Consider the following 41,371-nt stretch of genomic DNA (forward strand, 5'->3'; position numbering starts at 1 on the left):
ATGGGATCGAGGCTGAGGAATGCCGCAACTACTTCACCGCCGCAGGATATGGATTCATCTGAACCGCCGTTGCTCTAGTGAAATTACGATGAACACCGTCAATAGCGATGTGCAGTGCGGTCCGCAGCGTGCCCGGCTGCCGGCGCTGGGCCCCTTGGACCTGAGGGTTATCAACCAGTCTGAGATTCCCCTCATGTTCGTAGCACCACAATTCTTTAAGGCTTCGCAGCACACCGAGTCAGGCGGCTTTGTCATGGGTTTGGTCAAGGGAGGGTTTCTTGTGGCCCCCAAGAGCACTGCCAGGGTCCTCCTGCCGGGGCCGGCCCAAGGCGAATACTACTCTTTCTGCTTTCAACCGAGTAGCATCCCAAATCCCGCGTCAAGCGGCTTCCCAATCGTTGTGCCCGCCACCTGACCGGCGCGCGGTCGCATGCCATGCCCCTAGGCTGGTGGAACAAGACAAATGCGAAACTCGGATCACTGCCGTACTGAAGATGTAGCAGGCCGGAACAGGTTAACTGCTGAACACCTTGATCATCTGGAGAACTTTCTCAGATGATTCATGAGGAATAAATTTTTGTCAGGTGACTCATGGCCAATGGATTTTCGCAGACAGCCAGACAACCAAGCTTCATTGCTCTTGCCGTCATAGCAGCCCTCGGCTGGGTCGTGGCGATCTGGTCCGCTACGTCGAGCTCGCGCCAACAAGCATATCTGAACGAGCGCATCCAGCAGTTGGAAGCCACTCAACAAGTCACTGCCAGCCAGCTTGATGAGTTAAGGCGGAGTGCGGGAACAGTCGAGAGCCTCCAGAACCAGATCACCATAGCACGTGGAGACTTGGCGAGCCTCAAGCAGCAGCAAGAGCAGTCTGCCGAGGCATTAGCCAAGGTTCGCAGCGAAACAGAAGCGGCAGATCGACGCCATCAAGAGATGCAACAGGCTCACGCTCGGGTTCAACGCGACCTCGCCACCGCCCGGGAAACGTTAACAGAGCTGGAGCGTCGGCGGGCTGAGACCGCCAGAGCAGTCGGCGAGATCACTGCGAGCCGCGACCGCGTTATGGCAGAGTTGCAGGAGGCACGTGAGCGATCCACGATGCTCCAACAGCAGCTCGCAGTGCTCTCGAACGAGTTGGCGTCACGACAGAATGATGCGGCTGCTCTTAAAGGGCGTCTTCCGGCTGGTTCTGGCTGGGAGAATGCCCCTCTCGAAACAGGCTCGGCTCCAGTTGCTCTAAGTTCAATCGTAGCAGGGCAGCAGCCCTATCGCTGCGACGATAATGGAAGCGGCTGGACTTGTTCTCCCAGAGAATGAGTGTATCCACGAATACGGTTATCTATAGGCAGTGGAGCGGGCGCATCTCTGCCTGATCAGCAGCCCACGGGGTCGCTCAGGTGAAGATAGGAGCTTAGCCTCGCCAAGCAGCGTCGCAGCGGGGGCAAAAGTCATCTTCAGCAGCATAGACCGAAGCTAGTTGGCCATGAAGACCATAAATCCGCGGAGTGAGTGTCCTCTCAGATCTAATGGACAAAGTGTGCCGATCTGGTTGACAGGCTGCCCTGAAAAGGAGGGCTGCAATGAGGATCTTGAAGCTCCTGGGTGCCGCTGTCGGGATCATTTTTGTTGCTGGCTTGCTGGTCGTCATCGGATTATTGGCCGTCATTCTCTGAACACGCTTCTGGCGCCTTAAGGCCTCATGGCGGTCTGTCTTACATCGAGTGAGATGGCCAGGTGGTTCCCCGAGATCCCGACATGCAGCTGTAAGCTGCGGGATTGTCCGGATTAAGCTCTCGATCCAAGGAGGATAACTCGTGGTCTGCTATCGTCAGAGCAGGAGGAATCCTTGTTTGTTCGTTCCGACTTCCCAACATAGTGTTAAATTCTTCTGGGGTGGCGGGTGACCACTATAGCGTGGATAGTTGAGGCTGATCAGCGCGCGGGTCGGAGCATACCCGATATGCTCGGCGCCTCTGACTATGTTGGTCCTGATGTCTGCTGTCGGAGCGATCAGGCGTTGGGTAAGAAGATGCGCTGTTCAGGCTGGGTGGCCGCACGTCCGAACTCACTATTAAGATCGTCGGCACTCTTTTGATCTGACTGAGTCACGACCAGGATACGAAAGCATTACGTCAGGATTCTCACTGCAGAAGCGCCAACCATTCGATCTCCAACGGGCGCCTACTAAGCACAGAAATGGTCACAATGTTTGCGAGAGCGGCCGGATCGGTAGGGTCGTGTGCCCGGAGTAAGTCAATCCACCTGAGGTACAGGAAAGCCTTCGGTCAGTACTAACCCTTGATATCCGGCGCGGGAACCGAAGGCTGGGGTTACAAATCTTGGTTCTTGAGATGCTCCAGCGCGAGTGTCGACCGCTCCTATACTTCCGCGTGTGTATGCACGAAGTGACTCTATCTGCTCTCAACGGCTGTCGCGCGTCATCATCCTGGGAATGCTGCATGTCTGCGGTGCCGGGTCCGGCAGCGTACTCTGTCCGTCTGTTTGGCAGGAACGTCCCCAGGTATCGTCTGTTCCTCAACCGGACGGCGGTACGGCGCCCACTGCCGACACCATCCCTAAGGGAACGGTCAAGAGGGTTTCAGCGGAAGGCAAAGGATGGCTGCTCTGGAATCAGCAACTGGTGGTGCGGTGGGACCGATCTGTTCAGCACTTAGCGGCGTGTTAGGAGGTGGCTCGCACCATCTGTGCATGCTGCGCGACATTGAACAAGGCAGAGAGGAAATCTCAAATGCGTGATATGCTAATCAAGGCTTCTATACTGGCGGCGATGGCGCTCGGATCCACGGCAGCGCTCGCGCAGTCTCAGTCGGGGACACCTGCCTCGTCGTCGACGCAATCATCTCAGCCGTCATCCAATGCGCCGCCGAAGGCTATGTCGCAGGACAGGGCCCGCCAGATCATGAAGGATGCAGGCTTCACAAACGTCCAGATCCTTGATGCCACTTACCTCGTTCAGGCATCAACAAAGGAAGGTGACCAGATCTTGATGGTCCTCAATCCTCCAGCGATGAGCCGCTCCGGAGTACCCGCTACGGCTGGGGCCGCAGGCGCGTCGGCGGGAAGCTCCTCTGGGTCGCCAGCCGGAGCCAATGCAACAGCGGCGCCCAAACAGTAACGGAAGATGCGTGAGGGTGAGACCGATTGGATGACAATGGAAGGGCGGCCTCTAGCTGCCCCTCTCGTCCTACTTAGGCGCAAGTGACCGCAAATCGTCCGTTAAGCAGGGAGGGTGTACGAACCCTGTTTGGTGAAGCTGCTAAGGAACCCTGCAGGTGATATTACTGAGAACAGAGCGGGGGGCTGCTTCTACTTGCGTGGAATATGCCGAGTGGGTCGCGTTATTGTTTGTATCTGACTGAGTCAGCCGCGGGATAACTGCTCGTCGCCCGGCCGAGGTCTTCACCTTCGGAGCTAGTGTCTGATGCTTTACCGGGACGACGCACGGAGTGCGTCTTGTGGGGTAGTGCCCTTCTCGCCCGTCCTAGTTTCTCAAGCCCCTTACCGGGTTGGCCCTCCGAGCACGCTTGTTCCAGCCATCGCGCTGGAGGTGGGGCACCGAAAGGCGTTCAGGATGCTGGCTTGAGAGCGGAATTGCTGCGTTCTAAGTTTGAAAGCCATGTCCGTCGACCAAGATCGGGTGTCACGCCAAATGCCCTCCAGCGCAATTTTGATCATCATCGTCATCCTCTTTATCATCGCGACTGTTCCGGTCTGGCCATACAGTCGTGCATGGGGCCTGTGGCCCAGTGGAGCGCTTGGCCTGGTACTTGTGGTGCTGGTCGGCCTCTTTGTCCTGGGGTAATCCGGGTTCGTCAGGAGCAGTGTGGTCCTGAGGAAACATATTCCTGCCGGGCTTTCGACGCCTGTTGTAAGACCTGGTTAAGTATCGCTGGGTCGGGAGGTCACGACTACAACATCGTGTGATCTGACTTTCAATATAGGAACAGAAGAGGCCAAAATGTGCTTGAGCTTATAGGTGCAACTTGAGTGCCAAGTGCATGAGTGGAAGCGTGCTATGACAGATCTGGTCACATCTATTCCTCAGCGACCGCTGAGCGCAGTTACGCCGCTGGGGAATAGTAGCGACAACGGGCTCTCACGTCTTGCCAGCACGCAAACACTCGCTCGCCAGGCTGAACAGAAGCCAGCGCCAAGCAACGGGAGGGAGAATGCCGCTCGGGAATTCTACATCCTTCTCCGCAATGTAATGCATGGCAGAAAGAGCTGGCCGGTAATCGCCCTGTCACTGGCGATCTTCTCCGTGTTGCTCGGGAACATGTTCGGCCAGGTCCGCCTCAATGAATGGAACGGAGCGTTCTTCGATGCAGTCGAGAGGCGAAACTCTAATGCGTTTCTGCACCAATTGCTCGTATTCTTAGGCGTCGTCGCCTTTCTGCTTGTCATGGTTGTCGCACAGACCTGGCTGCAGGAGCGTTTGAAGATCCGCCTCCGTGAGCGCCTGACGCATGTTCTCCTGGATGTGTGGCTGAGGCCAAACCGAGCGTATCAACTCGCATTAGCTGGCCCGTCCGGCACGCAGCCTGACCAACGTATGCAGGAGGATTGCCGACTGTTCTCGGAGTTTTCCACCGAGCTTGGGGTCGGCATGCTGCAAGCTTTCATGATGCTCGTAAGTTTCATCGGAGTTTTGTGGACGCTCTCTTCATACGCGAGCTTTGAGTTCCGCGGAGAGGAAGTCGTGGTGCCAGGCTACATGGTCTGGGTCGCGATCGGATATGCTGGGCTTGGGTCGGGCCTTACCTGGCTCGTCGGCCGCCCCTTGATCCGCCTTAATACGCTTCGTTACGCCCGCGAGGCAGATCTCCGGTTCGCCTTGGTCCGGGTCAACGAATGTGCCGAAAGTGTTGCGCTCTGTTCCGGCGAGAAGGATGAGCGACGGAGCCTCGATCTTGCCGTCGACGCGGTTTTGGTGGCAACTCGCAAACTCTCCGGCGCCCTAGCGCGACTGACATGGATTACGTCCGGATATGGCTGGCTCGGGATTGTCGTGCCGATCATTGCCGCTGCGCCCGGTTATTTCAGTGGGCGTCTGTCCTTCGGTGAGATGATGATGGTGGTTGGAGCCTTCAATCACGTCCAAGGGGCCTTGCGGTATTTTGTCGATAACTTCCCAAAAATCGCTGACTGGCGGTCAGCCCTACTGCGCGTCGCGACGTTTCGCCAAGCTGCCGTCGATCTAGGCCGCTCGGTTGAAGAAAACCAGCGGATCGAGGTGCGGCCCCATCCGAGAGGGTGGCTGAGCTTCGACAATCTCTCTATTTCGCTGCGCTGCGGAAGCATCATCATTGGCGATGCCACTGCCGAGATCCGCACGGGCGAGCGCGTCCTCATCGTAGGAGCGTCTGGGTCGGGAAAGAGCACGCTCTTCCGTGCCGTCGCGGGGCTTTGGCCATGGGGGGCTGGGGCTATCCAAACTCCTCCTCACGAGGAGATGATGTTTCTGCCACAACGTCCTTACCTGCCGCTAGGCACTCTGCGCGCAGCCTTATGCTACCCAGCCGCGCCTGATGCTTTCGATGATCGAACGGTCCTGTCAGCTCTTGAACGGTGTGGCCTCAGCGAGTTCCACGAGGCGCTGGATGAACACAAGCGGTGGGACCATTCTCTTTCCCTTGGGCAACAGCAACGAGTCGCCTTCGCCCGCATCCTCCTCCACAAGCCGCAGTGGGTGTTCATGGACGAGGCAACATCCGCTCTCGACGACGAAAGCCAAGCTTCAATGTTGTCTTTGTTCACGAACGAGCTTGCTGACGCGTCGGTTCTCTCGATCGGGCATAGGCCGGGTTTAGAGGAGTTCCATACGCGGACGCTCCAGATCCTCAGGACAGAAGAAGGAGCGGTATTGCTAGCAGCAAGACTCTCAAGGCAGAATCCCTTACAAGCGTGGCCCGGCCGTGTCGGCTCGGCACTCTAGCCTGGCGTGGACCGATAGGTAGCTACACGGTAGACATACCAAAGCACAGCGATGGCCAGAAACCCGTTGGTGACAGGTTCGAGCCAGTCAGCCACCGCGTGATATCGGGATTCCAGCAGGTAGCCTGCCCCGGCCAAAAGGCTTGTCCAGAGAACAGTTCCTAAAGTCAAATACAATAAAAACCGGCCGAAACTCATCTCAACTACACCAGCGGGTACCGAGATCAAAGTCCTCACCCCGGGAACGAGCCGCCCGAGGAACACAGCCTTCCCGCAGTGGCGTGAGAAAAATGCTTGGGCGTCGTCCAGATCTTCCGGTGACAGGGTTAGCCAGCGTCCATGACAGGCTGCAAAGGACTTCATGCCATGCATTCCGATCCATCGCCCTAGAAGATACCAGAGAGAGGTGCCAGCGACGGAGCCGAGGACACCGGCGAGCACAGCTCCTACGATCTGGAGATCGCCACGGGCCGCTGTAAACCCTGCGAGAGGCATAATCACTTCGGATGGGATGGGTGGGAACAGATTCTCCGCTAACATCAGCAATGCAATTCCAAGGTAGCCTGTCTTTTCAACGAAGTCGGTAATCCATTCGAACATGCAGTTTCCCAACGTTGTGGATCGCGGCTCTGCATAATGCACAGCAGCTAGCGCAGTGTTGCATCGAGGCAGGGCAGTACGTTCGAGCGTTTTGGGTTCTCTCGTGAGAGTTGGTCTTCCATCGTACCAAGAACATCAAGCTCAGCGTTGGAGGAGAGGAACGGCTGCTAAAGCCTCTTGTTTCACCCCAGCGAGCTTCCCGAGGGGAAAAGAGTGCCCGTCCAACATCCACTCACCATGGCAATAGCAATCGCGGCCTGTGTCTCAGCCGTCTCCGAGCTTCAGGCGCAGAATGGCCGGGCGCAGGGAGCGAGTGCGTATGATATCAGGGCGGCCGATGTCGAAAGAGGGCGCGCCGTCGTTGTCGGGGCCTACGCAGCGCCCCCGGGATCAGAAGCGGGCCCCGGATCTCCTGCCATAAGTCCGCAGGCAGGAGCGTGCTTCCAGTGCCATGGAATGGATGGCAAGGGTGATAAGGCAGCTGTATTCCCGCGTCTGACGGATCAAACCTATAAGTATCTCTACGACTCCCTGAAGGACTACGCGTCCGGCGGGCGCCAAAGCGCAGTGATGACGCCTATCGCCAAGGCGTTGAGCGATCAGCAGATGCGCGATGTATCCGCCTACTACGCGGCGCAAAAATCGGCCGAGTACCCACCTGCTGATCAGGTTGATGCGCAAGTTCTCCAGCATGGAGCCGCGCTGGCTGCGATTGGCAATGCAAGTCGTGGCGTGCAGGGCTGTATCAACTGCCATGGGCCAGACGGCGTCGGCCTACCGCCAACGTATCCTTACTTGGCCGGGCAGTACGCTGCCTATCTGGAAGCACAGATGAAGGCCTGGAAGACTGGGCAGCGCAAGGGTGACGGCTTCGGAATTATGGAGAACATCGCTAAGCGGCTGACGGATGAGGAGATCCGAGCGGTTTCAAACTACTACGCTTCGATTCGCCCGCGCTCCGTCACCCCCGAACAGGCCGAGTTCGCAGCTCCGATGGTGCCGCTGCCCTCAGTCTCTGCACCGAGCCTGGGGAGATGATCATGACTGTGGTGACGCGCGCCCTTTACCCAATTCTTGTTAGTCTCGGTATCGTGGCCACCATGCCGGCCCACGCTCAGGATACTTCTAACAGAAGCGGTGACCGATCCGGACCACGCGGATCAGTCGGCAAGCAGGGCGAGATAGGTCGTCCGAATGTGCAAACTGCACAGGTCGGCGCTGGGACGACGAACGGATCAACGACGGGCTATAGCGGACCGCAGGATGTGACCGAACGCAACCCAGGACAGGTCAACGTGCCTCCCCTGCCGGGCCCTGAACTCTGCAAGCCTTACCAGGATACGCCGGCTGCTTACCAAGCCTGTCTCTGGGTCTCGCTTAAGGAATGAACAGTAGGGGAACAGTCCAGTGACGGAAAAGCTCTCTCGCCGTGATCTCCTCAAAGTGGCTGGCGTTGCTGGTGTGGCAGCAACCGTTCCAGAGACGGCAGCCGCCGAGGTGAAACATCAACAGGTTGTCCAAGCAGCCGCTCCTCAGGAAGTCTTGACGCGCCCGTCACAGCAGAGCCCGTCGACAGAACAAGGGATGCTCTTCTTCTTCAATGACGAGGAAGCCCGGTTTATTGAGGCCGCTGTGGAGCGCCTTATTCCCGCCGATCAGGAGTGGCCCGGAGCCGCATGGGCAGGAGTTCTCAACTTCATTGACCGCCAGCTCGCCGCAGCTTACGGCGCCGGAGCGCGGATGTATCTGAAAGGGCCGTGGGTTCCGGACGCTCCGCCACAGCAGGGTTATCAACTGCGCTATACACCGGCTCAGCTTTATAGGATCGGGATTGCGGAAACCCGGGCCCATGTCACCGCCAGGTACGGCAGGCGCGAGTTCTGGGACCTTACGGCCCCCGTGATGGATGAGGTGCTCTCTGGACTTGAGAGCGGTGCCATTGAACTCCCTTCACTCCCGGCCCCTGTGTTCTTCGAAACCCTGCTCGCCAACACCGTCGAAGGCTACTTCGCCGATCCCGTTTACGGCGGCAACCGCGACATGGTGGGCTGGCGGATGGTTGGATTTCCCGGAGCTTACGCACAGTACGTCGACTTGGTCGAACTCTACAACCTTCCGTACACGCGCCCACCGATCAGTATTGGCGAGGCCGGAGCCCGGCAGGCCTACCTCGAGGGCCATACGCATCGTGCTCAGAAGTAGGAGCAGAACATGGCAGTGCAGATGAAGCCAGTGGATGTAGCGCTCGTTGGGGGTGGTCTGACCGCCGCTATTCTGGGGAAGGAACTAGCCGAGGCAGGTCAGACGGTCGTTGCGCTCGAACGCGGCGGGATGCGCCAGACGATCCCGGATTTTCAGTCTCCGACGATGCATGACGAGCTGAAATTCGATGTCCGCCACGCCTATGCCCAGGATGTCAGCGTTCAGACGCTCACCTTCCGCAATTTCGTCGGCCAGCAGGCCCTGCCCATGCGCCAGCTCGGCTCCTTCCTGCCCGCGGAAGGTGTTGGTGGAGGAGCCGTTCACTGGAACGGCCAAACATGGCGGTTTCAGCCCGAATGGTTCGTCCTCAAGAGCTGGGTGGAGGAGCGCTACGGGCGCGGTTTCCTCGACGAGGATGTCTCCATCCAGGACTGGGGCATCTCGTACGAAGAACTTGAGCCTTACTACACCTTTTTCGAGAAGGTGATGGGGATCAGTGGAGCGCCGGGCAATATCAACGGTCGGATTCAGGTTGGCGGCAACCCCTTCGAGGGGCCGCGCAGCGAGTCTTATCCCAACCCGCCGATGAAGCAATCCCATTCCGGCTACCTCTTCGGGCAGACCGCCGGGCAATTGGGTTATCATCCGTTCCCTGTACCGTCGGCGAACGTGACGCGGCACTATACCAACCCATTCGGGGCGGAGATCAAGCCGTGTATGTACTGCGGCTTCTGTGATCCCTTCGGCTGCGAGCATTTTGCCAAGGCAAGTCCCCAGGTGTGTATCCTTCCGTTTGCACTCGCCAACAAGAATTTCGAGATGCGCACTCATTCGTATGTTCTACGCGTGGAATGGGACCGCAAGGCAAAGGTCGCTACGGGGGTGACCTACGTGGACGCCCAGGGGCGAGAAACCTTTCAGCCAGCGAACATGGTCGTGCTCTGCGCGTTCGCACACCATAACCCGATCCTGATGCTGCAATCTGGAATCGGGCAGCCGTATGACCCGGTGACCCGAACAGGGACGATCGGACGCAACTACACCTATCAGACGATGACGGGCGCCGAGGTCTTTTACGACGGAGAACATCACATCAACCCGTTCATGGCCGCAGGAGCACTTGGAACTGCCATAGATGACTTCAACAACGGAAGCTTCGATCACTCGGGCTTAGGCTTCATCGGCGGGGGCTACATTGCGGCTTACCAGACGACTGGACGACCCATCTACTACCATCCGGTGCCCGAAGGAACGCCCCGCTGGGGCCTCGGGTGGAAGCAGGCTGTCCGACGGCACTACAACAGCACGGTCAGCCTTTCCTTCCATGGCTCCTCAATACCCCATCCTAACAACTATGTCGGCCTTGACCCGACTTATACGGACGCATTTGGCCAGCGGCTCGGGATGCTCACCTACGACTTCCCGTACAATGACCGTCTGATGGCCCGCTACATCACCGAGAAGATGGCGGGCATCGCACAGGCAATGGGTGGCAAACGGATGAGCGTTGGCTGGCTCGACGACCACTACAGCATCGTTCCCTATCAGACGACGCACAACACAGGCGGTGCGATCATGGGTGCGGACCCGAAAACCAGTGTCGTGAACCGGTACCTGCAATCCTGGGATTTGCACAATCTCTGGGTCATGGGCTCGTCTGTCTTCCCCCAAAATGCAGGCTACAACCCAACCGACACGGTCGGCGCCCTCGCCTACTGGGCAGCGGACGCCATGATCAAGCAGTACTTGAAGAATCCGGGCCCCTTGGTGCAGTCATGATCCGCGCAGTTCCACTCGGCATTGCAGTCGTTGCAGCCGCGACACTCACCTCTGCCGCCCTTCCACAATCCATGCTCGGCCTTGACAACCGGCGCGAGCCGACCCGGGATGCGGACCCGAACCGTGGCAGGTTCATCACCATCGGAGGCATGTTCGCGGATCAACGAATCGGGTGCGTCCAGTGCCATGGGATCGACGGCGCCGGCAACTCAAGTGGGGCGTTCCCGCGTCTGACGGACCAAGCGGGCTGGTATCTCTATAAAACCTTGCAGGATTACGCATCCGGCCTGCGCCCGAGCGACATTATGGGACCAATTGCCCAGACTTTGACGCCGCAGCAGATGGAAGACGTGGCAGCCTACTACGCCAGCATCAAAAATGCTCCTTATCCTGCGGAGCCACAGGTTGACGTGCAAGTCCGGCAGATTGGTGGAGCAATCGCCGCGATAGGCATTCCCTCGCAAGGCGTGCCGGCCTGCGATGGCTGCCACGGCCCTAACGGGGTCGGCCAAGCACCGCTCTATCCATATATTGCCGGTCAGTACGCTCCATACCTAGAGCATCAGTTGATGCTCTGGAAGCAGGGGCGGCGAGACGGGGATCCGATGAACATCATGGAGCTGATCGCCAAAGCGATGACGGAGGAGCAAATTCGTGCAGTTGCGCTCTACTACGCCTCAGTGCAGCCAAGAGATGTAATCCCGCAGGACGTCCGATACGCACCGGAGCAGTCAAGGCGGCAGGTGGACCAGGGCATCCCGAGGATCGGTCAAAACCCGACGGACGTGGGTGCCGTGGAGAGTCCGGAGCCGGGCCGCGGTTCCGTTGTGGTGCCTGGAATTGAGCCCGCCCGTCCGCCGGTCCCTTCCGCGGAGCTGCCCCTCGGCCTTCCGCGGCGTCCACTGCCTCCGAACGTCCTTCCCCCCTATCTCGCACCACCCGTTGATGAGAGGCCGCGTGGGACCACCACCACAACAGGCGCCCCCGTTGGGAACCAGCAGTAGGAGCTCGATGATGCGCTTGTTGCTGCAGGATTTGGAAAAGAGGAGCTGTTCGCTTGGGATAGCAATTCTACTCATGCTCAGTGCTTGCAGTGACAACATGGGCCCTGTCGAGCAGCGCGTCGTTGGAGGTGACGTGGAGCGTGGACGGAGGATCATTGCTGCGATCGAATGCGGTGCCTGCCACACTATCCCCGGCATTCAGGGCGCTCATGGAATCGTTGGCCCGCCGCTGACGGATTTCGCAGAGCGCAAGTTTATCGGCGGCGTTGTTCCCAACGAGCCGACTATCCTCGTGCGCTGGGTCCAGGACGCCCCCTCTGTTGCCCCCCACACGGGCATGCCGGATCTCGGCCTGTCCGACGACGAGGCCCGCCACGTGGCAGCCTACCTCTATACGTTGCGGTGATGGACATGAGATGCCGTCGATACTCGATCGCATTCCTCTCATGCCTGGTTCCCGGCGTTTTCTGCGCGACGGGAGCGTCAGCCCAACCTGTCGGGATCGTTGATAGGGCGCTGATGTGGATCCAATCCACGATGGTGACCTACGGGCCTCACGCCGGAGTCATCGAAACCCTGAGTTGGGTGATGTTCACCGGTGCGCTTTTGATTTTCTTGCTCGTCATGGTGCTCGCCACTCTCGCCATATTCGCCCCCGATAGGATGCGGGGCTGGATGACAGGTCGGAATTTTATCATCGGTCTCGGCATTGTTTTCCCGGTCGTGACGTTGACGGCGCTGCTCGTCTGGGGGTTGACGATATCCCGCACCCTCGTGACAGTCGAAAATCCGGCCCTGCGCATTGAGGTCATCGGCGAAAGGTGGTGGTGGCGGGTCCATTATGTGGATGCCGAGGGGCAGATCCGTCTCGTCAGCGCCAACGAGATCAAGATTCCAACAGGTCGTCCCATCGAGTTCGTCCTCAAAACCCAGGATGTGATCCACTCCTTCTGGGTGCCCAGCCTTGCCGGCAAGCTCGACATGATACCGGGGCGCGTGAACGTTACCCGCTTTTCCGCCGAGCGCCCTGGCATCTACCGGGGGCAATGCGCGGAGTACTGCGGTGCGCAACACGCATTGATGGCCTTTTATGTCGTCGCGCTGACGCCGGACGAATTCGAAACATGGTACGCTCGGGAAGCAACACCTCCCGCTGAACCAGTCATTCCGCTCCTTGTGCGCGGCAAGGTGCTCTTCCGCGAGAACGGCTGCGGCGCCTGCCACACCGTCCGGGGAACATCAGCCGGTGGGCTGATTGGCCCTGATTTGACTTATGTGGGCGCACGCCTCTCGATCGCAGCCGGAACCTATCCCACCAACGTCGGGACACTCGCCGGCTGGATCTCGTCGGCCCAGCACCTGAAGCCGGACAACCTCATGCCTTCCTTCGGCAATCTGCAAGGCGAGGAGCTGCGTGCCATCGCCGCCTATCTGGAGAGCCTCAAGTGAGCGACGCAACCTTCCAAGGCGGAATAGCGGATACGCGCGCTCGGCAGGAAAGCAGGGCGGTCCGGATGCCCAATCCAGCCCCACGCCCGGAAGGCGAGCTTGAGGAGCTCAAGCGGATCTGGGAGCCGCCGAAGGGCATCCATTTTCTTTCCGCCGTGAACAACAACTATGTTGGCGTCTGGTATGTCGGCACCGCGTTCCTGTTCTTCGTTCTGGCGGGCGCCTTGGCCCTGATCATGCGCACGCAACTGGCGCAGCCGGAGCTCCGACTCATCGGGCACGAGCTGTACAACCAGCTCTTCACCATGCACGGCACGATTATGATGTTCCTCTTCGCCGTGCCGGTTGTGGAGGCTCTGAGTGTCTTTCTCCTGCCCAACATGCAGGCTGCCCGCGACCTCCCGTTTCCGCGGCTCTCGGCCTATGCCTTCTGGGCCTATTTCTTCGGCGGGCTCGCCTTCTTCTGCAGCCTCTTCTTCGGTCTTGCGCCAAACGGCGGCTGGTTCATGTACCCCCCGCTTACGAGCTACATCTACTCGCCAGGGATCAATGCCGATTTCTGGCTCCTGGGCATCGGCTTCATCGAAATCTCGGCCATTGCAGGCGCGATCGAGATCATCGTCGGTGTCTTGAAAACCCGGGCCCCGGGCCAGAGCCTCGACAAGCTGCCGGTCTATTCCTGGGCGATGCTGGTCTTCGCCCTGATGGTGATCGTGGCCTTTCCGGCAATCATCGCGGCAACGCTGCTCCTAGAACTCGAGCGCGCCTTCCACTGGCCCTTCTTCATCGCTGAGAAGGGCGGTGACCCGCTGCTGTGGCAGCACCTGTTCTGGTTTTTCGGTCACCCGGAGGTTTATGTCATCTTCCTTCCCGCCGCAGGCATGGTTTCGATGATCGTGCCAGCCATGGCGCAGACGCCTCTCGTTGGCTACCGTTTGGTCGTGCTTGCCGTGATCGGAACGGGCTTTCTCAGTTTCGGCCTCTGGGTTCACCACATGTTTACGACCGGGCTGCCGCAGCTTTCCCTGAGCTTCTTCTCCGCTGCGAGCATGGCGGTCTCTATTCCAAGCGGAATTCAGGTCTTCGCCTGGATCGCAACCATCGCGTCCGGCAAGGTGCAGAACAAGACGCCAACCTATTTCATCCTTGGTTTCTTGTTCATCTTTGTTATCGGCGGCCTGACAGGTGTGATGGTGGCGATGGTGCCGTTCGACTGGCAGGCGCACGACACCTACTTCATCGTCGCGCATTTCCATTACGTTCTGATCGGCGGGATGGTGTTCCCCATGTTCGCCGCTTTCTACTACTGGGCCCCCACCGCCTCACAGCGCCCTTTGTCCGAGACGCTTGGTAAATGGGCGTTCTGGCTCATTTTCATCGGCGTGAACGTGACCTTCTTCACCATGCACATCACAGGCCTGATGGGCATGCCTCGGCGCACCTATACCTATATCGCGGAAATGGGGTGGGGGCCGTTCAACCTGATCTCGACGTTTGGCGCCTACACGATCGGCGCAGGCGTGCTGGTTTTCCTCATCGATCTGGCGAAGAACTTCCGGCCCTACCAAGGCGATCTGGGCAATCTCTGGAACGCCGGCACGCTGGAATGGCTTCCGAGCGGGAATTATCAGACGCGCTCCATTCCCGTCATCACCAGCCGCGAACCGCTGTGGGACCAGCCCAACCTGTCTGATGATGTCGAAGCCGGTCGGTATTACCTGCCTGGCGCACAGACCGGTGGGCGCGAAACTATCGTCACCAGCCCCATCGATGCAAGGCCGCAGTATGTGCTGCAGATCCCAGGACCGAGCTGGCGCACAGTCTTTGCAGCCTTCTTCACGGCAGCATTTTTCATTGGGCTGACGATCAAGCTTTACACGCCTGCCTTTGTCTGTGGCGTCCTTGCGGTCGTCTTTGTCATCTGGTGGCTGTGGGACAGCGATCCAGGCCCTGCTGAAGTCGGTGAGATCGAGATTGGAGGTGGACTGAAGCTCCCCACCTATACCACGGGGCCGATGAACCATTCCTGGTGGGCGATGATCATCCTGATGATCGTGGCAGGCATGGTCTTTGGGTGCATCGTTTTTTCGTATTTCTTCCTCTGGACGATCAGCCCACGCACCTGGCCTTTGTCGGCAGCAGCGCTACCCGCGATATGGTGGCCGATTGGAGCCGCGGCACTATTCGTTGCAAGCAGCCTTCTCGTCTGGCTCGCAGGGAGAAAACTATCCCTGGTGCCAGAGCGGAGTGCCTGGCCGACCCGCATCGCTCTCGTTCTGGCCGTTCCATTGTTCATTGGGGGTATTGCGCTCGAGGTCCTCGGGCAGCTGGAGACGGGCCTGCGTCCCTCAGAGTCCGGTTATGGTGCAGTCGTCTACACTCTGGCTTCCTACCAAGGCTTTCTCGTCGCAGTCCTGGCGATCATGGGGCTCTACACTGTCGTCCGATCCTTAGCCGGCTGTTTGAACCGTGTACGGCGATCGACTTTCGACAACACACAGCTGTTCTGGCACTACGGTGTTGCGCAGGGCCTCGTCGCGCTTCTCATCATCCACGCCTTCCCGCGGCTGCTGGGGTAACACTGATGGGCGACACAGACTTCATCCGCAAATCGCTGTTTATGGTCGGCGGGCTCCTCATCTGGGGCGCACATTTCGGCCTCGTGTACATCTTCAACGCGATGGCCTGCGCGCGGCATTTCGCGGGCCTGAGATACCTGGGATTCGGAGTCGTACCGCTGACGGTTAGTGTCTTGACGCTGGTCGCATTGGCCGCGACAATCGTCGTACTCTTGCTGGCTTTTTGGCGGCGCGGACCGGCCCGAGCCTTGCGGGATCAGAAGCCTGTCAACGATTTCATGCGATATACCACTATTACCGTCGCGGCTCTCTCTCTGATTGCCGTCGCGTGGAATGGTATCCCGGCGTTGGTGGTCCCGCCTTGCGGATACGCTCTACCATGAGAACCGCTCTAACTTCAGCTATGCTGACGCTCCTGCTGCCAATCCCTGCCTCCGCGCATGGTAGCGGAGAAGCGATAGGTCCCGGCAACGTGTGGTCTCACTGGTCTGCGGAGCCATGGGTCGTAATCTCTTTGATGGTGTCCTTCGGACTCTACGGTCTCGGAGTCAGGAGCATCTGGAGCCATGCAGGTCTGGGTCGCGGCATCTCCCCTGCCCGCGTCTTTTCCTACGCAGGCGGAGGAGCCATCCTTGTCATAGCCTTGGTCTCGCCACTAGATCCCCTCGGCGATACATTGCTGACTGCCCACATGGTTCAGCACATTCTCCTCGTAGGGGTGGCACCGCCGCTCCTGCTGGTTGGCTTTCCCGGAGCGGCTCTACCGTGGTCACTGCCGAGAAGGATGCGGTGCGCACTGGGACGCAAGTCCGGCGTTCGCACGATTGCGAAGCACACCACATTCCTGATCCGCCCGCTTCCAGCGTGTGCAGTCCATGGCATTGCGCTGTGGCTCTGGCATGCTCCCGCGCTTTTCGAAGCCGCACTGCGAAACGAGGCCATTCACGCGTTAGAGCACATCACCTTCTTCACAACTGCGATCCTATTTTGGCAGAGCCTTGCCAGGGCGGGGCGGAGCACCGCGACCGTACCATCTGGTATCGCGGCAGGCTTCCTGACCCTGATCCACGGCGGCTTCCTCGGCGCCCTGATCACTTTCTCTCCGAGTTTGCTTTACCCGTGGTATCGACAAGAGCCGGAACGCTGGAGCCTTAGCCCGCTTGCCGACCAGCAACTCGCTGGTTTGATCATGTGGGTGCCGGCTACCCTCGTTTATCTGCTCGCATGTCTGGTTTTAGCCGCACGGCTCCTGACGGCTTCAGTGGCCTACCGCAAGCCGGTACAGCAATCCTCGTGAGGATCCCTCCAGCAAGCGCTACATCCGCCAGCCAGAGGTCCGGCAGCGTGCCGAATAGAGATTGGGGCAAGCTGCTGCACCGGATCTCGTGTAGCAGCTCGTAGAGATGAGCAAGCAATCCGCTCAACGAAGGCCGGGAAGAAGAGGCTACAGAACTAAGCAACTTTCAGCGTCATGTTCGATCTCCTCTTACGAAAAGCAAACACCCCGGGCGTGCCGGCGATCTGCCCTGCCGCCCGGGGTACTCCGATCCGTGGACGTTAGGCTGCAGGGACCTGCAACGCGACGAAGCGGGTGCCTCCGCTGGCCTCTACAAGAAACAGCACGCTCTTCTTGCCATCCTTGCGGCTTGCCTCAAGTGCCGCCTTCACATCCGCTGGCGTCTGTACCGGCTGACCCGCAACCTCCTTGATCACATCACCGGTGCGAAGGCCTTTCTCGGCTGCCGGGCTGCCAGGCTCCACGCTGACGACTGCAACACCCTTTTTATCGTCGCTTGCCGGTGCGAGGCTCAGGCCGAGCTTGCCCATCTCGGTACCTTGTGTCGCGTCCGATGCAGCCGTTGAGGTGCCGGACATCTTGGCGATTGTGACGCCGATTTCCTGCCTCTTACCGTCTCGCCAGACTTGTAGTTTGGCGGTCGAGCCGGCGTTCAAGGAGGCGACCATCCGTGACAAGTCCCGTGCATCCTCCACCGGCTTGCCGTTCACAGAGACGATGACGTCGCCCGTCCTGATGCCGGCCTTGGCTGCGGGGCCGCCCTCCTCGACCCGGGCCACGATGGCGCCCTCGCTCTTGTCGAGCCCGATACTGGCGGCGATATCCTTGGTAACAGGTTGAATCTGGACTCCCACGTAACCCCGCTCGACGGTGCCCTTCTCCCGGAGCTGGGCCACCACGTTGCGAACGGTCTCTGACGGAATCGCGAAGGCGATGCCGACGTTGCCGCCGGACGGCGAGGCGATAGCAGTGTTCACGCCCACGACCTGGCCCTTCTGGTTGAAGGCAGGCCCGCCGGAGTTGCCCCGGTTCACCGGCGCGTCGATCTGGAGGAAGTCGTCATAAGGGCCGGCGCCGATGTCCCTGGCGCGGGCCGAGATGATGCCCGCCGTCACCGTGCCGCCGAGGCCGAACGGATTGCCGACGGCAAGGACCCAGTCGCCAACGCGCGGGACTTCCGGCGCGAGCTCGACGAACTTGAACGGCCCGCCTTCCTCGACCTTGAGCAGGGCAAGATCAGTCTTCGGATCGGTGCCGATGATCTTGGCCGGGAGGGTGCGGCCGTCATCCATGAGCACCTCGACCTCGGAGCTCTTGTCGATCACGTGGTTGTTGGTCACAAGGTAGCCATCGGCCGAGATGAAGAAGCCGGATCCCTGTGAAACGCCCTGGCGAGGACCAGGTCGCCCAAAACGCGGGTTGTCATTCTGACCTCCCTCGCCGCGGAAGCGTTTGAAGAATTCCTGAAAGGGATGATCGTCCGGCAGTCCAAAGTCAGGAAGATTGAAGTTGGGGCCGCCCCTCTGATTACCGCTAACCTGCGCTTCCTTGGCGTCGCTTGCTTTCGCCCGTACCGACACGACGGCAGGTTTCACCTGATCGACCACGTCGGCGAAGGACGGCAGAGTCGATTGCGGGGCGACGATCGTCTGCGGCGCTTGGGCGAAGGCGGGCAGCACAACGCCTCCGGCCGTGCTGGCAAGGGTTGCGAGTGCTACTGCACCGAGGAGAGCGGATCGGGTTTTAGGCGCCTGCCGCCTGCCTTGCGGCATCTCAGTCGAAAGGGAAGAGTGGTTTCTCATTGCTGCGTTCTCCATCAGCTCGTCGGGGACATGCCCCGGATGCGGAAGAAATGGGGGACCGCGTGTGACGGTGTCCTTACGACAAGATGAAGTGTTCGTAATCACCGCCGTATTCAGGGCCTGAAAACGGGTCGATCGCTGCTGCTCGCACCTCACAGATCACCGTGATGTCCCTTCTTCGAATTCTATGAACGAGAGAGGCAGGCAGACGTTTCGTCTTGTCGTCCTCCTGTGTCGCACATGGTGAAGAGTCTCGGTACGCTGCCGAACCTAGCAGAGAACTTGGACCGCGATCCGGTCATTCTTCACCTTATCAATGCTGGCAACTAGCGCTTGCGATGAGGATTGGACATGACGCTCTCGCGGATTGAAGCTTTAACTATCATGGCGGCAATGCTTGTATCGCCGGCATTGGCGCAGCAGCAAAACCCAGCCGTCCAACCCCAACTCGAAGGGCAGGTCAGCCAGCTCTCACCTGATGCCCTGTACAAGGGCTGGCGGGCGCAGCGGTTGCTCGGGCAGGCAGTCGTGCGTAAAAGTGGCGATGCGGCCGGCACCGTGTGCGACCTTATCGTCGACGCGGACGGCCGTCTTGCTGCTATAGTGATGGAAGGCGGTGGCGCCCTCGGCATTCCGGATGCGGTTTACCGCATTCCGTGGGGCGAGGTGGATCTCACGCCGGGTCAGGACGGTATCAAAGCTGGGCTGGCCGACAACAGCGAGAAGCCGCAATATGGTCTCTTCCCAGGGTCAGAGGGCGTTTCGACCGTTCCGCGCGAGTTCCGCCTGACGGAACTCCTCGGGGACTATGCTCGCCTGCAGACTGGCTATGGCTACGGCTATGTGTCGGATGCCGTCTTCGACATAAGTGGACGCCTTATTGCCGTACTCATCAGTCGCGACGCTGCCTCCATGGGCGGCACTTATGCATTCCCTTATCCCGGCACGACTGGCCGGTGGGATCCAGGCGCGAGTTACTACGGGTTGCCGTTCGTGACGGACTCTCAGGCCCAGGCCGCAGGCCTTCGGATTGACCCGAAGCAGTTTGCAGGGTCAGCTTTTTAGCAGGGCTTGGCGCCGATTGATGATTGAAGGCCGCTTGGTCCGAGGACCATTCGATCAATCACGTGATTGCCAATACTACCTCTGCTCGCCTCTTAGCTGGGCTGCGGGCACCGATCACGATGTCAGCCGCAGCAACTTGTGCAACATTGCTTCGGGTTTTTCGGGATCTAAGAATTGGCTAGCGGTGATCTGTTCCTCAGCTGGATTGAGGTCAGGCAATGGGAGATGATGGAGAGACCTTCCATTGGACCTTGCTAGAAGATCGATGATCTGGACCGGGCTTCGGCCCGCTTCGTACAAGTCTTTCACAATGTTGAGTGCAACACCTAAATGTTCTGCGAGAAGATCGTTGCGAGCGGCGCGGATCGCGGCTCGCATGACCTCCTCATTCCGCACTCCAGGCCGGATCTCCACCGCAATGTCACACTCGGTGTCGAGCCCCATGGAACGATTGTTGAGGTTGGATGAGCCGACACGTAGAAAGCGGTCATCAACGATCATGATCTTGGCATGCACATAAATGGGTGTTCCGCTCGCATTCGTGGGATAGAGCAGGCATAGCCGGTTGTCGCCGTCCGATTGGCGCAACCGTCGCGCGATGAACACACGGGCTGTCCCCATCGTCTCTTCCTCAAGCCGTCCTTCAGCTGTCAGAGGCACGATGATGACGACCTCCGGACCTCCACTCTGCTCCAAGCGCGCAGCCAAAGCGTCGCAGACGGCATGAGACGCGAGAAACTGACTTTCTACGTAAATGACGTCCTTTGCGTTGCCGATCGTACGGAGGTAGAGAGCTTCGATCTCTCGCGCTTCCGATTGTCCATTATAGGCAGGTTGCGTACGAGCTATACCTAGCTCGACATCCTCGAGAGTGGGAGAGAGGGTCTCTGGGCAAGATCTGGTGGACGCCTTGGGGCGGAGCAAGATCCTGCCCAGTGGCCCGTTTCCAACGCTCGCGAGCCATGTCGCCGAGCGCTGACGCAGCCTCTCCGTCGACAGCGGCGGTCGCGTCGTGCCAAGGGGATTGCATGAATCCCCATAGATTTGTCCGGTGTGGATCCTTTTCACGGCGCTCGCGAGTGTCACACCGACCGACAGTAATGTCGATACCACCGCAGAAGGCGAGCATATCATCGATCACAGCGATCTTTGATGGCGGCAAGCATCCACCGGATAAGCATGGTCGAGCCGAAAATGGGCACGTTTGCTGGCCATCCAGTCCAAGATGAACAGAGGTGTTGCGCCACGTCCGAGAGTTTGGAGCACACCGATGTCCCATTTCAGAACCTGAACCTCTAGCTCGGGCCCCTCTCCACAAGGGCGTTTAGCAATGGTCCGAGCCTTTCCGGCCACTCGTCCTCGGCGCTTTGATCGAGCCGGATACGTGTGTCGAAATCCCAGCCGATCAGCTAAATCGAGCGGCGCGCGCGGATCATCGCCCTTCGCAGATTAGCAAAGTACGATGCCGCATCGATGATCAGAGCGAACCGGTTTGCCTTCGCAATGCGCCAGCAGGTCTCGCCGGGTTGCAGGATCGTCTGTTCCATCGGAGCTCTCGCCAACGACTTTCCGCGGCAACTCAACGACACGTCATCCTCTTGAACGCAGGGCATTATACCGCGATGAAGAGCTCGACCGGTTGCTTGGTGCGAGCCTGATATTCGTCACCGGCTCATGTTCCCTTCGAACTTGAACTCGGGTGCATTCTGGAGATCCTCGCGCGTCGTGTTGGCGACGACTCTGATCTCCCCTCCAGCCTCGCGCATCAGAACGAGAGATCCAGGATCAGCCGCTACATTGCGCTCACCGAGACCGAGGAAGCCGCCGACTGAGATGATGACAGCGCGAATGACCCGCCCCTCGTCAACAATGACGTCTTCTACCTCGCCGATCTCCTCATTCTGCAGGTTGTAGACGTCGGCGTCGAGGAGGTTGGAAACAAGCATGTCGACGGGTTGGACGGTGTAGAATGTCAACCTAACGGTGGTCGGGTCGACAGTCCGAATCCCAGGCTGTGCGGGCTGGGGGTTGGCCTGTGGCGGACTGGAAGGAGCTTGGGCCGCTGGTGGCGAGGGGGCCGGAGTAGCTGTCGGCGCCTGAGCTCCAGCGAACGATATGGTGACCAGTGACAGACTTGCTGCACCAAGGAAGGGTATCGTCCGTGCGCCCATGTTCGCACAGATCCTTGCCCAGGAAGATTTAAGCATCGTTACCTCCATGATTTGTCGGGAGAATGGCTTTCCCGCTTCCAGTAAAAACAAGAGAACGGACCTGACGGACCGCAGTTGTCCCGCACGGCTCTGCATCGGATTTTCTGGGTACGGCAACGTACCCACGGCTCAATCTCGCTCGGCACAGGTAGGGTGCGTTGGTATCCTCTCTTTGCCGCCCCGCATCGCCTCGTCGAAGAAGCCCGGTGGATCCCATAACTATTGATGCGCGGCGGGCAAACGAGCTCCTTGCCCAACTACCTGCTACTGACAGGCAGCATAGAGTGGAGGCGCAGCGATCTCGTCACATACGATGCGCCCATGCTCGGCTCGGAGAGTGCGGTAACAGTCACAAGCCTCCTCCTCAAGGCCGGCGCGGTCCAGGATGACAATCCGTCCGCGCCCGCGATGGAGCAGGCCGGTCTCCTCCATTCGTCCCATCGCGGTTGTCACGCCTGCCCGGCGAACGCCGAGAGCGCGCCCGAGGAACTGGTGGGTTAGTGGCAGCTCATTTCCATCGACCCTGTCATGAGCAAACAGCAGCCAGCGAGCGAGCCTCTGCTTCAAGGTGTGCCGAGTATTGCAGACCACGAGTTGTGTGCTCTGTACCGTCGTGGCTTGGATGTAGCGCAGCAGGAGCTGGTTCAATGTCGGGATGCCGCTCAGTACGCGACGCAGATCTTCTGCCCTGATACGGAGGGCTTCTCCAGGTACCTGCACGACGCATCTGTATGGCGTCCGTGCAGTTCCAAGAACAAGAGGCACCCCAACGAAGTCCATATGCCCGAGGGTTCCCACCTCTAGGGTGCTTTGATCGCCAACTCGCGCCAAGAGCGACGCAAGTCCTTTCTCGATGAAATAGGCATGCGCGATCGGCAGGTTACGTTCATGCAGCACCTGCCGACGCTTGAGCACCACGCGCTCTAGGTAAGGCTGCAGCTCCTCGAGAACCTCGACGGGCAGCGCATTCAACAATCCATTTCTTATCGGGCCCTCATCCGGCCGGCCGAGTGTTGCGTGATGCGACTTGAGGAGGGCAGCTGGCCTGAGGGGCCCTTGACTGCTAATGCTAAGCTCTTCCGTTTGGGCAAACATTTCCGGACTCCTGTCTTAACGGTCAGGTTGTCGTCGGTTTCAGCTCAGGTCACTCGGGAGCAACCGCGAATGGCTGTACTTTTGCGGAAGGGGTCCGGGATTGACAGTCGGGCGATGCGGCAAGGCTGTCAGGTTTTTCCTGACTCACACGTCGGAAATCCCCTTCACGCGTGTAAGGAAGAAAGATGACATCATAGGCAGGATAGGAGACGATTTGGAAAGAAGGCGGTTTGGTGTACCCAGGTCAGCGACACCCGCCCTGGTTGCAGTGCCAGATCAAGGATCGCATGATGCGTCGCAACAACAACCCCGCCGGACCACGGCCGGAGGAGCAGGACCATACGGATCCTTTGAGCCGCCAGCTCAGGTCTTCGCTTGGGCTCAGCCGACGCCCCTTGGTGTCCCTTTTCATTGCTGCCATCATCCCACTCCTGCTGTTCGGGGGGTGGGTCGCCTACATCACTGCAGACCAACAGCGTGAACAGGCGCGGCGACGTGCATTCGAGACGGTCAATCAGGTGGCCGAGCGAATAGCTTCGGAAATGGATGCGCAGCTGCAAGTTGTTGAAACTCTTGCCGCCTCCACGGCGCTCGACGACCCTTCTCTGCAAAGGTTCTATACGGAAGCGCAGCGCGTAAAGGCCACCCATCCTCTTTGGGAAACGATCGAGCTTACTGATCCCTCCGGAACCCAACTGGTCAACCTCCTGCGCCCTCTCGGGGTGAGGCTCGGCCCTACGGCTGACCGGGAAAGCTTTGATGAAGTCATCAAGACCGGTCAATCCGCCATTGGGGGCATCGGCCCTGTCGGGCCAATCTCCGGAAAGCGCTTGGTCGCTATTCGTGCTCCTGTGGTTCGGCAGGGGCAATTAATCTACGTTATCACTGTCTCTTTCATTCCGAACGCGATAAGTGAGATTCTTGCAGGCGCGGGCGTTCCTAACGATTGGGTAGGCGCTGTCGTCGACGCGCGCGGCAATTTCATAGCCAGGACGCTTGCTCAGGAGACAGAGCTTGGGCGTCCCGCCGCCCCCGGTCTCCGGGAGGCGATCCAGCGAGCTCCGGCAGGTTTCTATGTCAGTCCGACGCTAGAAGGCGTCGAAGTGGAGGTAGTCTACCGGACGCTCCCCAAAACTGGCGGATGGTCTGTTCATTTAGGCGTGCCAAGTGATGCGCTGAACACCCCTGTGTTGAGGTCCGTGTACATTCTAGCCGGCGGGGGTGTCGCAAGCTGCTTGCTCGCACTGCTCCTTGCATCCCTTATGGCACGGGATATTGCCCAACGCAGGCAAACTGAGGCGGAGCGTGCTTCCCTTGCGCTCGCCCTGAGTGAGGAGCGCGGGGCCGTTGCCATCGAAGCCGCAGAACTCGGAACTTGGCGTTGGGAGGTCGGTCGCGGCAAGTTCTTTGGTTCGGAGAGGTGCTGGACGATCCTAAATCTACCACCGGGAGACATTTCCGGCCCTGAAGGCTGCGTGCCGGTAGAGCGCTTTCTTGAGGTGATACACGAAGAGGATCGCGACGCTATCCAAGCGGCTGCACACCGATGCCTCGAAGATAGCTCTACAATGAACGTTGAGGTCCGCGTCAGACGGCATGATGGGAGCCTTAACTGGATTAGGGCTACCGGACGTGCCCTTGATGCCTCGGCTGAGGGGCCTCCTGAAATCCACGGCGTGATTGCCGACATAGAGCCTGAAAAGCGAGCTCAGGCCGAGCGGCTCAATCTTCTGCGACGCCTCGCCGAAGCGCAGGAAAACGAGCAGCGTCGCATCGCACGTGAACTCCACGACCAAATCGGCCAAACTGTCACTGGACTCTCCTTAGGCTTGAAAGCTCTTGAACACAAAGTCGACGGAGGTGGTGCTCAGGAACACGTGCGCTGGCTCCAAGCACTAACCTCGGAGATTGGGCGCGACATTCATCGCGCAGCGGCAGACCTGCGGCCGACCTCTCTGGATGACCTCGGCCTCCGTCAAGCCCTGATCGCGTTCACGTCCGATTGGGGCGACCGCTTCGGCATCAAAGTAGACATCCAGTTCGTCGGCGTCGATGATCAGTTGCCGCCTGAAGTCGGAACGGTCGTTTACCGGATCGTTCAGGAAGCATTCACCAACATTCTAAAGCATGCAAGCGCCCGCAACGTTAGCGTGGTGGTCGAGCGTCGATCACAGAGGCTCCGGATGATCATCGAGGACGATGGAGCAGGATTCAAACCTGACACTCCAGCTGAGCTTGCTGCGGGAGGGGGCTGGCGTGACGGGCCGCCCCTGGGCCTGTCCGGTGCCCGCGAGCGCCTGTCTTTGGTGGGTGGTACCTTGGAGATCGAGTCCGCGCCAGGCAAGGGAACAACACTCTTTATCCAAATTCCACTTTCTCACCATGAGCAGAAACCATGACCCAGATCCGAGTTGCTCTTGCGGATGATCATCCTGTCGTTCTTGCTGGAGTGAGAGCACTCCTTCAAGAGGCACCCGAGATCGAGCTCATCGGGGAGGCTTCGAACGGGGTGGCCGCTCTCCAGCTGATATGCGACAAGCGACCCGACGTGGCAGTCATCGACATATCTATGCCGGACCTAAACGGAATTGATTTAGCCAAGCGCGTGGCGTCCTCGTGTCCCGAGGTCAAGTTGCTGGCACTCACGGTTCATGAGGACCGAGCGTACGTCCAGCCTCTCCTGCACGCTGGAGCCAGGGGTTACCTTCTGAAGCGCTCCGCAGCGGAGGATCTCGTACGCGCTATTCGAGCCGTCGCAGCTGGTGGCGTCTACTTGGATCCTGCCGTTGCAGATCGGGCGCTATCTGATGGGCTGCGCAACACCAAAGCAGGATCAGCGCAGTCCGCTAGCTTAGAAACGCTAAGCCAGCGGGAAGCTGATGTGTTGAGACTAACTGCTCAAGGCTATAGCAACAAGGAGGTTGCGACCCGGCTCGAGGTGAGCGTTAAAACAATCGAGACTTACAAGGCGCGTGCCGCCGAGAAGTTAGGATTGCGAACACGCTCCGACATTGTCCGCTATGGTGCGTCGCAAGGCTGGCTTGTAGATCTCGATCGCGACTGAGCAATACGCTTCACACCCGCCGGCGGCCGGTGGAACAACCATCCAAAGGTGTATGCATGGAAGCCAATGCCGGGGTCACACTCGAACGCCTTTAAGAGTCGATCAAGGATTTCCGGTCGATCCTGGCAACCTTGGAAGGCGCGGGAGGGACTGATCTGCCGTTCCCTGTGGACGTGGTGCTCCTGCATGATCAGACGGAGGAATTCGAAGGTGACCGCTTCCGCCAACGCGAGGGATAGCCAGACGGCGCGAGACCACCAGCGCCACGTCACATTCTTAAGTGACCCTCGAATGGAACGGGGCTCAGGACGACCGGGCCCCAAGAGATAATATACGCGCTGGGCGGCATCACCGGCTGGCGCCGAAGGGTTCTACGGCGCCGTGCAGGCATTACTCAGCCTCACCTTGTCACTCGTCTCCTTGCCTCCCCTCCGCCACCGGCTTCAGGATGAGCAAGACTAGCATGTTTGTGATACTTAGGACGATTCCGACATCAGCCCGGCCATAGCCAACCGCCACACCGATAGCGCCGGCGTTCCAGATGCTAGCAGCCGTAACCAAGCCACGCACATCTGTACCCTGCTTCACGATCGCTCCCCCTCCGATGAACCCTATTCCCGTGATGATACCTTGGAGGACGCGGGCTTGGCTCTCGGCATCTGCACTAGGAGCCCATCGGATGATCAGCGCAAACCCGCATGCTGCCATAGCGACAATCGGCAGTGTTCTTAGGCCAATACTCGCCCTCCCCCGACCTCGCTCCCATGCAATTGGAAATGCAAGGGCAAAAGCTAGAGCTACTCGGATGAGGTCAACTTCGATTTGAGCCCAGTCCACATCAATCACGCCCATCTACATCCTCCCGGCTGCAGCCAAATTAGTAATGTTCACCCGAAGTGGTCGGACGGCGCGGCATGAGTATCGCTCAACGCTACCAGCTTCCACGATCCAGTCGCATACCGGCATTCACAGAGTAGCATGTCGAGTGTCCGCGCGACGTTTGCAGGGCAGGCCGTAGGAAGCGTCCGGAGCTGACCTGCTCCCTACGGCAGCGTCGCATTCTAGGGTTCTACCACTGAACCTCACCGTGGCTGGGCCATTGATCATAAGACGGATACTGCACCTCCGGTGAAAGGTGCCGGCAATTGCACCTTGCCTGAACCAAAAGGGGAATGGATGTGCTGACGTCCGAGGTGCGCGGATGAGAGTGATTGTAATGGCACGGAATTCATCATGCTCCTAGATGAAGCCGATATCGGTACTGGTCCGTACAGAACAGCAAATTCGATGAAGTAGAACTTCGACGTAAGTGATGTAATATGTCTCGCCAAGTCCTGAGCCCCAGTGCAGAGGAATTGGGTGCCCTGCCCAAATCGGGCTTTCAAGCTCTCACCAGAGCAAGCAGAGAGTTCTCGGGTCGTATGATTAATATCGCTAAAGGCATCATCTCGGGGCTGGCAGCGTCGGCTGCTGTAGCCGGAGCTGTGTTCTTGGCGGCAGCTGTCGACCTCATGAATGTTGCTGACCCGATGCAGGCTGTGAGCGGAGTCACGATGACCCCGGTTGGGCTCAGCTGGGTTCTGCACTTCGGCTTCGGGACATTTATATGTGGAGCCCTGTTTGCGCTCCTGAGCCCCTTTCTACCCGGACCGTTCTGGATCAAAGGGGCTGTGTTTGGTGCGCTCGCATGGCTCCTCATCATTGCCTCAATCCCAGCGGTGGATCATGTGGCTACGCCGCAGATCAACCTGGGATCGATCCTTCTCCACCTGCTGTTCGGAGCTGTAGCCGGGCTGATTTACGGTAACTTGGTCGAAGAGAGTCGGAGGCCGCGCAGCCGGGCCTAAACCGCGAAAGTTTATAAGTTCTCATTCCTGTCCCGCGACATTTTAATGGTAGTGACAGGAACGTTCACTGATGACGAAGTGCGATTGGGGTGCGACATCGCGATGGGATATTAACTGCCTTGGCAGGGAAAGCAGACCGGGAGCTAGCGTCCCCGCTACTGCTCAAGGAGGATAACCCGAGTTGCCTTCACAGCTCTTGAGTTCGGAAAATGTGTCGACTTGTGGCGAGTTAACCAACGTTACGCGTTCGGCTACGCCGTGCCCGTTTGCGCAGTGTCCATGTCATTCGGCTCCAGCGAGACCTGATCCCAACGACCGTGCTGCTCGGCCGCGCTGCGGCCGCGCTCCATGCGCTCCAGCTCACGCAGTACCCATCGCTTGGCTCTGAGCTCCCGTTTCATAACTTGCACCTTCAATGCTGCCGTTCTGTTAGTTAATTCGCCAGGGCAAGGCGTGGGTTCCCGCAGGCGGTACATGGATCGCTGCTTCAGTACGATCGCGGACTGAGATCTGCCGCCTGGTGGATGAAACTTAAGCCATCAACGAGCACCTCTTGGAGGAGCACGGACAGATCCTGTTCCGGAGCGGAGGTAATTTGCCGATGGCAGCTTACAGCACCAAGTTTCGCGCTTGGCCGAGTGGCGGAGCAGTGGCCCTGTGCATAGAATTCGGGGACGGTGCACAGGTGACCATGGAGCTCGGACTAGCTGAAGTGGAGGACCTCCTCAAGGTAATCGATCAAGCTTTGGGGCCTGACAACAACAACGAAGAGCCGGGTGTCGCTCCAGAATGCTAGCTCGCTGGTTACGGGCCGATGGAAGGCACCCTCTGCCAAATGTGATGAAGCCATTTGCCGGAAGTTCGGCTAAAGCCTTTTCTTACTGATAGTTGTGAGCGCCTGCAACCCCGATTGAGACTACAAACAGCTGATCGGTGTGCAGCAGGAACTGTCGCCCTGAGGCGCTTGGAACCGTAGCGTCACCCGACCGTTCGCCCCTCATGGATGTGTGGAGAGATGTCGTCTTCAGAGCGATGAGACCCTTGACTCGGCTCGGGGGGTGCCTTTCGCTTGCCCTCGGAGTCATGTTGATGAGTTCCGCAGCCCAGGCGCGTGGGCCGGACAAGTGTGACTCAGCGGTCTTGGTTTCTCGCGGCGATACCTTGTCGTCCCTCGCACGACGCTGCGGTACAACGGTGTCCGCTCTGATGGGGGCCAACCCGCACATCCGCGATCCTGACCTCCTTCAAGTCGGCACTGCACTCAGTCTTGCGCAGGATATCGAGGACAAGGACTTTGCCGAACCCGTTGTGGGCGCGATTGCTCATTCCATCGCCATCGAGCCGTCCACGCTGACGCCCGGTGCACCGGTCATGGTCAGGGCGTCGAGTCTCCCCCCTGGAGCCCGCGTCTGGATCAAGGGTGGCAACAGCCGCTCACCGAAGCACCACCTTGTCCTGCAAGGTGCACGAGTGGATACCTACGGGAACCTCAGCGTTACCCTACGTGTGCCGAAATGGCTGAAGGTCGGGGATAGCGGCTTCACTCTCTCGGTAGAGGTGCCATACACAGGTCTTACACTCTCATCCGATGTCCTTCAAGTTAAGTCACGGTACGCGACGGATGATGTCCGCTGATGTTACGACGGGACTAGGCGTTGGTTGGTCTGAAGCAATTGAGGTGCTGTTCGCCATGTCTATGCCTGCAGCGAGGGCTTGGATCGTAGCATAGGAGAACAGCGTGAAACCCTCCGGCGCGAAGCCAGCCTGTCGGAACTGCTCCAGTGCCTTTCGGGCGGCCTCACTGTCGCGATTATCAGACGGGAAGGTGAAGATGGTCCCCTCGCCGGCAGGACCTGCGACGGATGTGAACTCCGGCGTGGCTATGCTATCCCCGGTGATCAGCTGAAACTTGTAGTTCTGGTCAGCAGCCTGGCGTTTCATCAAACCGGCCTCGGTATGATACCCGCCGAAGTAAACAACATCGACACCCTCCGCCTTCAGGCGATTGATCACGGCCCTGTAGTCCTTCTCGCCGGGATTGATGCCCTCATAGAGCACTTCCTGGACGCCTGCTTTGTTGAGCGAAGCTTTCACGACGTCAGCTAGCCCCTTTCCGTAAGCACTCTTGTCGTGAAGAATCGCGATCTTCCGGGATCCAAACTTGTCCTTGATCCAGGGACCAATGAACTTTCCTTGAGCATCATCACGACCGTACAAGCGCATGATCGTGATCCGGCCTTTTCCTGCGGCATCATCCGTCAACTTGGGGGCGCTGGAAGCCGGGCTCATCATGAGCACGCCAGATTCCGCGTAAACCTCGGCAGCAGGAATCGATGATCCGGAACAGGCATGGCCATCGACGAACTTGATACCCTCGGAGACAATCCGGTTAGCAACCGCCACCGCCTGCTTCGGCTCGCAGGCATCATCGAAAATGGCGATTCTGATGGTCTTGCCATCGACGCCACCATTCGCATTGATGGCCTCGGCTGCAAGCTCGGCACCGCGCTTGATCTGTTCACCGATAGTGGCGACTGGCCCAGTCATCGGCCCCGCAACCGCGATCGTAACATCGTCAGCTCTTGAATCTCCGGTCGCAGCTAAGAGCGCCATGATGGAGAGGCATAACCGTAATCCTGGTACCATTGCAAACTCCTTTCGCTTTGACGACCTTCAAAGCCGCTATGTCATGGATCCTGCCGTTCAGCGCCTGATTTCGAATGAAAGGAGGCGCTAAACGCACCCATACTATAGAAGCGCGTGAAAGACAGGAGCGGCGCTGTTGATTGGTCGTTTCGAAGTGAGGCCTGAAGCGGACAGAAATTCGGATCTCGGATTTGCATCGGATCTGGCAGCAGCCCTTCGGTAACGCGGTTCGACATTGGATGGCCACCGAACTTGAACGCACTGTGGCAGCCTGGATGAGGCGGAGCTTCCCTATGGCAAGTTCGCCATTTCAAGCCCACTTGAATGATTGTGATCTCGCTCGGTCGCGTGCCTTCTACCGTGGTGTCGTCGGCCCTGAGCTGGCTTATGTCCCCGTTGAGCAGTCAGTTGCATTCTTCTGGGCTGGTGGGTGTGGCAACACCTGCCCGGGGTGTGGGCGGAGACCTCGTCGTCCGATGTCGTGCGAGACCTGCTCATCTGTAAAGTGCTAGCGCCGCTGGCCGAGTACGGCGGAGGCCGTCTTGAGGCCATGGCCACTCGCCTGCAGCGAAAACCCGAAATGGGTGAGATCCTCATCCAGAAGCCGGCTTCTGTAACTCGGATCCTCAAGCCATTGCGTCACGAAGGATCGGATATCGGCCGAGCTCGGCTGCGCTCCGCATCCTCCGCACCGCCCCATGATCGCTGCGAGCGACCGCCAATCTTGAAATGTGCTTGATGGCAGGGCCCGTGATAAATCGCCCTGGAGGTCGATCGCGGCAGTAGGCTGGCTGTCTTTCGGCAAGAGATTTGACGAGGCGCGGATCAGTGCCGGGGCGGCCTTCAAGGGTGCGTGGTTCCTCGCACGCCGCTCCTTATTGATTCGCTGGAGCGCCAAGGCGGTCTGCTCGTCCGACCCTGTGACCAGGTCTGCTTCGTCCGGCTGACCTCCCCGGGGGGTGCCAGCTCCTGCAAAAGTCTGCACAGCATAGAGTGTTTGATCCGGGCCCACGACGATGCCGAAGCCGAAGCGGTCCAGACCTCGTCTCAAGATGTTTTCCCGATGGGGCGGGCTGTTCATCCAGCCTTGATGCAGCTCCTCTATTCTTTGCTCCGTCGGGGGTGCAGGACAGCCCTGACAGCGTGCAATGTTTTCCGCCGTGACCTGCCAGCGGCTGCCACCCGCCTCAAGATAGCGATCTGCGACCGTATCGCCTTCCGGCGAGGTATGAGCATAATAGCCTCGCCGCAGCATGTCCTCGGCATGGGATTGAGCTGCGGAATTCAAAGGTGAGCCTAGTGACAAGGACTCTAATCCGTGTTCTCGACGCTCATCATTGACGAGTTCAAGGGCCTTCTGGCGGAGCTGATCCAGATCACCTGTTTCGGCGGCAGACACCGGATTATGAAAGGATATTGAAGCCAAAAGGATGGTGACAGCAAGGGAGCGGATCATATGCACCTTCCAGAGATGCTGTTGAATTCGAGATTGCGACGTCTGTCTTTTGCCCTTGTGCGCCTTGCACCCGCGAAGCACCGGAATTCGGTTGCCGGGTTAGCCGCTCTGCTCAAGCAGGCAGTGGCCATGCCAGAATAGTAGGTTACGAACTCGGATCTACGGCATAGAACGAGATCTAGTCCGACACTGCCCGACATGTCGGTCCTACCCTTTACATGGACTTGGAGCCAAGACATGTAGCGGAGCAATCATAATCTCCTCACCGTCAGAGTTGTGCAAGCACAAGAGCCCACAAGGTTACAATGGCCAGTGACGATAAGGTCAGGACAATGGTCAAAGCGCTTGGAAAACTCATTCTGGTGGTTCCAGTTGATCAACCTACCCTCGCCTGGTGAAATGGGGCTGTTCTCGGTACAGTTCCGCACGATGGTACGGTTTCGTACCGCTTAAGCAGCATCCAAGGAGGCAAGCCGAGCGTAAGATGGGTAGCTAGGTGGTGTAGCTGAGTGGTGGCTAGGTAAATTGTAGTCTTTGGCCCAGCTGCCTAAGCAGGTAGTGTTTACTGAAAAGCACCCTTGAGCACGCCATAGCAGTAGCAGGTCAGGCTCTCTAGCTTGGGACGATCCAGGATGCTGATCTGACGCGGCCCCACGCGAATGGCTCCGGTCTGGTCCAGTTCATGAAGCACCACCGTGATGCTGGCGCGTCGTACTCCCAGGATCTTGGCTATGGCTTCGTGCGTGAGAGCGAGGCCGGGCGCCTCCAGACGATCATGAGCCATGAGCAGGCAGCGTGCGACGCGGCCTGTTAAGGGATGACGCACATTACACGCGCTCACCGGGGCCGCCTGAACCAGAATGGTGTAGATGTAGCGCAGCAGCAGTGGGCGAAGCTCCGGGAGGGCTTCCATAGCTTGGGTCAGGTCAACCGAACTCATGGCCCAGGCACTACCCGCCACCTGCACAACGCGCTGGTGCGGCGAGGCTGGTACTCCGAGCGCAACAGGTATGCCGACGAACCCCTCCGAACTAACCTCGGCCTTCGGCGATGTGGTTCTTCTGGTCCGTAGGAACAGCCACGGACACCAGCCCGGTTTCGATGAAGTAGACCTGCTGGACAGGAAGCCGCGCATGGTGGAGAACACGCCTGGGCTTGAGCACATCAGGTTTCAGCTGCGGCGTCAGGTGATGGAAGCTTGCCGGAGATAACGACCGCAACAGCTTGTTCTGAGGCAGAGCTTGCGACGTCATGGCCGCCTCCACTGTGCTGTTTGGTGCCATAGGCAGCAGAGGCTGGCTTCTCCGCTGGATCAGCCTACTCCCTTCCTGAGAACCCGTCTGCATAGATGTTTGCATTCATCTCAGTTTGGGAGTTCAGCCAAGATGGTATTTAGATGGACGAGCCGGGCAGCCGCTGCTCGTAGGCTTCCAGACGATCCAGCAACACTCGCAGGCTGCCTCTTCGAGACCTTAGCGGTCGAGAACCGTGATGACCCCACGGCAGTGCCATTCTCAAGCCAACTCACTGTCGAGACCACGCCCTCCTCAGGAAAGGAAGCGTTTGTGATTTCCTGATCCGCATCGGCCAGCACCTGTCCCTGACGCAAGCTGATGCTGTGGAATTGCGGGCGCAGTTTCTCCCGATTTCCGGAGGGATCACGCGCAGGATTTGGTTGCTTGGCCCTGTCTCTGGCATCATTCGACAATGGAGCAGATCTGGTACAGGTTCAATTGATGAGCAAGGGGCAAGGATATGCACCAGTTAATAGTGGCGGCGCTGGAGAAAGCCATCTCTTCCGGTCACCACCCGTACACGTGCATGGGACGGAGACACGGGCACTGCGTTCTGTTCGAGAACTCCATTACAGGCCCTTATAGATGCCATGTTATTTCTTACATGTCCGAGACGGTGGCCATCTGACCAAGGACAAGGAAGGGGAGGATTTCCTCAACTTAGCAGAGGCTTGCGCCGAAGCCTTGGAAACAGCCCGTGAGATGTGGGCTGAGGCCCTCCAGGAGGGAAGTGGTCGCGACTATCTCGATGCCATCATCATCATCGCCGACGCGAAAGGTCGCGAACTGACGACCATCTCCTTCATTGAGGCCTTGCCTCCACGGCTGCACTCAAAGCTTGCACCGGCCTATGCGGTCAATTGAGCTGCAACATCCGGTCCGCCATGGTGCTTAGACAGCGCGGCCTTGGAGGCGGCTAAGCCGGCGGCCAGAGTGTGGACGTAATCGGCTTTCAGGGCTTGTCCACCGACGCCCCAGTCACCGCTCTCCACTTCGTTGATAGTGACCCACGCCACACCGTGAAGTTTTCACCTTCGATGGAGACCATGGCCTCGGCGACCTTCTCAATCACCTCTTGTTTCATCTCTGGCGTGAACACGCCCTTGATTGTGTGAGCCGGCACGAGAGGGATGACTTTCTCCTTGTTTACAATCGCTTCGATTGAGACTGCGGACAAACGACAGGTGGCCGTCGCTGGGCTGGTGATCACGTCAGGTCACGTCCGGCATCTGCACCATGCCGATATTCCTGGCAACGGCGGATTCTGCCACACACCTTTTCCGTGGATGTACTGCTGTAGGAGACTGGTGCAGCCGCGCGGCATTAGATGCCCGGAGAGTTCCAACTCGGAGGCGGTGGCGGTTGCATGATGCTCCGCGGCGCCTTCCATCCCAGCTGCAGTTTGCAATGCGGAGGCCACATCAGCTGGGCCGGGAATCGGTGTCCGTGGCTATTGCTCTCCCAGGCATTCAAGCCAATCCGGGCAGCAGGGCTGATACGCCACGATGCGATAGACACGAGGAAGGAAAGACTCTGAGATCCAGGCGGGGTTCGGCGCGAATGGCACGATAATAGGAGCAAGCCTGCGTCTCCAAATGTGGACGGTCGCAGATTGTGATCTGCCTGCACTCACGGGAGATGGCGCCTTTCTGTGCCAGCTCGAGCAGGGCCTCCCCGCCGGGCGGGTTGAGGACCAGAGAGGAACTCTGGCGGAGGCGATCTGTTCTGCTCCCGTCCGCTGCGGCAGCTTCGCTCCAACATAGTGCCGGATTAGGTTCTATCAGGGTTCGTCAGGATGCAAACGATGTCTCTCATGTGTCCATCTTCTAGCCGGGCCCCGCTCCCACACCGGAGGTCGACTCCATGAACCCCAGCATCCCAGTAATCCGGCATTCCTGCCATGCGATGCTTGGCCGTCTATTGCCCGGCCCGATGTCAGCGCGGTTGTGTTTGCTATGCTCAGGCTGACGGCATTTTGGGCAATCCGTCTCCTGGCCGGGATCTTCGCCATTGGGGTGCTCGTGGCCCTCGCGGAGCGGCGTTTCAGGCAAGTGCGTCGGCAACTCCTCAGCCGTGATGACGAGTTCCGGCCCGAGCGGCCCCTGCGCCCCTCACCTCTGGCTGAGGCGGCACAGCGCGGGTCAGGTGCGAACGGAGGCCATAGTGGCCACCGCCTCCTCGCCGAGGGTCCCAGGGCGCTCGCGACGCGGCTCGCGCTCGTGCAATCTTCGGCCAACACCCTCGACCTGCAGTACTATGCCTGGTACGACGATCTGGCCGGCCGCCTCATGGCGCGGGCGGTGCTGCAGGCGGCCGGGCGGGGTGTGCGCGTGCGCATTTTGCTTGATGATCTGCATGCCCACTCGACCAAGAGGCTCGTGCGCGCGCTTGCGGTCCATCCGCAGGTCACGGTACGGGTCTACAACCCGTCGGTGACGCGCCGCGCCTATTTCTTGAATTGGCTGTTTTCCTTCTCCCGCCTGAACCGGCGCATGCACAACAAGGCACTGGTGGCGGATGGCAGCGCCGCGATCGTTGGCGGGCGCAACATCGGCGATGTCTATTTCGGCTTAGCGGCCAACATGAACTTCCGCGATCTCGACGTGCTGACCATCGGGCCGGCGGCGCAGGCAGTGGAGGCGTCATTCGAGCGGTTCTGGGCCAGCGAGTTCGCCATGCCATCAGCGGCATTCGGCGTGGAGGAGCATGGGAAGGAGGCTGAGGTCGAGAGCATCCTGACCCGATTGGACTGTAGCATCAGAGACAGTCTGCGCCGGCGCGGCTTGGCCGGAAGGCCACGGGACGGCATCGACGGGGTGCTTGCCGAACTGGTTCCCGACTTGGGCTCGCTTCTGTCCGACCTGATCTGGGCGCCGGCGACCGTGCTGGACGATGCACCAGGAGGAGATGCAAAAGCGGGCAGGCTCCAACAATCTCTCTGGGATACCCTCCGCGACATCCGCGGCTCGCTAGATATCGAGAGCGGCTACCTCATCCCTGACGAGGAGGATCTGGCGCGCTTCCGGCTATTGACCGCGCGCGGGGTGGCGGTTCGGGTCGTGACCAACTCCTTGGGTACCAATGACGTCCTGCCAGCCCAGATCGCCTACGCCCGCCACCGCCGCAGCCTGATCGCAGCCGGCATCGAGCTGCACGAACTGCAACCGGACGCCAGGGTCCGCCGTGCCCTGTCCCTTCTGGGGAGCTCAGGCGGCGCCGGCCTGCACGCGAAGATCATGCTTGCCGACGGACATCTGGCGGTGATCGGCTCCTACAATCTCGACCCGCGTTCGGCGGAGTATAACACGGAACTGGTGCTGCTGATCGAGGGAGAAACCTTCGCTCGGGAGCTTGCTGCAATCATGAGGCAGGTGCGGTCGCCGTCCGAAAGCTACCGCGTCGAGCTGCGCCGGGACCGACTGGTGTGGATCGGCGATGGCGCCGCGCTGACCCGGGAGCCGGGAGTCACGCTGCCGGCGCGGCTGCTCGCGGTATGCATGCGCATTCTCCCGGTCGAATGGCTGCTGTAGGCAACTGCACCTTTCAATCGGCAGGGAGGGCTTCACTTGCCGTCAGGCCGGACCCCTTACGGACAAGGGTGGTGCCGTTTATCCTAGCCGAAAATAGCTCCCGATTCGCGGGTCGTAGGAGCGGAAACGGCTCTCGCAAGACGCGATGGCACTGGCGCTATTGTTCGCTGCGGCTGCTCCGACAATACGCGACGATCTCGGCGCGGCCAGGCTCGGCAACTGGAGGGCGCCCGGCATGCGGCCAGGCGCCCTTTCGCGGATTCAGCGGGTCGAGATTGTCGCCTCCGGTCTGCCGAACCTCTACTCCAGAATCTTCAAATTCGTTGAGGACGGCAATCCTTCTTGCCTCGAGGCTGGAAAAGGCGGGTCTGCAAACTGCGGTTCCGGCACTTGGTCCGCCATCGGACAGCAATGTCGTGCTTTTTGCTGCATTTTTCCTGCCGGTCCGGGATATCCGCAGCCCGCCTCCGCTTTGTGGTGGGCTTAGACGTCCCAGAAGCCGCCGTCGCCGATATCGTCGCCGATGTCGCCGAACTCGGGCTCCTCAATGATCTTGTCGCCATCGCTGTCGTAGGAGGCGTAGACGCCATTGTAGAACTCGTCGTTCGACAGCCTGTTGTCGTCATTCACATCCCACTCGCCGAACGCGTTGTCGCCGAAGCGGGTGTTAAATGCCGTGGCATCGTCTCCAAGGCCGGTTTCAAACTCGCTTTCTGTCAAACCCAGGTCGTCGTTTTCATCCCATGCGTTGAAGACACCAACCTCTTCAAAGTTCGTCCGAAACTCCTCACTCGTCAGCCGGGCATCTGCATTCACATCCCACTCGCCGAATTCCGCAGCGCTCGCGGGGGCCGCGAACAGCATCAGACCAAGAGCGCATGCTCCAAGACGAGAGACATTGTTGAACAGTTTCATGGCGTAATCTCCTTTGCTGTGTAGGGGCTGAGCTCCGTGGCGCGGGCATCATTACCTCACACCACTCAGCGCCTTAAGATTTAACCGGTCATTCCCCTGCTGGTTCGAATTTTGTACTGTACAATGGCGTACAACATTCGGTATCGAATGATCAATTTGGACAGTTTACTTAAATAATGCTTCAGATAAACGGTTGGTGCCCACTTTATACTATCACGATCTCTGATCGGAACCGGATGGGTTCAGTCGTCCTCTCGTTCGTTGATTGCCCTCTCTGACCAGACGCGTCAGCAGCCATCATCGGACCGGGTCTGCCCTCCGGATCCTCCGGCAGGAGGCATGGTGGTATCGTGCCCCATGCTCATGGAGATGGCAGCCGGCCAGCGTGTAAGGCGCTTGACCGCGCTGACCACAGCCTCGGGCCGAACATGGTGGGCCATGTGACCGACCCCCGGCAGCTCGACGAGCTCAGCATGCGGAAGGTCGTGCCAGAGCCGCTTCGTCTGGTGCTCGGGATCGACCACCTTGTCGCCTGTTCCGGTGATCAGGACCGATGGAATGCTCACCTGCCGGTAGTGCGGGCACAGGGCCGCGGCGGTGGCGCCAAGGTATTCCATATCGAGGGCCGCCGCCCTGCGATGGGCGGGACGGCAGCAGAGCGACACAGGAAACGCCTCAAAACGCTTTGGAACGGGACTCGGCGCAAACAGGAACCGGATCACCGCAGGGGCAATCAGCCGCGCCAGCGGCGGGAGCACTGTGTGGCGCAGAAGAAAGCCCACGCCTGGTGCCGCGGCAATGGAGACAGCCTGGGCCAGCGGTCGCTCGACCGGGTAGTAGAAGCCGGAAACCAGCACCAAGCCTGACGCCCGGGCCGGATATGTCAGGGCATGCGATAGGGCGACGAGCGTTCCCCAGGAGTGCCCGACCAGGATGGGCCGTTCGACGCCGAGTTCATCTAGCACGTCGTCGAGCCATCCAGCCTGCTCCTCCGGGGTTTTGAGATCCCGCGCGGGCTGGCTGCTGTAGCCGTAGCCGGGCCGGTCAAGGGCGATCACCCGGTGGGAACCGGCGAGCGCATGGCACACCCCGGCAACCATGAAGTCCTCAAGCAGCCCGCCTGCCCCATGGAGGAGAACGATCGGTTGTCCCTGTCCGAATTCGCGGACACGCAGGTGACCGCTTCGGGTCCGGACGAAGGAGCCGACGGGCGGATGAGCCTGTACTGCAGCCCAGGTCTGCAGGCGCGTGATCAATGCGCTCCCGCCCAAGGCGGCGATGGCCCAAAGGCCGGTTCGCTTATCGTTGTTTTTGGTTTTGGGCATTGATCTGTTCCCACTCGTGCGTGTCGCAGTGCTGCTCCGCAGAGCTGGATGCAAATCCGCCAACATAGTTGCTCTCCGGGCGGGGTCGCCGCGCTCAGGGCAGATGCTGGCTGTCAAGGCTGCGTCGGCGGGGTGGCAGGCGGAACGGCCCCTGTTGCCAGGGAAGCAACGGAAGGCCCCACGGACCCAAGCCAAGGCGACTAGGATGATTAGGCCAACTACGAAGAAGAACAGCCCGCCGACGCCCCGGCTCATGCCAACCGACGGTGGTACAAGACATTGGTGCAGGCGCCCACGTCCTTTTCGCTGTCATCCTCATCTCGGTGGAAGGTCAGGGAAGTTCCCTTCCTCAGTAACTGGCACCATCCCTCATTTGTCCCCTCGGCGGAGGCTGCGGGGTCTGGTGCGGGTCGCCGCCCGCGCCAAGACAGGATTTCGGACACGGGATCGTGCGCCCACCGTAATGATGTCTGCCGCAAGCGGGAGCGCCGCGAGAGCCAACCACACCAGCACTGCAAAATCGAACATGGTCTCCTCCATGATGTGCCCACCGCGGTTGCCCGGTCCGGCAGGTTGATGACTGTCTCTGTGGCCAATGCTCCGGAACGACGTCAGTTCTGGTGATGCCACAAGGGCCGGACTGTTTTCGGGTACGGCAGCAGACGGTCCCTCAGGCAGGGGCGCACCGGCTGGCAGTCTGGCCGCACCCATCGCCTGCGCGAGCGCTGTGCCCGGAACGGCGGCCGTGGCGAGCACCGCAGCGGCAATCGTAAGAGGATGCGGCTGTAGCCTGAAAAGAGGATCAGCGGGCATGGGAGCTGTCCTCGTGTGAAACGAACAAGTCCGGCACAATCATGGTGTGCAGGCCAAGGCATCGACGCAATATGTATCCAGTAGTGCAGGAATGCTTGCGGACCCAAAAAGAACCCGGCGCACACGAGGTGGCCGGGTATTTGAGAGACAGTCTCGAAAGTCGCGGACCCGATCCGATCGCACCTACGTGTGTCCCTTCCATACTTGGTGGCTAGACTGCGGAAGGTCTCTTTACTGGTGGTCATTCCCCTCCTCGAATCTGTCCGGCAGTGGAGGCTCTTGAAGGGCGCGCCACTTGGTGCATTCGCATGTGACCCACAGGCTGAGGCACGTGCGCGCATTTTGTGTCCGCAACTGTTCCGAGGCTCTTGGGCCGGCAGGAACCGGCATCACGGACGACACCTTACCGATCAGACACCTTACCGATCAGTTGCGTAGGAGCAATCCATGGCCGCGCATGACACAGGGAAAAGAACAACTGTTCTGCTGGTGGAGAGCGAGCCGGCGGTTCGCTTAAGTGTGGCCGCCTCCTTGGCCAGGGCTGGCTTTGCGGTGATCGAAGCTGAGAGCCTGGATGAGGCGTGGAGCACCCTTGAGGCTCGGCTCGACGTAGGGGTTCTACTGGCCGACCTCGACCAAGGGCCGGGCGGCTTGGATCTCGCCTGGAAGGCACACGACCGGTGGCCCTCGCTTGGGCTGGTGATTACGTCGGGTCATGTCCGGCATCTACGCCCTGCCGACGTTCCCGGTAACGGCTGTTTTCTGCCACGTCCCCTTCCGGTGGAAGTGCTGCTGCAGGAAATCGGCGAGGCGGCGCGGCATTCGATACACTGAGAGGTCCCGATCCGCATGAAACTCATCCTGCGCGGGCCCTCAAACGGTTGGACCGAACGCGGCGCGGATGATCCGGTAGCAGGAGCAGGCCCGGTCCTCAGCTGCGGCGGATGTGCGTCATAGGCGTGCTAGCAGGGCTGGGAACCTGGCTGATCGGCCTTCCAGTTCCCTCGGCGCTCGGAATGTTCGCGGGTGTCACCGAGTTCATCCCGATCGATGGGCCGATCGTGGGAGCCATCCCGGCCCTGCAGCTTGCTGCAACACAAGGCACCAGCACATTCTTATGACCCTGGGCCACTTCGTTGCCATCCAGTAGTTGGAGCCGAACGTGATCACGCCGATCATCGAACGGCGCATGGTGCGGATCCCGCCCGCCCTGATCCTGTTCGCGGTGTTTGGGCTCCTGTTCGGGGCGCTCGGGGTGATCATCCGGGCGCCGCTGACCGTCGTCCTCTACGTGCTCGTGAAGAAGCTCTACACGCGCCAAGCCCTCGGCGAGCGCACGAAGCTGCCCGTCGACTGAGCGCCGGGAGCAAGCTTGCGGCGGACCCGGATTCCTATGCCGCCGGGTGACAGGGTTCGACCGCTATGTCCTTTGAGAGGGGACGA

General features: G+C 59.5%; 37 protein-coding genes and 1 pseudogene. 23 read left to right on the top strand and 15 right to left on the bottom strand.

Features of this window, described 5'->3' with window-relative positions; genetic code table 11:
- The first annotated feature begins 591 nt into the window (after window positions 1-591).
- From IC232_RS24815 to IC232_RS24825, 3 genes are all read left to right on the top strand, one after another.
- Complete coding sequence (locus tag IC232_RS24815; RefSeq protein WP_190847635.1) at window positions 592-1,317, top strand: hypothetical protein; 726 nt, start codon at window positions 592-594, stop codon at window positions 1,315-1,317.
- Window positions 1,318-3,670: 2,353 nt separating this feature from the next.
- Window positions 3,671-3,823: a DUF3309 family protein gene (locus IC232_RS24820; protein ID WP_190847670.1), complete on the top strand. Its 153-nt coding sequence runs from the start codon at window positions 3,671-3,673 to the stop codon at window positions 3,821-3,823.
- Window positions 3,824-4,036: 213 nt separating this feature from the next.
- On the top strand, window positions 4,037-5,956 hold the full coding sequence (locus tag IC232_RS24825) for an ABC transporter ATP-binding protein/permease (protein WP_190847636.1): 1,920 nt from the start codon (window positions 4,037-4,039) through the stop codon (window positions 5,954-5,956).
- On the opposite strand, the gene IC232_RS24830 is transcribed toward IC232_RS24825, so the two are convergent.
- A complete protein-coding gene (locus IC232_RS24830; RefSeq protein ID WP_190847637.1) occupies window positions 5,953-6,555 on the bottom strand; it encodes a DedA family protein in 603 nt (200 codons plus the stop codon). The two genes, IC232_RS24825 and IC232_RS24830, sit on opposite strands and share 4 nt — an antisense overlap.
- Window positions 6,556-6,792: 237 nt before the next feature.
- Between IC232_RS24830 and IC232_RS24835 the strand changes: the two genes are divergently transcribed.
- The 10 genes and pseudogenes from IC232_RS24835 (at window position 6,793) to IC232_RS24875 (ending at window position 16,865) form a co-directional block, all read left to right on the top strand.
- Window positions 6,793-7,593 carry a c-type cytochrome gene (locus IC232_RS24835; RefSeq protein WP_281413429.1) on the top strand — a complete coding sequence of 267 codons (801 nt, stop codon included), beginning with the start codon at window positions 6,793-6,795 and terminating at the stop codon, window positions 7,591-7,593.
- 369 nt (window positions 7,594-7,962) lie between these two features.
- Window positions 7,963-8,031: pseudogene (locus IC232_RS33385) on the top strand (twin-arginine translocation signal domain-containing protein); the annotation flags it as partial.
- A gap of 108 nt (window positions 8,032-8,139) precedes the next feature.
- Complete coding sequence (locus IC232_RS24840; protein ID WP_246812392.1) at window positions 8,140-8,757, top strand: gluconate 2-dehydrogenase subunit 3 family protein; 618 nt, start codon at window positions 8,140-8,142, stop codon at window positions 8,755-8,757.
- Between the two features lie 9 nt (window positions 8,758-8,766).
- Window positions 8,767-10,536, top strand: a complete 1,770-nt coding sequence (locus IC232_RS24845) for a GMC family oxidoreductase (protein ID WP_190847640.1) — start codon at window positions 8,767-8,769, stop codon at window positions 10,534-10,536.
- A complete protein-coding gene (locus tag IC232_RS24850; protein WP_190847641.1) occupies window positions 10,533-11,540 on the top strand; it encodes a c-type cytochrome in 1,008 nt (335 codons plus the stop codon). Before IC232_RS24845 ends, IC232_RS24850 begins: the two co-directional genes overlap by 4 nt.
- Before the next feature lie 97 nt (window positions 11,541-11,637).
- Entirely contained in the window at window positions 11,638-11,946 is a 309-nt protein-coding gene (locus IC232_RS24855; protein ID WP_210335495.1) for a c-type cytochrome, read from the top strand.
- A 113-nt stretch (window positions 11,947-12,059) separates the two neighbouring features.
- Entirely contained in the window at window positions 12,060-12,989 is a 930-nt protein-coding gene (gene coxB / locus IC232_RS24860) for a cytochrome c oxidase subunit II (protein WP_210335496.1), read from the top strand.
- Between the two features lie 65 nt (window positions 12,990-13,054).
- Complete coding sequence (locus IC232_RS24865; RefSeq protein WP_190847672.1) at window positions 13,055-15,568, top strand: cbb3-type cytochrome c oxidase subunit I; 2,514 nt, start codon at window positions 13,055-13,057, stop codon at window positions 15,566-15,568.
- A gap of 5 nt (window positions 15,569-15,573) precedes the next feature.
- Window positions 15,574-15,951, top strand: a complete 378-nt coding sequence (locus IC232_RS24870) for a hypothetical protein (RefSeq protein WP_190847643.1) — start codon at window positions 15,574-15,576, stop codon at window positions 15,949-15,951.
- 134 nt (window positions 15,952-16,085) lie between these two features.
- Entirely contained in the window at window positions 16,086-16,865 is a 780-nt protein-coding gene (locus IC232_RS24875; protein ID WP_246812396.1) for a cytochrome c oxidase assembly protein, read from the top strand.
- A gap of 260 nt (window positions 16,866-17,125) precedes the next feature.
- On the opposite strand, the gene IC232_RS24880 is transcribed toward IC232_RS24875, so the two are convergent.
- Entirely contained in the window at window positions 17,126-18,667 is a 1,542-nt protein-coding gene (locus IC232_RS24880) for a Do family serine endopeptidase (protein ID WP_246812393.1), read from the bottom strand.
- 384 nt (window positions 18,668-19,051) lie between these two features.
- Between IC232_RS24880 and IC232_RS24885 the strand changes: the two genes are divergently transcribed.
- Window positions 19,052-19,732, top strand: a complete 681-nt coding sequence (locus IC232_RS24885; RefSeq protein WP_190847646.1) for a PRC-barrel domain-containing protein — start codon at window positions 19,052-19,054, stop codon at window positions 19,730-19,732.
- 114 nt (window positions 19,733-19,846) lie between these two features.
- Here IC232_RS24885 and IC232_RS32130 read toward each other — a convergent pair whose 3' ends face one another.
- The 4 genes from IC232_RS32130 to IC232_RS24900 all read right to left on the bottom strand — a co-directional run bounded on the left by IC232_RS32130 (window position 19,847) and on the right by IC232_RS24900 (window position 22,914).
- A complete protein-coding gene (locus IC232_RS32130) occupies window positions 19,847-20,866 on the bottom strand; it encodes a phospholipase D-like domain-containing protein (protein ID WP_246812394.1) in 1,020 nt (339 codons plus the stop codon).
- 275 nt (window positions 20,867-21,141) lie between these two features.
- Entirely contained in the window at window positions 21,142-21,279 is a 138-nt protein-coding gene (locus IC232_RS32135; RefSeq protein WP_210335498.1) for a hypothetical protein, read from the bottom strand.
- 117 nt (window positions 21,280-21,396) lie between these two features.
- Entirely contained in the window at window positions 21,397-21,939 is a 543-nt protein-coding gene (locus IC232_RS24895) for a PRC-barrel domain-containing protein (RefSeq protein ID WP_190847647.1), read from the bottom strand.
- A 267-nt stretch (window positions 21,940-22,206) separates the two neighbouring features.
- On the bottom strand, window positions 22,207-22,914 hold the full coding sequence (locus IC232_RS24900) for a Crp/Fnr family transcriptional regulator (protein ID WP_190847648.1): 708 nt from the start codon (window positions 22,912-22,914) through the stop codon (window positions 22,207-22,209).
- A 410-nt stretch (window positions 22,915-23,324) separates the two neighbouring features.
- Here IC232_RS24900 and IC232_RS24905 point away from each other — a divergent pair, with 410 nt between their 5' ends.
- Both IC232_RS24905 and IC232_RS24910 read left to right on the top strand, forming a co-directional pair.
- Window positions 23,325-25,436: an ATP-binding protein gene (locus IC232_RS24905; RefSeq protein WP_246812395.1), complete on the top strand. Its 2,112-nt coding sequence runs from the start codon at window positions 23,325-23,327 to the stop codon at window positions 25,434-25,436.
- The gene (locus tag IC232_RS24910) at window positions 25,433-26,101 is read left to right on the top strand and encodes a response regulator transcription factor (RefSeq protein ID WP_190847649.1); all 669 of its coding nucleotides are present in this window, start codon (window positions 25,433-25,435) and stop codon (window positions 26,099-26,101) included. The genes IC232_RS24905 and IC232_RS24910 overlap by 4 nt, the downstream gene beginning before the upstream one ends.
- A 408-nt stretch (window positions 26,102-26,509) precedes the next feature.
- On the opposite strand, the gene IC232_RS24915 is transcribed toward IC232_RS24910, so the two are convergent.
- Window positions 26,510-26,953 (bottom strand): MgtC/SapB family protein, encoded by a 444-nt coding sequence (locus IC232_RS24915; protein WP_190847650.1) that lies wholly within the window; start codon window positions 26,951-26,953, stop codon window positions 26,510-26,512.
- Window positions 26,954-27,456: 503 nt separating this feature from the next.
- Here IC232_RS24915 and IC232_RS24920 point away from each other — a divergent pair.
- Window positions 27,457-27,948 carry a DUF6789 family protein gene (locus IC232_RS24920; protein ID WP_190847651.1) on the top strand — a complete coding sequence of 164 codons (492 nt, stop codon included), beginning with the start codon at window positions 27,457-27,459 and terminating at the stop codon, window positions 27,946-27,948.
- A 1,089-nt stretch (window positions 27,949-29,037) separates the two neighbouring features.
- Window positions 29,038-29,583, top strand: coding sequence for a LysM peptidoglycan-binding domain-containing protein (locus IC232_RS24925; RefSeq protein WP_190847652.1), 546 nt, complete (start codon window positions 29,038-29,040; stop codon window positions 29,581-29,583).
- Here IC232_RS24925 and IC232_RS24930 read toward each other — a convergent pair.
- The 4 genes from IC232_RS24930 to IC232_RS24945 form a co-directional block, all read right to left on the bottom strand.
- A complete protein-coding gene (locus IC232_RS24930; RefSeq protein ID WP_190847653.1) occupies window positions 29,554-30,594 on the bottom strand; it encodes a branched-chain amino acid ABC transporter substrate-binding protein in 1,041 nt (346 codons plus the stop codon). The genes IC232_RS24925 and IC232_RS24930 overlap by 30 nt on opposite strands.
- Window positions 30,595-31,102: 508 nt before the next feature.
- Window positions 31,103-32,050, bottom strand: a complete 948-nt coding sequence (locus tag IC232_RS24935; protein WP_190847654.1) for a CAP domain-containing protein — start codon at window positions 32,048-32,050, stop codon at window positions 31,103-31,105.
- A gap of 562 nt (window positions 32,051-32,612) precedes the next feature.
- Window positions 32,613-32,990 carry a Crp/Fnr family transcriptional regulator gene (locus IC232_RS24940; RefSeq protein ID WP_190847656.1) on the bottom strand — a complete coding sequence of 126 codons (378 nt, stop codon included), beginning with the start codon at window positions 32,988-32,990 and terminating at the stop codon, window positions 32,613-32,615.
- Between the two features lie 91 nt (window positions 32,991-33,081).
- Window positions 33,082-33,303 carry a hypothetical protein gene (locus IC232_RS24945; RefSeq protein WP_190847658.1) on the bottom strand — a complete coding sequence of 74 codons (222 nt, stop codon included), beginning with the start codon at window positions 33,301-33,303 and terminating at the stop codon, window positions 33,082-33,084.
- A 627-nt stretch (window positions 33,304-33,930) separates the two neighbouring features.
- On the opposite strand from IC232_RS24945, the gene IC232_RS33390 reads away from it, so the two are divergent.
- On the top strand, window positions 33,931-34,209 hold the full coding sequence (locus IC232_RS33390) for a DUF6894 family protein (protein ID WP_409564966.1): 279 nt from the start codon (window positions 33,931-33,933) through the stop codon (window positions 34,207-34,209).
- Window positions 34,210-34,297: 88 nt separating this feature from the next.
- Here IC232_RS33390 and IC232_RS32140 read toward each other — a convergent pair whose 3' ends face one another.
- On the bottom strand, window positions 34,298-34,555 hold the full coding sequence (locus IC232_RS32140; RefSeq protein WP_210335499.1) for a hypothetical protein: 258 nt from the start codon (window positions 34,553-34,555) through the stop codon (window positions 34,298-34,300).
- Between the two features lie 745 nt (window positions 34,556-35,300).
- Between IC232_RS32140 and IC232_RS24960 the strand changes: the two genes are divergently transcribed.
- Window positions 35,301-36,875, top strand: coding sequence for a phospholipase D family protein (locus IC232_RS24960; protein WP_190847661.1), 1,575 nt, complete (start codon window positions 35,301-35,303; stop codon window positions 36,873-36,875).
- Between the two features lie 483 nt (window positions 36,876-37,358).
- Here IC232_RS24960 and IC232_RS24965 read toward each other — a convergent pair whose 3' ends face one another.
- The 3 genes from IC232_RS24965 to IC232_RS24975 all read right to left on the bottom strand — a co-directional run bounded on the left by IC232_RS24965 (window position 37,359) and on the right by IC232_RS24975 (window position 39,928).
- The gene (locus IC232_RS24965) at window positions 37,359-37,790 is read right to left on the bottom strand and encodes a hypothetical protein (RefSeq protein WP_190847663.1); all 432 of its coding nucleotides are present in this window, start codon (window positions 37,788-37,790) and stop codon (window positions 37,359-37,361) included.
- A gap of 287 nt (window positions 37,791-38,077) precedes the next feature.
- Complete coding sequence (locus tag IC232_RS24970; protein WP_190847665.1) at window positions 38,078-39,115, bottom strand: alpha/beta fold hydrolase; 1,038 nt, start codon at window positions 39,113-39,115, stop codon at window positions 38,078-38,080.
- A gap of 369 nt (window positions 39,116-39,484) precedes the next feature.
- Window positions 39,485-39,928: a hypothetical protein gene (locus IC232_RS24975; RefSeq protein ID WP_190847666.1), complete on the bottom strand. Its 444-nt coding sequence runs from the start codon at window positions 39,926-39,928 to the stop codon at window positions 39,485-39,487.
- Window positions 39,929-40,375: 447 nt separating this feature from the next.
- Here IC232_RS24975 and IC232_RS24980 point away from each other — a divergent pair, with 447 nt between their 5' ends.
- From IC232_RS24980 to IC232_RS24990, 3 genes are all read left to right on the top strand, one after another.
- The gene (locus IC232_RS24980) at window positions 40,376-40,762 is read left to right on the top strand and encodes a response regulator (protein ID WP_190847667.1); all 387 of its coding nucleotides are present in this window, start codon (window positions 40,376-40,378) and stop codon (window positions 40,760-40,762) included.
- Between the two features lie 110 nt (window positions 40,763-40,872).
- Window positions 40,873-41,049: an AI-2E family transporter gene (locus IC232_RS33395; protein WP_409564967.1), complete on the top strand. Its 177-nt coding sequence runs from the start codon at window positions 40,873-40,875 to the stop codon at window positions 41,047-41,049.
- 41 nt (window positions 41,050-41,090) lie between these two features.
- A complete protein-coding gene (locus tag IC232_RS24990) occupies window positions 41,091-41,285 on the top strand; it encodes a hypothetical protein (RefSeq protein WP_190847669.1) in 195 nt (64 codons plus the stop codon).
- Window positions 41,286-41,371 lie beyond the last annotated feature (86 nt).

The sequence above is a fragment of the Microvirga sp. genome, from assembly GCF_014699075.1.
Taxonomy (GTDB): Bacteria; Pseudomonadota; Alphaproteobacteria; order Rhizobiales; family Beijerinckiaceae; genus Microvirga.

Bases quoted from the DNA above. Each gene is read 5' to 3' on its own strand.
- IC232_RS33395 (WP_409564967.1), top strand. From the start codon at position 40,873: ATGTGCGTCATAGGCGTGCTAGCAGGGCTGGGAACCTGGCTGATCGGC.
- IC232_RS24975 (WP_190847666.1), bottom strand. From the start codon at position 39,928: ATGCCCGCTGATCCTCTTTTCAGGCTACAGCCGCATCCTCTTACGATT.
- IC232_RS24965 (WP_190847663.1), bottom strand. From the start codon at position 37,790: ATGAAACTGTTCAACAATGTCTCTCGTCTTGGAGCATGCGCTCTTGGT.
- IC232_RS24815 (WP_190847635.1), top strand. From the start codon at position 592: ATGGCCAATGGATTTTCGCAGACAGCCAGACAACCAAGCTTCATTGCT.
- IC232_RS24910 (WP_190847649.1), top strand. From the start codon at position 25,433: ATGACCCAGATCCGAGTTGCTCTTGCGGATGATCATCCTGTCGTTCTT.
- IC232_RS24855 (WP_210335495.1), top strand. From the start codon at position 11,638: ATGGGCCCTGTCGAGCAGCGCGTCGTTGGAGGTGACGTGGAGCGTGGA.
- IC232_RS24820 (WP_190847670.1), top strand. From the start codon at position 3,671: ATGCCCTCCAGCGCAATTTTGATCATCATCGTCATCCTCTTTATCATC.
- IC232_RS32135 (WP_210335498.1), bottom strand. From the start codon at position 21,279: ATGGAACAGACGATCCTGCAACCCGGCGAGACCTGCTGGCGCATTGCG.
- IC232_RS33390 (WP_409564966.1), top strand. From the start codon at position 33,931: ATGCCATGTTATTTCTTACATGTCCGAGACGGTGGCCATCTGACCAAG.
- coxB (WP_210335496.1), top strand. From the start codon at position 12,060: ATGTGGATCCAATCCACGATGGTGACCTACGGGCCTCACGCCGGAGTC.
- IC232_RS24840 (WP_246812392.1), top strand. From the start codon at position 8,140: ATGCTCTTCTTCTTCAATGACGAGGAAGCCCGGTTTATTGAGGCCGCT.
- IC232_RS24825 (WP_190847636.1), top strand. From the start codon at position 4,037: ATGACAGATCTGGTCACATCTATTCCTCAGCGACCGCTGAGCGCAGTT.
- IC232_RS24970 (WP_190847665.1), bottom strand. From the start codon at position 39,115: ATGCCCAAAACCAAAAACAACGATAAGCGAACCGGCCTTTGGGCCATC.
- IC232_RS24870 (WP_190847643.1), top strand. From the start codon at position 15,574: ATGGGCGACACAGACTTCATCCGCAAATCGCTGTTTATGGTCGGCGGG.
- IC232_RS24935 (WP_190847654.1), bottom strand. From the start codon at position 32,050: ATGATCCGCTCCCTTGCTGTCACCATCCTTTTGGCTTCAATATCCTTT.
- IC232_RS32130 (WP_246812394.1), bottom strand. From the start codon at position 20,866: ATGATATGCTCGCCTTCTGCGGTGGTATCGACATTACTGTCGGTCGGT.
- IC232_RS24905 (WP_246812395.1), top strand. From the start codon at position 23,325: ATGATGCGTCGCAACAACAACCCCGCCGGACCACGGCCGGAGGAGCAG.
- IC232_RS24895 (WP_190847647.1), bottom strand. From the start codon at position 21,939: ATGCTTAAATCTTCCTGGGCAAGGATCTGTGCGAACATGGGCGCACGG.
- IC232_RS24960 (WP_190847661.1), top strand. From the start codon at position 35,301: ATGCTCAGGCTGACGGCATTTTGGGCAATCCGTCTCCTGGCCGGGATC.
- IC232_RS24875 (WP_246812396.1), top strand. From the start codon at position 16,086: ATGGTGTCCTTCGGACTCTACGGTCTCGGAGTCAGGAGCATCTGGAGC.
- IC232_RS24850 (WP_190847641.1), top strand. From the start codon at position 10,533: ATGATCCGCGCAGTTCCACTCGGCATTGCAGTCGTTGCAGCCGCGACA.
- IC232_RS24830 (WP_190847637.1), bottom strand. From the start codon at position 6,555: ATGTTCGAATGGATTACCGACTTCGTTGAAAAGACAGGCTACCTTGGA.
- IC232_RS24925 (WP_190847652.1), top strand. From the start codon at position 29,038: ATGAGTTCCGCAGCCCAGGCGCGTGGGCCGGACAAGTGTGACTCAGCG.
- IC232_RS24880 (WP_246812393.1), bottom strand. From the start codon at position 18,667: ATGAGAAACCACTCTTCCCTTTCGACTGAGATGCCGCAAGGCAGGCGG.
- IC232_RS24930 (WP_190847653.1), bottom strand. From the start codon at position 30,594: ATGGTACCAGGATTACGGTTATGCCTCTCCATCATGGCGCTCTTAGCT.
- IC232_RS24915 (WP_190847650.1), bottom strand. From the start codon at position 26,953: ATGGGCGTGATTGATGTGGACTGGGCTCAAATCGAAGTTGACCTCATC.
- IC232_RS24845 (WP_190847640.1), top strand. From the start codon at position 8,767: ATGGCAGTGCAGATGAAGCCAGTGGATGTAGCGCTCGTTGGGGGTGGT.
- IC232_RS24835 (WP_281413429.1), top strand. From the start codon at position 6,793: ATGGCAATAGCAATCGCGGCCTGTGTCTCAGCCGTCTCCGAGCTTCAG.
- IC232_RS24945 (WP_190847658.1), bottom strand. From the start codon at position 33,303: ATGACGTCGCAAGCTCTGCCTCAGAACAAGCTGTTGCGGTCGTTATCT.
- IC232_RS24980 (WP_190847667.1), top strand. From the start codon at position 40,376: ATGGCCGCGCATGACACAGGGAAAAGAACAACTGTTCTGCTGGTGGAG.
- IC232_RS24940 (WP_190847656.1), bottom strand. From the start codon at position 32,990: ATGAGTTCGGTTGACCTGACCCAAGCTATGGAAGCCCTCCCGGAGCTT.
- IC232_RS24865 (WP_190847672.1), top strand. From the start codon at position 13,055: ATGCCCAATCCAGCCCCACGCCCGGAAGGCGAGCTTGAGGAGCTCAAG.
- IC232_RS24885 (WP_190847646.1), top strand. From the start codon at position 19,052: ATGGCGGCAATGCTTGTATCGCCGGCATTGGCGCAGCAGCAAAACCCA.